61 protein-coding genes (2 of these 61 only partly in view) are annotated in these 53,773 nt (G+C 64.0%); 37 read left to right on the top strand and 24 right to left on the bottom strand.

Features of this window, described 5'->3' with window-relative positions:
• The 3 genes from ACDI39_RS08510 to nagZ all read left to right on the top strand — a co-directional run.
• On the top strand, positions 1-337 hold the end of the coding sequence (locus ACDI39_RS08510) for a TetR/AcrR family transcriptional regulator (RefSeq protein ID WP_225786917.1). It extends 377 nt beyond the left edge of the window; 337 of the gene's 714 nt are visible here — the last part of the coding sequence; its start codon lies off the left edge, out of view; it ends in the stop codon at positions 335-337.
• A 72-nt stretch (positions 338-409) separates the two neighbouring features.
• Complete coding sequence (locus tag ACDI39_RS08505) at positions 410-934, top strand: L,D-transpeptidase family protein (protein ID WP_486538368.1); 525 nt, start codon at positions 410-412, stop codon at positions 932-934.
• Between the two features lie 22 nt (positions 935-956).
• On the top strand, positions 957-1,955 hold the full coding sequence (gene nagZ, locus ACDI39_RS08500) for a beta-N-acetylhexosaminidase (RefSeq protein WP_486538974.1): 999 nt from the start codon (positions 957-959) through the stop codon (positions 1,953-1,955).
• A gap of 72 nt (positions 1,956-2,027) precedes the next feature.
• On the opposite strand, the gene ACDI39_RS08495 is transcribed toward nagZ, so the two are convergent.
• The 3 genes from ACDI39_RS08495 to mfd are packed head-to-tail and all read right to left on the bottom strand — an operon-like array spanning position 2,028 to position 9,381.
• On the bottom strand, positions 2,028-5,351 hold the full coding sequence (locus tag ACDI39_RS08495) for a DEAD/DEAH box helicase (RefSeq protein WP_225786915.1): 3,324 nt from the start codon (positions 5,349-5,351) through the stop codon (positions 2,028-2,030).
• A 1-nt stretch (position 5,352) separates the two neighbouring features.
• Positions 5,353-5,925 carry a peptidoglycan binding protein CsiV gene (locus ACDI39_RS08490; RefSeq protein ID WP_225786914.1) on the bottom strand — a complete coding sequence of 191 codons (573 nt, stop codon included), beginning with the start codon at positions 5,923-5,925 and terminating at the stop codon, positions 5,353-5,355.
• 9 nt (positions 5,926-5,934) lie between these two features.
• Positions 5,935-9,381 carry a transcription-repair coupling factor gene (gene mfd, locus ACDI39_RS08485; protein WP_225786913.1) on the bottom strand — a complete coding sequence of 1,149 codons (3,447 nt, stop codon included), beginning with the start codon at positions 9,379-9,381 and terminating at the stop codon, positions 5,935-5,937.
• A 168-nt stretch (positions 9,382-9,549) separates the two neighbouring features.
• Here mfd and ACDI39_RS08480 point away from each other — a divergent pair, with 168 nt between their 5' ends.
• The 3 genes from ACDI39_RS08480 to sthA all read left to right on the top strand — a co-directional run bounded on the left by ACDI39_RS08480 (position 9,550) and on the right by sthA (position 13,856).
• Positions 9,550-11,013, top strand: a complete 1,464-nt coding sequence (locus tag ACDI39_RS08480) for a glyceraldehyde-3-phosphate dehydrogenase (protein WP_225787150.1) — start codon at positions 9,550-9,552, stop codon at positions 11,011-11,013.
• A gap of 236 nt (positions 11,014-11,249) precedes the next feature.
• On the top strand, positions 11,250-12,248 hold the full coding sequence (locus tag ACDI39_RS08475; protein WP_410045831.1) for an FAD:protein FMN transferase: 999 nt from the start codon (positions 11,250-11,252) through the stop codon (positions 12,246-12,248).
• A 213-nt stretch (positions 12,249-12,461) separates the two neighbouring features.
• Positions 12,462-13,856: a Si-specific NAD(P)(+) transhydrogenase gene (sthA, locus tag ACDI39_RS08470; RefSeq protein WP_225786911.1), complete on the top strand. Its 1,395-nt coding sequence runs from the start codon at positions 12,462-12,464 to the stop codon at positions 13,854-13,856.
• A 42-nt stretch (positions 13,857-13,898) separates the two neighbouring features.
• Here sthA and ACDI39_RS08465 read toward each other — a convergent pair whose 3' ends face one another.
• Entirely contained in the window at positions 13,899-14,621 is a 723-nt protein-coding gene (locus tag ACDI39_RS08465; RefSeq protein WP_225786910.1) for a glycerophosphodiester phosphodiesterase, read from the bottom strand.
• A gap of 33 nt (positions 14,622-14,654) precedes the next feature.
• A complete protein-coding gene (locus ACDI39_RS08460; protein ID WP_225786909.1) occupies positions 14,655-15,239 on the bottom strand; it encodes a PilZ domain-containing protein in 585 nt (194 codons plus the stop codon).
• Between the two features lie 93 nt (positions 15,240-15,332).
• On the opposite strand from ACDI39_RS08460, the gene ACDI39_RS08455 reads away from it, so the two are divergent.
• From ACDI39_RS08455 to ACDI39_RS08445, 3 genes are all read left to right on the top strand, one after another.
• Positions 15,333-16,580, top strand: a complete 1,248-nt coding sequence (locus ACDI39_RS08455; RefSeq protein WP_253100460.1) for a lipoprotein-releasing ABC transporter permease subunit — start codon at positions 15,333-15,335, stop codon at positions 16,578-16,580.
• A 7-nt stretch (positions 16,581-16,587) separates the two neighbouring features.
• Positions 16,588-17,271 (top strand): lipoprotein-releasing ABC transporter ATP-binding protein LolD, encoded by a 684-nt coding sequence (gene lolD / locus ACDI39_RS08450; protein WP_225786907.1) that lies wholly within the window; start codon positions 16,588-16,590, stop codon positions 17,269-17,271.
• A gap of 61 nt (positions 17,272-17,332) precedes the next feature.
• The gene (locus ACDI39_RS08445) at positions 17,333-18,577 is read left to right on the top strand and encodes a lipoprotein-releasing ABC transporter permease subunit (protein ID WP_253080494.1); all 1,245 of its coding nucleotides are present in this window, start codon (positions 17,333-17,335) and stop codon (positions 18,575-18,577) included.
• A gap of 116 nt (positions 18,578-18,693) precedes the next feature.
• Here the strand turns inward: ACDI39_RS08445 and ACDI39_RS08440 are convergent, their stop codons facing one another.
• Together ACDI39_RS08440 and ACDI39_RS08435 are read right to left on the bottom strand one after the other, a co-directional pair.
• Positions 18,694-20,046: a heavy metal sensor histidine kinase gene (locus ACDI39_RS08440; protein ID WP_253100554.1), complete on the bottom strand. Its 1,353-nt coding sequence runs from the start codon at positions 20,044-20,046 to the stop codon at positions 18,694-18,696.
• Positions 20,043-20,723: a heavy metal response regulator transcription factor gene (locus tag ACDI39_RS08435; protein ID WP_253080493.1), complete on the bottom strand. Its 681-nt coding sequence runs from the start codon at positions 20,721-20,723 to the stop codon at positions 20,043-20,045. Before ACDI39_RS08435 ends, ACDI39_RS08440 begins: the two co-directional genes overlap by 4 nt.
• 169 nt (positions 20,724-20,892) lie before the next feature.
• On the opposite strand from ACDI39_RS08435, the gene ACDI39_RS08430 reads away from it, so the two are divergent.
• Both ACDI39_RS08430 and queF read left to right on the top strand, forming a co-directional pair.
• Entirely contained in the window at positions 20,893-21,387 is a 495-nt protein-coding gene (locus ACDI39_RS08430) for a cupredoxin domain-containing protein (protein ID WP_486538362.1), read from the top strand.
• Between the two features lie 66 nt (positions 21,388-21,453).
• Complete coding sequence (queF, locus tag ACDI39_RS08425) at positions 21,454-22,284, top strand: NADPH-dependent 7-cyano-7-deazaguanine reductase QueF (protein ID WP_253100457.1); 831 nt, start codon at positions 21,454-21,456, stop codon at positions 22,282-22,284.
• Positions 22,285-22,433: 149 nt separating this feature from the next.
• Here the strand turns inward: queF and ACDI39_RS08420 are convergent, their stop codons facing one another.
• Together ACDI39_RS08420 and pcrP are read right to left on the bottom strand one after the other, a co-directional pair.
• The gene (locus ACDI39_RS08420) at positions 22,434-22,697 is read right to left on the bottom strand and encodes a DUF4404 family protein (protein ID WP_225786902.1); all 264 of its coding nucleotides are present in this window, start codon (positions 22,695-22,697) and stop codon (positions 22,434-22,436) included.
• Positions 22,698-22,820: 123 nt separating this feature from the next.
• Complete coding sequence (pcrP, locus tag ACDI39_RS08415) at positions 22,821-23,384, bottom strand: HAD superfamily inactivated hydrolase PcrP (protein WP_253090898.1); 564 nt, start codon at positions 23,382-23,384, stop codon at positions 22,821-22,823.
• A 192-nt stretch (positions 23,385-23,576) separates the two neighbouring features.
• Between pcrP and ACDI39_RS08410 the strand changes: the two genes are divergently transcribed.
• Positions 23,577-24,284 (top strand): MlaA family lipoprotein, encoded by a 708-nt coding sequence (locus tag ACDI39_RS08410; protein WP_225786900.1) that lies wholly within the window; start codon positions 23,577-23,579, stop codon positions 24,282-24,284.
• A 116-nt stretch (positions 24,285-24,400) separates the two neighbouring features.
• On the opposite strand, the gene ACDI39_RS08405 is transcribed toward ACDI39_RS08410, so the two are convergent.
• Positions 24,401-24,700 carry a PilZ domain-containing protein gene (locus tag ACDI39_RS08405; RefSeq protein WP_225786899.1) on the bottom strand — a complete coding sequence of 100 codons (300 nt, stop codon included), beginning with the start codon at positions 24,698-24,700 and terminating at the stop codon, positions 24,401-24,403.
• A 270-nt stretch (positions 24,701-24,970) separates the two neighbouring features.
• Here ACDI39_RS08405 and rssB point away from each other — a divergent pair, with 270 nt between their 5' ends.
• Together rssB and rssC are read left to right on the top strand one after the other, a co-directional pair.
• Complete coding sequence (rssB, locus tag ACDI39_RS08400) at positions 24,971-26,155, top strand: two-component system response regulator RssB (RefSeq protein WP_225786898.1); 1,185 nt, start codon at positions 24,971-24,973, stop codon at positions 26,153-26,155.
• On the top strand, positions 26,152-26,634 hold the full coding sequence (rssC, locus tag ACDI39_RS08395) for an anti-sigma factor antagonist RssC (RefSeq protein ID WP_194787571.1): 483 nt from the start codon (positions 26,152-26,154) through the stop codon (positions 26,632-26,634). The genes rssB and rssC overlap by 4 nt, the downstream gene beginning before the upstream one ends.
• A 27-nt stretch (positions 26,635-26,661) precedes the next feature.
• Here the strand turns inward: rssC and ACDI39_RS08390 are convergent, their stop codons facing one another.
• The 3 genes from ACDI39_RS08390 to dusA form a co-directional block, all read right to left on the bottom strand.
• Positions 26,662-28,536, bottom strand: coding sequence for an alkaline phosphatase D family protein (locus tag ACDI39_RS08390; RefSeq protein ID WP_225786897.1), 1,875 nt, complete (start codon positions 28,534-28,536; stop codon positions 26,662-26,664).
• Positions 28,537-28,750: 214 nt separating this feature from the next.
• The gene (gene tal, locus ACDI39_RS08385; RefSeq protein WP_253080492.1) at positions 28,751-29,677 is read right to left on the bottom strand and encodes a transaldolase; all 927 of its coding nucleotides are present in this window, start codon (positions 29,675-29,677) and stop codon (positions 28,751-28,753) included.
• Positions 29,678-29,800: 123 nt separating this feature from the next.
• Complete coding sequence (gene dusA / locus ACDI39_RS08380; protein WP_253100448.1) at positions 29,801-30,811, bottom strand: tRNA dihydrouridine(20/20a) synthase DusA; 1,011 nt, start codon at positions 30,809-30,811, stop codon at positions 29,801-29,803.
• A 104-nt stretch (positions 30,812-30,915) separates the two neighbouring features.
• Between dusA and ACDI39_RS08375 the strand changes: the two genes are divergently transcribed.
• Positions 30,916-32,040, top strand: a complete 1,125-nt coding sequence (locus ACDI39_RS08375; RefSeq protein ID WP_486538356.1) for a tyrosine-type recombinase/integrase — start codon at positions 30,916-30,918, stop codon at positions 32,038-32,040.
• Here ACDI39_RS08375 and ACDI39_RS08370 read toward each other — a convergent pair.
• The 10 genes from ACDI39_RS08370 to ACDI39_RS08325 form a co-directional block, all read right to left on the bottom strand.
• On the bottom strand, positions 32,037-32,312 hold the full coding sequence (locus ACDI39_RS08370) for a pyocin activator PrtN family protein (RefSeq protein ID WP_486538354.1): 276 nt from the start codon (positions 32,310-32,312) through the stop codon (positions 32,037-32,039). The genes ACDI39_RS08375 and ACDI39_RS08370 overlap by 4 nt on opposite strands.
• Positions 32,309-32,656: a hypothetical protein gene (locus tag ACDI39_RS08365; RefSeq protein ID WP_486538352.1), complete on the bottom strand. Its 348-nt coding sequence runs from the start codon at positions 32,654-32,656 to the stop codon at positions 32,309-32,311. Before ACDI39_RS08365 ends, ACDI39_RS08370 begins: the two co-directional genes overlap by 4 nt.
• Positions 32,653-32,838, bottom strand: a complete 186-nt coding sequence (locus tag ACDI39_RS08360) for a hypothetical protein (RefSeq protein WP_486538350.1) — start codon at positions 32,836-32,838, stop codon at positions 32,653-32,655. Before ACDI39_RS08360 ends, ACDI39_RS08365 begins: the two co-directional genes overlap by 4 nt.
• Positions 32,835-33,026 (bottom strand): hypothetical protein, encoded by a 192-nt coding sequence (locus ACDI39_RS08355; protein ID WP_486538348.1) that lies wholly within the window; start codon positions 33,024-33,026, stop codon positions 32,835-32,837. The genes ACDI39_RS08360 and ACDI39_RS08355 overlap by 4 nt, the downstream gene beginning before the upstream one ends.
• A complete protein-coding gene (locus ACDI39_RS08350) occupies positions 33,019-33,369 on the bottom strand; it encodes a Lar family restriction alleviation protein (protein ID WP_486538346.1) in 351 nt (116 codons plus the stop codon). Before ACDI39_RS08350 ends, ACDI39_RS08355 begins: the two co-directional genes overlap by 8 nt.
• Complete coding sequence (locus ACDI39_RS08345; RefSeq protein ID WP_486538344.1) at positions 33,366-34,148, bottom strand: DUF2786 domain-containing protein; 783 nt, start codon at positions 34,146-34,148, stop codon at positions 33,366-33,368. Before ACDI39_RS08345 ends, ACDI39_RS08350 begins: the two co-directional genes overlap by 4 nt.
• On the bottom strand, positions 34,145-34,645 hold the full coding sequence (locus tag ACDI39_RS08340) for a hypothetical protein (protein ID WP_486538342.1): 501 nt from the start codon (positions 34,643-34,645) through the stop codon (positions 34,145-34,147). Before ACDI39_RS08340 ends, ACDI39_RS08345 begins: the two co-directional genes overlap by 4 nt.
• 99 nt (positions 34,646-34,744) lie before the next feature.
• Positions 34,745-34,984: a pyocin activator PrtN family protein gene (locus tag ACDI39_RS08335; RefSeq protein WP_410045755.1), complete on the bottom strand. Its 240-nt coding sequence runs from the start codon at positions 34,982-34,984 to the stop codon at positions 34,745-34,747.
• Positions 34,981-35,490 (bottom strand): hypothetical protein, encoded by a 510-nt coding sequence (locus tag ACDI39_RS08330; protein WP_486538340.1) that lies wholly within the window; start codon positions 35,488-35,490, stop codon positions 34,981-34,983. The genes ACDI39_RS08335 and ACDI39_RS08330 overlap by 4 nt, the downstream gene beginning before the upstream one ends.
• 259 nt (positions 35,491-35,749) lie before the next feature.
• Positions 35,750-36,382 (bottom strand): LexA family protein, encoded by a 633-nt coding sequence (locus ACDI39_RS08325; RefSeq protein WP_486538338.1) that lies wholly within the window; start codon positions 36,380-36,382, stop codon positions 35,750-35,752.
• A gap of 124 nt (positions 36,383-36,506) precedes the next feature.
• On the opposite strand from ACDI39_RS08325, the gene ACDI39_RS08320 reads away from it, so the two are divergent.
• The 8 genes from ACDI39_RS08320 to ACDI39_RS08285 all read left to right on the top strand — a co-directional run bounded on the left by ACDI39_RS08320 (position 36,507) and on the right by ACDI39_RS08285 (position 44,585).
• Positions 36,507-36,710, top strand: coding sequence for a helix-turn-helix domain-containing protein (locus ACDI39_RS08320; protein ID WP_486538336.1), 204 nt, complete (start codon positions 36,507-36,509; stop codon positions 36,708-36,710).
• A 206-nt stretch (positions 36,711-36,916) separates the two neighbouring features.
• A complete protein-coding gene (locus ACDI39_RS08315) occupies positions 36,917-37,405 on the top strand; it encodes a phage regulatory CII family protein (RefSeq protein ID WP_410045751.1) in 489 nt (162 codons plus the stop codon).
• On the top strand, positions 37,398-37,601 hold the full coding sequence (locus tag ACDI39_RS08310) for a TraR/DksA C4-type zinc finger protein (RefSeq protein WP_486538334.1): 204 nt from the start codon (positions 37,398-37,400) through the stop codon (positions 37,599-37,601). The genes ACDI39_RS08315 and ACDI39_RS08310 overlap by 8 nt, the downstream gene beginning before the upstream one ends.
• The gene (locus tag ACDI39_RS08305) at positions 37,598-40,363 is read left to right on the top strand and encodes a bifunctional DNA primase/polymerase (protein ID WP_486538332.1); all 2,766 of its coding nucleotides are present in this window, start codon (positions 37,598-37,600) and stop codon (positions 40,361-40,363) included. The genes ACDI39_RS08310 and ACDI39_RS08305 overlap by 4 nt, the downstream gene beginning before the upstream one ends.
• Before the next feature lie 325 nt (positions 40,364-40,688).
• Positions 40,689-41,240, top strand: coding sequence for a hypothetical protein (locus ACDI39_RS08300; protein WP_410045748.1), 552 nt, complete (start codon positions 40,689-40,691; stop codon positions 41,238-41,240).
• A gap of 202 nt (positions 41,241-41,442) precedes the next feature.
• The gene (locus ACDI39_RS08295; RefSeq protein WP_486538330.1) at positions 41,443-41,790 is read left to right on the top strand and encodes a phage holin family protein; all 348 of its coding nucleotides are present in this window, start codon (positions 41,443-41,445) and stop codon (positions 41,788-41,790) included.
• Between the two features lie 160 nt (positions 41,791-41,950).
• Positions 41,951-42,544 (top strand): terminase small subunit, encoded by a 594-nt coding sequence (locus tag ACDI39_RS08290; protein ID WP_486538328.1) that lies wholly within the window; start codon positions 41,951-41,953, stop codon positions 42,542-42,544.
• Between the two features lie 4 nt (positions 42,545-42,548).
• Positions 42,549-44,585, top strand: coding sequence for a phage terminase large subunit family protein (locus ACDI39_RS08285; RefSeq protein WP_486538326.1), 2,037 nt, complete (start codon positions 42,549-42,551; stop codon positions 44,583-44,585).
• A 3-nt stretch (positions 44,586-44,588) separates the two neighbouring features.
• On the opposite strand, the gene ACDI39_RS08280 is transcribed toward ACDI39_RS08285, so the two are convergent.
• Positions 44,589-45,026 (bottom strand): hypothetical protein, encoded by a 438-nt coding sequence (locus ACDI39_RS08280; protein WP_486538324.1) that lies wholly within the window; start codon positions 45,024-45,026, stop codon positions 44,589-44,591.
• Between ACDI39_RS08280 and ACDI39_RS08275 the strand changes: the two genes are divergently transcribed.
• From ACDI39_RS08275 to ACDI39_RS08210, 14 genes are all read left to right on the top strand, one after another.
• The gene (locus tag ACDI39_RS08275) at positions 45,025-45,267 is read left to right on the top strand and encodes a hypothetical protein (protein ID WP_253081160.1); all 243 of its coding nucleotides are present in this window, start codon (positions 45,025-45,027) and stop codon (positions 45,265-45,267) included. The two genes, ACDI39_RS08280 and ACDI39_RS08275, sit on opposite strands and share 2 nt — an antisense overlap.
• A gap of 41 nt (positions 45,268-45,308) precedes the next feature.
• Positions 45,309-45,515: a phage head-tail joining protein gene (locus tag ACDI39_RS08270; RefSeq protein WP_253081159.1), complete on the top strand. Its 207-nt coding sequence runs from the start codon at positions 45,309-45,311 to the stop codon at positions 45,513-45,515.
• Complete coding sequence (locus ACDI39_RS08265) at positions 45,512-47,008, top strand: phage portal protein (RefSeq protein ID WP_486538322.1); 1,497 nt, start codon at positions 45,512-45,514, stop codon at positions 47,006-47,008. The genes ACDI39_RS08270 and ACDI39_RS08265 overlap by 4 nt, the downstream gene beginning before the upstream one ends.
• Entirely contained in the window at positions 47,005-48,162 is a 1,158-nt protein-coding gene (locus ACDI39_RS08260; RefSeq protein ID WP_486538320.1) for a head maturation protease, ClpP-related, read from the top strand. Before ACDI39_RS08265 ends, ACDI39_RS08260 begins: the two co-directional genes overlap by 4 nt.
• Positions 48,163-48,164: 2 nt before the next feature.
• On the top strand, positions 48,165-48,512 hold the full coding sequence (locus ACDI39_RS08255; RefSeq protein WP_253081156.1) for a head decoration protein: 348 nt from the start codon (positions 48,165-48,167) through the stop codon (positions 48,510-48,512).
• A 62-nt stretch (positions 48,513-48,574) separates the two neighbouring features.
• Positions 48,575-49,570 carry a major capsid protein gene (locus ACDI39_RS08250; protein WP_486538317.1) on the top strand — a complete coding sequence of 332 codons (996 nt, stop codon included), beginning with the start codon at positions 48,575-48,577 and terminating at the stop codon, positions 49,568-49,570.
• Positions 49,571-49,572: 2 nt separating this feature from the next.
• A complete protein-coding gene (locus ACDI39_RS08245; protein WP_253081154.1) occupies positions 49,573-49,887 on the top strand; it encodes a head-tail joining protein in 315 nt (104 codons plus the stop codon).
• On the top strand, positions 49,884-50,546 hold the full coding sequence (locus ACDI39_RS08240; RefSeq protein ID WP_486538315.1) for a hypothetical protein: 663 nt from the start codon (positions 49,884-49,886) through the stop codon (positions 50,544-50,546). The genes ACDI39_RS08245 and ACDI39_RS08240 overlap by 4 nt, the downstream gene beginning before the upstream one ends.
• Positions 50,539-51,087, top strand: a complete 549-nt coding sequence (locus tag ACDI39_RS08235) for a hypothetical protein (RefSeq protein WP_486538313.1) — start codon at positions 50,539-50,541, stop codon at positions 51,085-51,087. Before ACDI39_RS08240 ends, ACDI39_RS08235 begins: the two co-directional genes overlap by 8 nt.
• The gene (locus ACDI39_RS08230) at positions 51,068-51,628 is read left to right on the top strand and encodes a phage baseplate assembly protein V (protein WP_486538311.1); all 561 of its coding nucleotides are present in this window, start codon (positions 51,068-51,070) and stop codon (positions 51,626-51,628) included. Before ACDI39_RS08235 ends, ACDI39_RS08230 begins: the two co-directional genes overlap by 20 nt.
• Positions 51,629-51,663: 35 nt before the next feature.
• On the top strand, positions 51,664-51,897 hold the full coding sequence (locus ACDI39_RS08225) for a hypothetical protein (RefSeq protein WP_486538309.1): 234 nt from the start codon (positions 51,664-51,666) through the stop codon (positions 51,895-51,897).
• A gap of 2 nt (positions 51,898-51,899) precedes the next feature.
• Positions 51,900-52,226 (top strand): GPW/gp25 family protein, encoded by a 327-nt coding sequence (locus ACDI39_RS08220; protein WP_486538307.1) that lies wholly within the window; start codon positions 51,900-51,902, stop codon positions 52,224-52,226.
• Entirely contained in the window at positions 52,223-53,203 is a 981-nt protein-coding gene (locus ACDI39_RS08215; RefSeq protein ID WP_486538305.1) for a baseplate assembly protein, read from the top strand. Before ACDI39_RS08220 ends, ACDI39_RS08215 begins: the two co-directional genes overlap by 4 nt.
• Positions 53,200-53,773 carry the 5' portion of a phage tail protein I gene (locus ACDI39_RS08210; protein WP_486538303.1) on the top strand. 149 nt of this gene lie beyond the right edge of the window, so the window shows 574 of its 723 coding nt (coding positions 1-574); it begins with the start codon at positions 53,200-53,202; its stop codon lies beyond the right edge, outside the window. Before ACDI39_RS08215 ends, ACDI39_RS08210 begins: the two co-directional genes overlap by 4 nt.

Below are 53,773 nucleotides of genomic sequence, written 5' to 3'. Positions count from 1 at the left end.
TCGCTACCTGGAGGACATGTACGGCAAGGTGTTCCGCCGCTACATGCTGTTGGTCAACGAGGCCGCGCCGCGCATTCCGCCACTGGAACTGTTCTGGCGCGTGCACTTCATGCTCGGTGCCGCGGCGTTCAGTATGTCGGGCATCAAGGCCCTGCGCGCCATCGCCGAGAACGATTTCGGCATCAACACCTCGATCGAGCAGGTCATGCGCCTGATGGTGCCGTTCCTGGCCGCTGGCATGCGCGCCGACAGCGGCGTCACCGACGAAGCCATGGTCGTGGCGCAGTTGCGCCCGCGCAGCAAGTCCGGCACCGCCAGCGCCCCTGCCAAGGCCTGAGCACTGGGCGGGGCAGGGCGCTTCGGCTAAGCTAGGCGGCCTGCGTGGTAACCGTACAGGCCGCTAGCGCCCATGCCCGATCTCGATTTCCTGCACATTTCCCTGGCCGATCAATGCCTCTACGGTTTCGCCCGTGGGCAACTGTGCGTGCGCCTGCCGGTCTCGACCGCCCGCAACGGCGCCGGTGAGTTGAACGGTTCGGGGTGCACGCCCAGGGGGCTTCACCAGGTGCGGGCGCGGATCGGCGCAGGCCTGCCGCTCGGCGCGGTTCTGCGTGCCCGTCGCTGGACCGGCGAAGTCTGGTCGCCGGCGCTGCATGCGCAGTTCCCCGGGCGCGACTGGATCCTGAGCCGTATCCTCTGGCTCAGCGGCTGCGAGCCGGGCGTCAATCGCCTTGACCGGGTCGACACCTTCCGTCGCTACATTTACCTGCATGGCACGCCCGACAGCGAACCTCTGGGCGTGCCGTTGTCCCATGGCTGCGTGCGCCTGCGCAACAGCGACCTGCTGGACTTGTTCGAACGCGTGCCGCTGCACTGCCCGGTACGGATCGACGAGGCCGCCTGCCCCCAGTGGGCTTCCCTGGATCTCCAATGAAGGATTCCCTATGACCGCCAGCCTGCAAGGCTCCCTGATGGTGGATATCGCCGGTGAATGGCTGACCGCCGAAGATCGCCATCTCCTGCGCCAGCCCGAGGTGGCCGGCCTGATCATCTTTGCCCGCAACATCGCCAGCCCGCGCCAGGTGCGCGAGCTGTGCGCCTCCATCCGCGCCATCCGTCCCGATCTGATCCTGGCCGTCGACCAGGAAGGCGGCCGGGTCCAACGCTTGCGCCGGGGCTTCGTGCGCCTGCCCGCGATGCGCGCGATCGCTGACAACGCCAATGCCGAATACCTGGCCGAGCAATGTGGTTGGCTGATGGCGACCGAAGTGCTGGCGGTCGGCCTGGACCTGAGCTTCGCCCCGGTGCTCGACCTTGACCACCAGCGCAGCGCGGTGGTCGGCAGCCGCGCCTTCGAAGGCGACCCGCAGCGTGCCACGCAACTGGCCGGTGCCTTCATCCGTGGCATGAACGCTGCCGGCATGGCGGCCTGCGGCAAGCACTTCCCCGGCCACGGCTGGGCCGAGGCCGACTCCCACGTGGCCATCCCCACCGATGAGCGCAGCCTGGAGCAGTTGCGCCAGGCGGACTTGGTGCCCTTCACCCGCCTGAGTGGCCAGCTGGCGGCGGTGATGCCGGCCCATGTCATCTATCCGCAGGTGGACAATCAGCCGGCCGGTTTCTCGCGCCGTTGGCTGCAGGACATCCTGCGCGGCGAACTGGGCTTCCAGGGCGTGATCTTCAGCGATGACCTGTCCATGGCAGGGGCTCATGTGGTGGGAGATGCAGCCAGCCGGATCGAGGCGGCCCTGAGCGCCGGCTGCGACATGGGCTTGGTGTGCAATGACCGGGCGGCGGCGGAGTTGGCGCTCTGTGCGGCCCAGCGCCTGAAGGTCAGGCCGTCGCCGCGGATCGCCGGGATGCGTGGGCATGGGTTCGCCCGGACGGACTACCGTCAGCAGCCGCGCTGGCTGGAGGCGTTGGGGGTGCTGAAAGAGGCGCAACTGGTCGATTGATACGTCAGTAGCCAGTTAAGGCTTTGGGACGCGAAGCGGCCCCAGCATTTACCAAACCCGTACGCGGGGGCGTCAGCGCCCGCGTTTGCCCGGCAACGGTGCGAACAGCGCTTCGATCTCCTCGTCGCCCAGCCGCCACTGACCGGCCGCCTCGCCATCGAGCAGGCTGGCCGCCAGCGCAGCCTTCTCCTGCTGCAACTGCTGGATCTTCTCTTCCACCGTCCCGCGGGTGATCAGCTTGAACACGAACACCGGCTTGTCTTGGCCGATGCGGTAGGCACGATCGGTGGCCTGGTTCTCGCTGGCCGGGTTCCACCACGGGTCGTAGTGGATCACCGTGTCCGCAGCGGTCAGGTTCAAGCCGGTGCCGCCGGCCTTGAGGCTGATCAGGAACACCTCGCTGTCGCCGTTCTGGAACTGTCGCACCGGGGCGCGACGGTCGCGGGTGTCGCCGGTCAGCAGGCTGTAGCGGATGCCGCGCTTCTCCAGCTCGGCCTCGATCAGCGCCAGCATCGACGTGAACTGGGAAAACAGCAGCACCCTCCGCCCTTCGCTGAGCAGTTCCTCGAGCATCTCCAGCAGGCTGCCCAGCTTGCCCTTGTCGGCATGCGAGCCCTTGATCTCGGCGCCTTTGACCAGGCGCAGGTCGCAGCACACCTGGCGCAGCTTGAGCAGGGCGTCGAGGATGACGATCTGGCTGCGCGCCGCACCGTTGCGGGCGATCTCGTCGCGGACTTTCCTGTCCATGGCCACCCGCACGGTTTCGTAGGTATCGCGCTGGGCGTCGCTGAGCTCGACCCAGTGGATCATCTCGGTCTTGGCCGGCAACTCCTGGGCCACCTGTTCCTTGGTGCGGCGCAGGAGGAACGGGCGAATGCGACTGGCCAGGTGGGCCATGCGCTCGCTGTCGCCATGACGCTCGATGGGCACGCGATAGTCGCGGTTGAAGCGCTTGAGGTCGCCCAGCCAGCCAGGCATCAGGAAGTGGAAGAGCGACCACAGCTCGCCGAGGTTGTTCTCCATCGGCGTACCGGTCAGGCACAGGCGCTGGTTGGCCTGCAATTCGCAAACGGCGAGGGCGGCCTTGCTGGTGCTGCTCTTGATGTTCTGCGCCTCGTCGAGGACCAGCAGGTGCCAGGGCCGCTCATGCAGGTGCTGGAGGTCGCGGGGGACCAGGGCGTAGGTGGTCAGGACCAGGTCGTATTCGTGCAGCGAGGCGAAATGCTTGCTGCGACCGGGGCCTTGCAGGGCGAGCACGCGCAGCTCCGGGGCGAAGCGCTGGGCCTCGTCGAGCCAGTTGGGGACCAGGCTGGTGGGCATCACCGCCAGGGCTGGGTGCTCGAGGCGCCCGGCTTGCTTTTCCAGCAACAGGTGGGCGAGGGTCTGCAGGGTCTTGCCCAGGCCCATGTCGTCGCCGAGGATGCCGCCGGTGCCCATCTCGCGCAGGGCCTGCATCCAGTTCAGGCCTTGCTGCTGGTAGGGGCGCAAGGTGGCGTTCAGGCCTGCCGGGGGCTCGACCTGCACGTCGCGGGCGTCGCGCAGGCGCCGGCCCAGGTCGCGCACGTGGCTGCCGCCTTCCCAGTGCAGGGGCAGGTGTTCGAGGTCGTTCAGGCGCGCCGCGTCGGCGCGGTCCAGGCGTAGGGAGGGGCCGATACTGTCGTCATGCAGGTACAGCTCGCCCAGCGTGCCCATCACGGCCTTGATGCGGCCATAGGGCAGGGCGACGCGCAGCGCCGGCGCGTCGAGCCGGCCACGGTTCATGTCGATCAGCAGGTGCTCGTCGTCACTGCGTCGGGCCAGCTCGCTGGGGCGTAGCAATTCGGGGCTGCTGCGCAGCAGCTGGAGGACGATCGGCAGCAGGCTGTGGCGCTGGCCATCGACGACGATCCCCAGTTCCAGGTCGAACCATTCATGGCCTGGCGCCTCCACCACGGTGGCGTACCAGTCGTCCACCTCCTGCAGGTTGAAGGCGAAGTCGCGGTGGATGTCGATCACCCAGCCGGCCTTGCGCAGGCGTGGCAGGTGCTCGCGGGCGAAGTGCAGCCAGGCCTCGTCGTCGGGCAACTGGAACATCTCGCCGGCGCTGTCGGGCAGGGCCTTGCTCTGCCGCGTGGCGGGTTTGAAGCCCAGGTCGTGCAAGGCCTTGCGCAGCGCCTGTTCGGCGCGGGGCTGGCGCTGGATGCGCTGGCTGGTCGTTTCCACCAGTCGGGTCAATGGCTTGTCGCCGTTGCCGCTGGCGCGCAGGCCGTCGTAGTCGAACGACAGCGCGGCACGGTGTTGCATCTGGCGCTGCATGCGCCCGGTCTTGGGCATGTAGGCGCTGAATTCGAGGCTGCCGAGGGTCAGGTGGGGCCGTGGTTCGATGCCGTCGATGTCCTCGGTGCTGACGGTGGTCGGCGTGGGCACCTGGCGGTTCAGGGCATTGAGCCGGTGGCTCAGAGGCACGACCAAGTGTTCCGGGACCGTGGGTGCCCGCGACAGCTGGCTGGCGATGAATGGATCCAGGTCGTGGGTCAGCTTGCCGACCTGGCCGGTGGTAGTGTCCACGTAATGCAGTGGCTCCAGTGGCAGCACCTGGGCCAGGGCCTGCTCATCGGCATACCAGGCGCCCCGGTAGCTGCCATTGTCCAGGCGGACCCAGCGGAACGCCGCGTGGCGTTCGGGGCCGGGCTGCAGGGGCAGGTCGTCACGCCCTCGGAACAACAGGTGACCGGTGGCCAGGGCATAGCCCAGCAGCTCGGCGCCAAGGGCGCCGCCGATGAAGAGGGTGTTCGGTAGGCCACCTTTCGCCCGCTCTGCTTCAATGAGCCGAAGCAGGCGGCCATCGGCTTCGGTCACGTAGCGGGGCGGGTAGTAGATCAGTTCTGGCAACGAGGTGATGCGGGTGAGTTCCAGGGCGCCGCCGTTCTGCCGCGTGCCCTTGAGCACCGTCAGGTAGCACTGCTCCTGGTCCATGCCGACGCGGTAGTAGAGCGCCCGGCCCTTGTGGTCCGCCTTGGGGGCGGGCTGCTCGACCGGGTTCGCCATGGCCTCGACCCAGGAGTGCAGCTCGGGCGAAAGACTGGCGTGGGTATCGGTCTGGGCGCTGACCGGGGCGGGTGCGTGGCGCAACAGGAACAGGGCTGCGGCGCAGTGCTTGCAGTTGTGGCCTACCGGGCAACTGCAGGTTCCCTCGAACTCGATCCCGTCTTTGGTCATTTGCACGCTGAGCCATTGCTGGTACACGCGCCCTGCGGAGCCCGTGCATTCGGCCTGGACCCTCGTCTCGTCGACCGCGACCAGCCGGACCCGGCCGTCCTCGGCATAGGCTTCGCCGCGTTGCAGCGTGCGCGGGTCGAACCAGTCGCGCCAGTCATCGAGCTCGCGGACGAAGAACTGCACAGCGCTCTCGTTCACCTTACTGCTCCATCATCTCCGGGCTCAGTACCGGCAGCTTGCGCTCACCGACCGGCGCGATCTTCAGCAGCAGCGCCAGGTGACCGCCATCGAGGAAGGTCAGTTGGTTGGCCTTCATGGTGCTGTTGCTCTGCCTGAACTGCTCGCTCTGCAGCACGCTGCCATTGCCATCGAGCTGGTTGACCCAGAAGTTGGCCTCCACGGTGATGAAGCGCCCCTGGGCGATGCTCAGGTTGCCCTCGATGGGGAAGTGGCCGAACTGCTCCTGACCTGCGCCCAGGGCGATGCGGCTCGGCTCGCTGCCGACCTGCTGCTGCCAGGCCTTGTGCAGCAGCACGGTATAGCTGGGCGTGGCCTGCAGGCGGGTGACTTCGTCGTTCAGCGCGGTCGGGCGTTCGGCGTCCTTGTTCAGGCGTGGGGCGCCGGCGCTCCAGTCTTCGGGGGCGAACGGGCTGTTCACCGCGGGCACGGCGTTCTGCCGGACCAGGATCATTTCCACCTGATAGGGGCCTTCGGCGAAGGCAGCCGGCGCGATCAGCGTCAGCAGCAATGTCAGGCAACGGATGGCACGCATGGATGTTCCTTAAGGCTGTGGGCTCAGGCGCTCGAACAGCGCCTCCAGGGTGTTGAAACGTTCGTCCGGGCGCTCCATCGGCACGAAGAAGCGGAACTGGGTGGCGCCCTCGAACTTGTAGCGTTTGGGCTGGCCCTGGATCAGCTTGATCAGGGTCAGCGGGTCGACTGGCGTCTCGGCCTCGAACTCGAGCTTGCCGCCGTTGGGGCCGGCGTCGACCTTCTTGATGCCGAGCTTTTCCGCTTGCAGCTTGAGCTGGGTCAGGCGCATGAGGTTCTTGGTCGGCTCGGGCAGCAGGCCGAAGCGGTCGATCATCTCGACCTGCAGGTCCTTGAGGCCGTCCTCGTCGGCTGCCGAGGCGATGCGCTTGTAGAGGATCAGGCGAGCATGGACATCCGGCAGGTAGTCCTCCGGGATCAGCGCCGGCAGGCGCAGGTTGATCTCCGGGCCGCCGCCCAGGGGTTGCTCGAGGTTCGGCTGAGTGCCCTTGCGGATCGCCTTGACCGCACGCTCGAGCATTTCCATGTAGAGGGTGAAGCCCACTGCCTGGATCTGCCCGCTCTGGCCTTCGCCGAGCAGTTCACCAGCGCCACGGATCTCCAGGTCGTTGGTGGCCAGGACGAAGCCCGCGCCCAGGTCCTGGGTGTTGGCGATGGCCTCCAGGCGTTTCTCGGCGTCGGCGCTGATCTGCTGGCGTGGCGGCGTGAGCAGGTAGGCGTAGGCCTGGTGGTGACTGCGCCCGACCCGGCCGCGCAACTGGTGCAACTGGGCCAGGCCGAACTTGTCGGCGCGCTCGATGACGATGGTATTGGCGCTGGGCACGTCGATGCCGGTCTCGATGATGGTCGAGGCCACCAGCACGTTGAAGCGCTTGTGGTAGAAGTCGCTCATCACCTGTTCCAGCTCGCGCTCGCGCATCTGCCCGTGGCCGATGCCGATGCGCGCCTCCGGGACCAGCTCGGCCAGTTCGGCGGCACACTTCTCGATGCTCTTGACGTCGTTGTGCAGGTAGTACACCTGGCCGCCGCGCAGCAGTTCGCGCAGCAGCGCTTCCTTGACCGTGCTCTTGTTCTGCTCCATGACGAAGGTGCGCACCGACAGGCGTCGCGCCGGCGGGGTGGCGATGATCGACAGGTCGCGCATGCCCGACACCGCCATGTTCAAGGTCCGTGGGATCGGCGTGGCGGTCAGGGTGAGGATGTCCACCTCGCTGCGCAGGGCCTTGAGCTGCTCCTTCTGGCGCACGCCGAAGCGGTGTTCCTCGTCGATGACGACCAGGCCCAGGTCCTTGAAGCGCACGTCGTCCTGCAACAGCTTGTGGGTGCCGATGAGGATGTCGATCTTGCCTTCGGCGAGGTCTGCCGCGGCGCTGGCGACTTCCTTGGCCGACTTGAAGCGGCTCATCACCTCGACCGTCACCGGCCAGTCGGCGAAGCGGTCGCGGAAGCTGTTGTAGTGCTGCTGGGCGAGCAGGGTGGTGGGCACCAGCACCGCCACCTGGCGGCCGCTGTGCACGGCGATGAAGGCCGCGCGCATGGCCACCTCGGTCTTGCCGAAGCCGACGTCGCCACAGACCAGGCGGTCCATGGGCTTGCCGGCGAGCATGTCGGCGCGCACCGCCTCGATGGCGCTTTGCTGGTCGGGGGTTTCCTCGAAGGGGAAGCCGGCGCTGAAGGTGGCGTAGTCGGCGGCCGGGTCGGCGAACGCATGGCCCTTGCGCGCGGCGCGGCGGGCATAGATGTCGAGCAGCTCGGCGGCGACGTCGCGGACCTGCTCGGCGGCTTTGCGCTTGGCCTTCTGCCAGGCTTCCGAGCCGAGCCGGTGCAGCGGCGCCAGGGCATCGTCGCTGCCGGTGTAGCGGGCGATCAGGTGCAGGTTGGCCACCGGCACGTAGAGCTTGGCGCCCTCGGCGTATTCCAGAGTGAGGAATTCGGCGACTTGATTGTCCACCTCCAGCGTGGCCAGGCCCAGGTAGCGTCCCACGCCGTGGTCGATGTGCACCACCGGGGCGCCTTCGCGCAATTCGGTGAGGTTCTTGATCACCGCGTCGTTGGCCGCGTCGCCACGCTTCTCGCGGCGCCGGCGCTGCATCACGCGCTGGCCGAACAGCGGGCTCTCGGCGACCAGGGCCAGGCCTGGGTCGTCCAGCAGCAGGCCGTCGTCGAGGGGGGCGATGGTGATCGCCAGGCGCTCGCTGCCAGTGACGAAATCGGCCCAGCCCTCGACCGTCTGCGGGCGCAGCTTGAGGCGCTCGAGCAGCTCCAGCAGGACCTCGCGGCGGCCCGCCGATTCGGCGGTGAACAGCACGCGGCCGGGGAACTGGTCGAGGAAGTTCGCCAGCTCCGCCAGCGGCTGGTTGGCCTTGGCCTCGATCGCCAGGTTCGGCAGGGGGCGTGCCGGGAAACGCTCGCGGCCGACGCCCGGCTCGACCTCGTCGCTGCTGACCACCACCCGTGGCCATTGCTTGAGGCGGGCGAAGCAGTCCTCTACCGGCAGGAACAGCTCAGCGGGCGGCAACAGCGGGCGGGTCAGGTCGCCACGGCGCTCTTCGTAGCGCCCGCGCACGTCGTTCCAGAAGTGCTCGGCGGCCTGTTCCACGCCTGGCAGGGAGAACACCTGGGTGTCTGCCGGCAGGTAGTCGAACAGGGTCGAGGTCTCTTCGAAGAACAGCGGCAGGTAGTATTCGATGCCGGCCGGGATGATGCCGCTGGCCAGGTCCTGGAAGATCGCGCTACGGCGGAAGTCGACGTCGAAACGTTCGCGAAAGCGTGCCTTGAAGCGCGTGACTTCCTCCTTCTGCATGGGGAATTCGCGGGCTGGCAGCAGGCGCACCGAGTCGACCTTGTCGATCGAGCGCTGGGTCTCCGGGTCGAAGGTGCGCAGGGTCTCGATCTCGTCGTCGAACAGGTCGATCCGGTAGGGCAGCTTGCTGCCCATGGGGAACAGGTCGATCAGCGCGCCGCGCACGGCGAACTCGCCATGCTCGTAGACCGTGTCGACGCAGCGGTAGCCGCTGGCCTCCAGGCGTGTACGCATCTGTTCCACGTCGATGGTCTGGCCCACGTCCAGCACCAGGCTGCTGCCCAGCAGGAAGCGCGTCGGCGCCAGGCGGTGCAGGGCGGTGGTGACCGGCACCACGAGGATGCCGTGGTCCAGTTCCGGCAGCCGGTAGAGGCTGGCGATGCGCTGGGAGATGATGTCCTGGTGCGGCGAGAACAGGTCGTAGGGCAGGGTTTCCCAGTCGGGGAAGGGCAGCACCGGCAGGTCTGGGGCGAAGAAGCGCAGCTCCTGCTCGAGACGGTCGGCGGCCTGGCTGTCGGCGGTCAGCAGCAGGGTGAAGCGGCCAGCGCTGCTGGCGGCTTCGGCGATGGCCAGGCTCAGGGCGGCACCGGGCAGGTTGCCCCAGGTTTGCTTGCCGGCCGTGGCCGATAATTGCGGTAGGCGCAGAACTGACACGGAAGATCCGACTCCAAGCGTTGCGGCAAAGACGACAATTGTACCGGTGCCGGTGCGCGCTGTCAGGCTCGGCAAGGGCGTGGCGGCGGGGTCCGCTGGCAGCGACAGGCGCTCATTGCCCGATACGCCATGGGGCGTCATAATGTAGCCCCTTTTTTCTCCCCCTACATGTGGAAGGTTCCCGTGACTCAGAAGCCCGACCAGTGTCTTGGTGAGTGGATCGATCGTGAAGCCCTGGCTGAAGCGATGATCCCGCTTATCGGTCAGCTCTACCGCAACAACAACGTGGTGAGCTCGATCTATGGCCGCAGCCTGATCAACCGTTCGGTTATCTCGATCCTCAAAGCCCACCGCTTTGCCCGTCACCGTCAGAGCGACGAGACCGAGCTGTCCGTCCACGAGACATTCCCCCTGCTCAAGGCCATGAGCGAGCTGAAACTGGGCGCCGCTTCGGTCGACCTGGGCAAGCTGGCCAACAAGTTCAAGCTCGAAGGCAACGGTCGCAGCGTCGAGCAGTTCGTGCGCGAAGAGCTGGCTGACGTCGTCGGCCAGCAGAACGCTGCCGCACGCAAGGGCACCGACGTCGTCCTGTACGGCTTCGGCCGCATCGGCCGCCTGCTGGCGCGCATCCTGATCGAGAAGACCGGCGGTGGCGACGGCCTGCGCCTGCGGGCCATCGTCGTGCGCAAGGGTGCCGAGAACGACCTGGTCAAGCGTGCCAGCCTGCTGCGTCGTGACTCGGTGCACGGCCCGTTCGATGGCACCATCGTCATCGACGAGGAGCACAACACCATCACCGCCAACGGCAACCTGATCCAGGTGATCTACTCCAACGACCCGGCGTCGATCGACTACACCCAGTACGGCATCGACAATGCCCTGCTGGTCGACAACACCGGCAAGTGGCGTGACGCCGAGGGCCTGGGCCAGCACCTGCAGTGCCCGGGCATCGAGCGTGTGATCCTCACCGCGCCGGGCAAGGGCGCGCTGAAGAACATCGTGCACGGCATCAACCACGGCGACATCACTGCCGACGACAAGATCATCTCCGCGGCCTCCTGCACCACCAACGCCATCGTGCCGGTGCTCAAGGCCGTGAATGACCAGTACGGCATCGTCAACGGCCACGTCGAGACCGTTCACTCGTTCACCAACGACCAGAACCTGATCGACAACTTCCACAAGGGCAGCCGTCGTGGCCGCGCCGCGCCGCTGAACATGGTCATCACCGAGACCGGTGCCGCCACCGCCGCCGCCAAGGCGCTGCCGGTGCTCAAGGGCAAGCTGACCGGCAACGCCATCCGCGTGCCGACGCCGAACGTCTCGATGGCCATCCTCAACCTGAACCTGGAAAAGGCCACCAGCCGCGACGAGATCAACGAGTTCCTGCGCCAGACCGCCATGCACTCGGAACTGCACAAGCAGATCGATTACGTCAGCTCCCAGGAAGTGGTGTCCACCGACTTCGTCGGCTCCCGCCACGCCGGTGTGGTCGACGCCGAGGCGACCATCTGCAACGACAACCGCGTTGTCCTGTACGTCTGGTACGACAACGAATTCGGTTACAGCTGCCAGGTGGTGCGCGTGATGGAAGAGATGGCCGGTGTGAACCCGCCAGCGTTTCCACGCTGATCCGCTTGTAATGCGTTGAAAAAACGGGAACCTTCGGGTTCCCGTTTTTTTTGGCATTTTTTGTGTTCACCCAGGTCTGGCGCGGTAGCTGCTGGGCGGCCTTGTGTCGCGAAAGGGCTGCGCTGGTCTGAGGGCAGTGGAGCTGGCTTGCCGGCGATAGGGCCGGTACAGACAACACAAGACAGACGCTCCAACAGGCGCCGCGCCAGCATGGCTGGCCAACCGAGAGATCCAATGTGCGCACGACCCTGCTGTTCATCCTGATGCTGCTCGCTGCCTGCAACCCTGCGCCCACCCTCGAACGCCTGGGCGGCCCGACCATGGGCAGCAGCTACAGCATCCAGTACGTGCGCGAACCCGGCGGCCCGTCGCCAGCGCAGGTACAGGACGCGGTCGAGGCGATCCTGCGCGACATCGACGGGCACTTCTCGACCTACCGGGGTGACTCCACCGTCAGCCGCTTCAACCAGCTGCCGGCCAACCAGTGCCAGGCTGTGGGCGCCGATATGCTGGCGCTGGTCGCCTTCGGCCAGCAACTGGCCGAACAGAGCCAGGGTGCCTTCGATCTCACCGTCGAGCCCTTGCTCAACCTCTGGGGCTTCGGCCCCCAGGCCCGCCGCGAGCAGGTGCCCGACCCGCAGGCGCGGGCCCTGGTACGCCAGCGCGTGGGCTATCGCCACCTGCGCATCGAGGGCGATGCGTTGTGCAAGGACGCGCCCGTGGAACTGGACTTCAACAGCATCGCCGCCGGCCATGCCGTCGACCTGATCGCCGGGCGGCTGCGCGCCATGGGTATCATCGATTTCCTCGCCGAAGCCACGGGGGAACTCAAGGCCGAGGGCCGCAAGCCCGACGGCAGCCCCTGGCGCATCGCCCTGGAATTGCCCCGCGAGGACCGTCAGATCGCGCGCCAGGTAATTGCCGTGGATGGCCTGGCAGTGTCGACCTCGGGTGACTATCGCCACTATTTCGAGGAGAATGGCCGGCGCTATTCGCACGCCTTCGATGCCCGCCTCGGGCGCCCGGTCGAACATGACCTGGCCGCGGTCACCGTGCTCGATGCCTCGGCGCTGCGGGCCGACGGCTATTCGACCCTGCTGTTGATCCTGGGGCCGCAACAGGGCTGGGACTTCGCCATCGCCCATGGCATCGCGGCCATGCTGGTGACCCGGACGCAGGATGGGTTCGTCTCCCGGGCTACGCCTGGCTTCGAACGAAAGCTCAAAGGCGAGTGAAAGGCGAGTGAAAGGCAAGGCACGGATGATCGCCGCCAGGGAATCGGTGAACGATATGTAGTGCAGGCAAGATTGGCCTACGACGCGACCAAGGGTTAATGTGCGCGGCGTTCAGGCTTGATTAGACTGCACCCGAATTTTCTCATGGCGCCCCGGCGACATGATCGCGCCCCGCGGCCAACCGGCCGGCGGGCCAGTTCTGAAGGAGTACGCATGGCTGTCTACAACTACGACGTAGTGGTGCTGGGTTCCGGCCCGGCCGGAGAAGGTGCGGCAATGAATGCCGCCAAAGCAGGACGCAAGGTGGCGATGGTCGACAGCCGTCGCCAGGTCGGCGGCAACTGCACCCACTTGGGCACCATCCCGTCCAAGGCCCTGCGTCACTCGGTGCGGCAGATCATGCAGTTCAACACCAACCCGATGTTCCGCGCCATCGGCGAGCCGCGCTGGTTCTCCTTCCCCGATGTGCTCAAGAGCGCCGAGAAGGTGATCTCCAAGCAGGTCGCCTCGCGCACCGGCTACTACGCGCGCAACCGTGTCGACCTGTTCTTCGGCACTGGCAGCTTCGCCGACGAACAGACCGTCGATGTGGTCTGCCCCAATGGCGTGGTCGAGAAGCTGGTGGCCAAGCACATCATCATCGCCACCGGTTCGCGTCCGTACCGCCCGGCCGACATCGACTTCCACCACCCGCGCGTCTACGACAGCGACACCATCCTCAGCCTGAGCCACACCCCGCGCAAGCTGATCGTCTACGGTGCCGGGGTGATCGGTTGCGAATACGCCTCGATCTTCAGTGGCCTGGGTGTGCTGGTGGAGCTGGTGGACAACCGTGGCCAGTTGCTGAGCTTCCTGGACTCGGAAATTTCCCAGGCGCTGAGCTACCACTTCAGCAACAACAACATCACCGTGCGCCACAACGAGGAGTACGAGCGGGTCGAAGGCCTGGACAACGGTGTCATCCTGCACCTGAAGTCGGGCAAGAAGATCAAGGCCGACGCCCTGCTGTGGTGCAATGGCCGAACCGGCAACACCGACAAGCTGGGCCTTGAGAACATCGGCATCAAGATCAACAGCCGTGGCCAGATCGAGGTCGACCAGAGCTACCGCACCAGCGTGCCGAACATCTACGGCGCCGGTGACGTGATCGGCTGGCCGAGCCTGGCCAGCGCTGCCCACGACCAGGGCCGCTCGGCCGCAGGCAGCATCGTCGACAATGGCAGCTGGCGCTTCGTCGATGACGTGCCGACCGGTATCTACACCATTCCGGAGATCAGCTCGATCGGCAAGAACGAGCAGGAACTGACCCAGGCCAAGGTGCCCTACGAAGTGGGCAAGGCTTTCTTCAAGAGCATGGCCCGCGCGCAGATCGCCGGCGAGCCGCAGGGCATGCTGAAGATCCTGTTCCACCGCGAGACCCTGGAAATCCTCGGCGTGCACTGCTTCGGCTACCAGGCTTCGGAGATCGTCCACATCGGCCAGGCGATCATGAACCAGCCGGGTGAGCTGAACAATCTCAAGTACTTCGTCAACACCACCTTCAACTACCCGACCATGGCCGAAGCCTATCGGGTAGCTGCCTACGACGGCCTGAACCGGCTTTTTTGAGCGGCTCCGGCCGGTGGCCTGAGCCGGCCGGGGAGACCGGGTTCAGTCCTTCCCAAGGGTGGTCTTGGCCAAACCGGGAAAGTCTGTGATCAGGCTGTCTACGCCAAAGTCGGCGAGCCGGCGCATCAGCGCCGGTTCGTTGACCGTCCACACCGACACATGCAACCCCTGGCGCTGGGCCTTGAGCAGGCGCTCGGGGGTGCACAGCGTCCAATTCAGTGCCAGCAGGGTACAGCCGTAGTTCTGCGCCACCTTCAGCGGATCGAGCCAGGCATATTCGGCGACCAGCCCGCGCGAGACGTCTGGCACCAGCTCCAGGGCGGCGCCCAGCACCTCCCGTGAACTGGAGGTGATGGTGACCTTGTCGAGCAGGCCGAAGCGCTGGGCCAGCTCGCGGATCGCCAGCACGGTGCTGGCGGCACGGGTGCGCGAGGCGCTCTTGACCTCCAGCTGCCAGTGCTCGAAGGCACACTTCTCGAACAGTTCCTCCAGGCGCGGGATAGGGCAGGGCTGCACCCAGCCTGGGCCACCCTTGCGCGCATCGTAGGTGGCCAGCTCGGCGGCGGTGTGCTCGACCACCTTGCCTCGGCGGCCGGTGGTGCGCTTGAGGGTCGGGTCATGGATCACCATCAGCTCGTTGTCGGCCGACAGGTGCAGGTCCAGTTCGCAGCGATCGACGCCGTGCGACAGGCACTGGCGAAAGCTGGTCAGGGTGTTTTCGGGCGCTTCGCCTTTGGCGCCGCGATGGCCATAGATCAGGGTCACGTTCGTTCCTTCAGGTCTGAAATGGGGAAAGGCTCAAGAGGCGGATTCGTCCTGCTCCCGCAGCTGGCGGCGTTGTTGTTGCTGGCGCTGCAGGATGTAGCGGGCCAGGAGCTGGCGCTGGGCGTCGGTCATGTCGACGAATTCGGTGCCGACCTCGTAGTCGCCCTGCGGGCGTGGGTCGCAGTGGGTGACCCGGCCGCGCAACAGCAGGCCATGGGCCCGGGGCATCAGCACCATTTTCACCGCCACCCGGGTGCCGGGGGCGATCTGCGCGGCCTGGGCGAACTCGATACCCCCCTCGGAGAGGATCACCCGCTGCGCTTGGCCGATTTCGCCGAGCAGGGTCTGGGCGAGCACCGCGCCGAGCAGGTCGAGGCGTTTGTTCTGCACCCGCAGGAAGGCGGCCAGGGTGCGATCCTTCTCGCTCAACTGGCGCATCAGGTGTTGCGATTCGAAGTCGGCCAGGTGCAGTTCGCTGAGCAGGTTGAACAGCGGTGAAGCATCTTGCAACAGGTCTGTCTCCAGGGCCTCGGCCGCGCTCAAGGGGCTGATTTGAAGTGCGATCCTGTCTTCGATGCGGTAGTATTCGCGGCGATCTTCTTCGTCTAGTGTCGTCATGGCGAACCCATGGTTACGGCGGTGGTCCGAGTGTAAAGCCGCCATTGGCGCCCCGCCACAAGGACGTTCCCTTTCATCCGAACAAGCCCCGACATGTTCAGACCTCTTTTCGTATTCATCGGTACGCGCTACACCCGTGCCAAGCGCCGCAATCACTTCGTCTCGTTCATTTCGCTCACCTCGATGATCGGCCTCGCCCTCGGTGTGGTGGTGATGATCGTGGTGCTGTCGGTGATGAACGGTTTCGACCACGAGATGCGTACCCGCGTGCTGGGCATGATCCCGCATGCCACGCTGGAAAGCGGCCAGCCGGTCGACGATTGGCCGGCCCTCGCCCAACAAGTAAAGCAGAATCCGCGTGTGCTGGCGGTCGCTCCGTTCACCCAGATGCAGGGGCTGCTGACCCACGACGGCAAGGTGCAGAAGGTGTTGCTCAACGGCATCGATCCCGCCCGCGAGCGGCAGGTGTCGATCATCGACGACTTCATCCGCGAAGGCAGCCTCGACCGGCTGGCGCCAGGCGAGTGGGGCATCCTGATCGGCGACAAGGCCGCCGCCAAGCTGGGCGTGGGCATCGGCGACAAGCTGACCTTCGTCGCCCCGGAGGTCAGCGTGACGCCGGCCGGCATGTTCCCGCGCATGAAGCGCTTCACCGTGGTCGGCACCTTCCATGTCGGGGCCGGTGAGATCGACGGCTATCTGGGCCTGACCAACATCGCCGACCTGTCCCGCCTGCACCGCTGGAAAGCCGAGCAGGTCCAGGGCCTGCGCCTGAAGTTCGATGACCTGTTCCAGGCGCCGCGCGTGGCCTGGGACATCGCCCAGCACCTGGGCGAGGAATTCTACCCCCGCGACTGGACCCGCACCCACGGCAACCTGTACCAGGCGATCCGCATGGAGAAGGCCATGATCGGCCTGCTGCTGCTGCTGATCGTGGCGGTGGCGGCGTTCAACATCATTTCCACGCTGGTGATGGTGGTCAACGACAAGCGCGGCGATATCGCCATCCTGCGCACCCTCGGCGCCACGCCTGGGCAGATCATGGCCATCTTCATGGTCCAGGGTACGGTGATCGGCGTGGTCGGCACCTTGATCGGCGCGTTGGTCGGCATCTTCGCCGCGCTCAATGTCAGTGCGGTGATCGCTGGCATCGAGAAGCTGATCGGGCACAAGTTCCTCAATGCCGACGTGTACTTCATCGATTACCTGCCGTCGCAGATCATGGCCGAGGACGTGTGGATGGTCTGCGGTGCGGCGCTGGTCCTGAGTTTCTTCGCCACCCTGTATCCGGCCTGGCGTGCGGCGCGCACCCAGCCTGCAGAGGCGCTACGTTATGAGTGAATCGCGCATGAGTGATAAAGCCGTACTGAGTTGCCGCAACCTGGGCAAGGCCTACGAGGAAGGCCCGGAGTCGGTGCAGGTGCTGTCCGGGTTGAACCTGGAGCTGCACGCCGGTGAGCGGGTGGCCATCGTCGGTAGCTCCGGCTCCGGCAAGAGCACCTTGCTCAACCTGCTGGGTGGCCTGGACACGCCGAGCCAGGGCAGCGTCTGGCTGGCTGGCGAGGAGCTGTCGGCACTCGGCGAGCGGGCCCGTGGCCTGTTGCGCAACCGCGCCCTGGGCTTCGTCTACCAGTTTCACCACCTGCTGCCGGAGTTCACCGCCCTGGAGAACGTGTGCATGCCGCTGCTGATCGGCCGCACACCGATCCCCGAGGCCCGCGAGCGCGCCGAGGCGCTGCTCAAGCGTGTGGGCCTGGGCCATCGCCTGAGCCACAAGCCGGCCGAGCTGTCCGGCGGTGAGCGCCAGCGCGTGGCGATCGCCCGTGCCCTGGTCAACCGCCCGGGCCTGGTGATGCTCGACGAGCCCACCGGCAACCTCGACCATCACACTGCCCAGGGCATCCAGGAGTTGATGCAGGAGCTTTCCAGCCATTCGCAGACGGCCTTTTTGGTGGTGACCCACGACCTCAACCTGGCGCGCCAGATGGACCGGGTGCTGCGCCTGGACGATGGCCACCTGGTGCCGATCTGAGTCGCTTGCACGGGGCGGCACGGGCCGCCTCGTAACCAACCTTCATTGGGTGTTCTCGTACATGTTCAGACCCTTGCCCTTGTTCATCGGTGCTCGCTACACCCGTGCCAAGCGCCGTAACCACTTCATCTCGTTCATCTCCATGACCTCGATGATCGGCCTGTCCCTGGGCGTGCTGGCGATGATCGTGGTGCTCTCGGTGATGAACGGCTTCCAGCGCGAGATGAGTTCGCGCATCCTCGGCCTGGTGCCTCACGCCAGCATCCTCGGCGTGCAACCGCTGGACGACTGGCGCAAGGTGGCGGACGCAGCCCTGAAGAACCCCGCGGTGATGGCCGCTGCACCGCTGACGGAAATGGAAGGCATGCTCTCCTACAAGGGCGCGATGCAGCCGATCCAGGTCAGTGGCATCGACCCGGCCGAGGAGGGCAAGGTCTCCATCGTTGGCCAGCACATCGTCCAGGGCCGCCTGCAGGACCTGCTGCCGGGCGAGTATGGCGTGGTGATCGGCGAGCTGACCGCCCGGCGCTTTCGTCTCAACACCGGCGACAAGCTGACCCTGATCGTCCCGGAGATCAGCAAGGCACCGGGCGGCATCACCCCCCGTATGCAGCGCCTGACCGTGGTCGGCATCTTCAAGGTCGGTGCCGAGCTGGACGGTTCCCAGGCCTACATCAACGTGGCCGACGCCGGCGAGATGCAGCGCTGGGCGCCGGGCAGCGTGCAGGGCGTGCGCCTGAAGCTGCACGACCTGTACGCTGCGCCGCAGGTGTCCAAGGCGATCGCCGCCGGGCTGGGCGAGGCCTACCGTGCCGATGACTGGTCGCACACCCAGGGCAGCCTGTTCAGCGCCATGAAGATGGAAAAGACCATGATCGGCTTGTTGCTGTTGATGATCATCGCCGTGGCGGCGTTCAACATCATCGCTACCCTGGTCATGGTGGTGAACGACAAGGGTTCGGACATCGCCATCCTGCGCACCATCGGCGCCACGCCTGCGCAGATCATGGGCACGTTCATGGTCCAGGGGTCGCTGATCGGTATCGTCGGCACCCTGGTCGGTGGTGTGCTCGGGGTGGTCGCCGCGCTCAACGTCAGCCAGATCGTCGGTTGGCTGGAGCGGGTCAGTGGGCAGCACATCTTCACGTCCGATGTGTATTTCATCAGCAGCCTGCCGTCGCAGTTGCAGTGGGGGGATGTGGCGATCATCTGCGCGGCGGGGTTGGTGATGAGCTTCCTGGCTACGATCTATCCGGCGTATCGCGCTTCCCAGGTGGAACCGGCGATGGCGTTGCGGTACGAGTGATCTACGGGCAGGGCCGCTGTGCGGCCCATCGCGGGCAAGCCCAGGCAGGGGCAGCGGCGCTCACGAATCATGTGCCATTGCAAGGGAATCCGTTGCGGGCGGATAGACAGCTCCTCTCACCGTGCTTCGGGTAACTCGATCAGGAACCGTGTCCAGCCTCCCGCGCATTCGGCCCGGATGTTCCCGCCATGGGCCTGCACGATCGAGCGGGTGATCGCCAGCCCCAGCCCCGCATGCTCGCTGCTGCCTTCCTGGCGTGCGGGGTCGGCCCGGTAGAAGCGGTCGAACAGCCGCGGCAGTATTTGCGCCGCGATGGCCGGGCCGGTATTGGCCACGCTGATGTGCAGCCCCGGCGCCAGTGTCACTCGGATCTCTCCGCCGCTGGGCGTGAAGCGCAGGGCATTGTCCAGCAGATTGGACAGGGCCCTGCGCAGCATGTGCCGATCACCCTCCAACTGCGCCTCACCCACACGCTGCAGGCGTACCTCGGCGTCCTCGGCCAGTGGCGCGTAGTACTCCAGCAAGGCATCCACCTCCGCGGCAAGGTCCAGCGGCTGGCGGTTGGGGGGCAGCAGGCCATGGTCGGCCTTGGCCAGGTAGAGCATGTCGTTGACCAGTTGCGCCATCCATTGCAGCTCCTCCAGGTTACCGTGCAGGGCTTCGCGATAGTCCTCCAGGCTGCGTGGCCGGGTGAGGGTGACCTGGGTGTGGGTCAGCAGGTTGGACAGTGGCGTACGCAGCTCGTGGGCGATGTCGGCGGAAAATGCCGAAAGGCGTTGGAAGGCATCCTCCAGGCGCTGCAGCATGGCGTTGACCGTGCTGGCGAGCTCGGCCAGTTCCTCGGGCATCTGCGCCACCGGCAGCCGGGTTGTCAGCGAGCGGGCGTTGACGCTGGCGGCGACATCGCCCATCTGCCGCAATGGTCGCAGCCCGCGCCGGGCGGCCCAGGCGCCGAGCAGCGCGGTGGCCAGGGCCGAAAGGCCGACGGTGAGCCAGATCAGGCGCTGCATGCCTTGCAGGAAATGCTGGTGATGGGTGATGTCGAGGAACAGGGTCAGTTGCGTCGAGCCCGGGGTGGCGGTGTCCAGGCGGGCGCCCAGGCTGCGGTAGTCGACGCCGTTGGCGTGCAGGGTGGCCAGGCCGGGCTGGCGTGGTGCGTCCGGTAGGTCAGGCCGGCTGTCGAACCATAGCGTGCCGTCGCCGCCGCGGATGCGCAGGGCCAGGTCGGCCTGGTGGCTGAGCTCGATGCGCAAGGCCGGCAGGTGTGGCGCCAGTTCGGCGGGGGAGCTCACGCCGTCGAGCAGGGCGTGCAGAACCGACAGCCGGCTGCCTAGCAGTTGTTCGTCCAGTTCGATGAAGTGCTGTTCGCTGGCCCGGCTGAACAGCACGCCGGCGGTCAGCGAGACGGCGGCGGTACAGGCGGCGAAGAGCAGGGCAAGGCGCCCACCGAGGGACAGGCGCGGCATCAGTCCTGGCGCTCCTCGAGCACGTAGCCCATGCCGCGTACGGTATGGATCAGCTTGTTGTCGTGGGCGTCGTCGATCTTCAGGCGCAGGCGGCGGATCGCCACCTCGATGACGTTGGTGTCACTGTCGAAGTTCATGTCCCAGACCTGCGAGGCGATCAGCGACTTGGGCAGCACCTCGCCCTGGCGACGCAGCAGCAGTTCGAGCAGGGCGAACTCCTTGGCGGTCAGGTCGATGCGCTGGCCGCCGCGCTCGGCCCGGCGGCGGATCAGGTCCAGGCGCAGATCGGCCAGGGTCAGGCTGGTATCCAGGCTGGGGCTGGCGCCTCGGCGCAGCAGGCTGCGTACCCGGGCCAGCAGTTCGGAAAAGGCGAAGGGCTTGACCAGATAGTCGTCGGCGCCCAGCTCCAGGCCGTGTACCCGGTCTTGCACGGCGTCGCGGGCGGTGAGGAACAGCACCGGCGTGTCCAGGCCAGCCTGGCGCACGGCCTGGAGGATCTGCCAGCCGTTGCGGCCGGGGAGCATCACATCGAGGATCAGCAGGTCGTGGTCGCCGCCCAGGGCCAGGTGCAGGCCGGTGTCGCCGTCGCCGGCAAGCTCGGTGGCGAAGCCCGCTTCGCTCAGGCCTTGGCACAGGTACTGGCCGGTCTTGGCCTGGTCCTCGACGATCAGCAGTTTCATGGGGGCCTTGCTCCAAAAGATTGGCGGGCTTCGGTGGGCGCCGGGTGCCAATGATACGTGACGATAGGCGTGCCCGGCGAAGCTGACAAAGTTGTAATCTCCCTGTCAGGCAACTGCCAGTTGCCTCAGCCTAGAGTGGTTCCATCGCTGCTGTAGCCTTGGAGTAGACATGAAACACCCCCTTATCGCCGCCGCCCTCGCGCTGTTCAGCCTGCCCGTGCTCGCCGACAGTGGCCATGGCTTCGCCTTCGGCGAGCCAGCGCCGGCGGCCAAGGCCACCCGTACCGTCGAGGTGCTGCTCAAGGACATCGCCTTCGAGCCCCGCGGCCTGCAGGTCAAGGCCGGCGAGACCGTGCGCTTCGTGCTCATCAACGAAGGCCAGTTGCCCCACAAGTTCAACCTTGGCGACAAGGCCATGCACGCCGAGCACCAGAAGCAAATGCTGGCCATGCAAGGCAAGCTCTTCACCGCCGGCGCGGATCACGGGGGCATGGACCACGGTCATGGCGCGCACGGCCACGAGGCCGGCAACACGGTGCTGGTCCCGCCCGGCCAGCGTGCCGAGCTGACGTGGACCTTCCGCGCCTCGGCGCCCATCGAGTTCGCCTGCAATGTGCCGGGGCACTACCAGGCGGGCATGGTCGGGCCGTTGACCATCGAGTGACATCGACCACAAGGCAGGGGGCAAAAACGGTAGAATAGGTGCATTCCGAATTGCCAGGTCAGACCCATGCATCCCGCCGCCGAACACTCCCCGCTGGGCAAATCCAGCGAATACATCGCCACCTACACACCTTCGCTGCTGTTCTCGATCCCGCGTACGGCCAAGTGGGCCGAACTCGGCGTCAGCGCCCAGACCCTGCCATGGCAGGGGGTGGACTACTGGAACTGCTTCGAGATGTCCTGGCTGCTGCCTTCGGGCAAGCCGGTGGTGGCCATCGGCGAATTCGCCATCCCGGCCGATTCGCCGAACATCATCGAGTCCAAGTCGTTCAAGCTGTACCTCAACTCGCTGAACCAGACGGCCTTCGCCAGCACCAGCGAGTTGCAGGCTTGTCTGGAGAAGGACCTCTCAGCCGCCGCCGGCAAGCCGGTGACGGTGCGGGTGCGCAGCCTGGGCGAAGTCGAGGCCCAGGGCGTGGTGGCCTTGCCAGGTCAGTGCATCGATGTGCTGGATGTGACCATCAACAACTACGAGCATCCACAGCCTGAACTGCTGCACTGCGACCCGCAGCGCGTGGTCGAGGAAACCCTGCACAGCCACCTGCTCAAGTCCAACTGCCCGGTCACTGGCCAGCCGGACTGGGGCAGTGTGGTGGTCGAGTACAAGGGCCTGGCCCTGGACCATGCCAGCCTGCTGAGCTACCTGGTGAGCTTCCGCCAGCATGCCGACTTCCATGAGCAGTGCGTCGAACGCATCTACCTGGACCTGCTGCGCCTGCTCGAGCCCGAGCACCTGACCGTGTATGCCCGTTACGTGCGCCGTGGCGGGCTGGATATCAACCCCTACCGCAGCACCCGGGCGATCGCGCCTGGCAACCAGCGGCTGGTTCGTCAGTAAGGATGTTTGTGAGTCTTGGGGCTGCTTTGCAGCCCATTTGCGGACCAGGCCCTTTCCCGCCGGGGCCGTGCAAGCCGCGTCGTCGGTGATCGCCTCGGACTCTGTGGGTGCCGGCTTGCCGGCGATGGGCCGCAAGGCGGCCCTCTGGCTCAGATACCCATGCTGTGCAGGTGATTGGCAATATTGCGCAGGATGGCGGTGAGATCCGGGTGTTCGGCCTCGAAGCGTTCGACGGCCGCGTTGACGCCATCGACCAGGTTGTTGTCCTGGGTGGCCTCTTCCAGTTTGAGCTGGGCTTCGATCTGCTGCATCAGTTCATGCAGATGTTCGCGCTCTTCCAAGGAGAGCGGCGGGTTGCGTTCCAGTTGCTCGCGCAGGCTTTCGAGTTGCTCTTGCAGTTCGCGGGCAGGCATCGGGTGTTCTCCCTCTATGGCTTGGCAAGGCATGGACCTCGGCGGTGAGGCAAAGGTTCTCGCTTGTCTTCAATCGTAATCCACCTGCCGGCGCTTTGCATGATCCGCGTCAACGGCGCTGTGTCAGGGTTTTTCACCCTTGCGCCGGCGCTGGGCGATGTCGGCAAGGCAGGTGTCGAGGGCTTCGAGGTGGTCGATCACCGAGTGCACACCGAGGCTGAACAGCTCGAGCGTAGCCTTGCCGCGTGCCCGTTCGCGCGCCTCCCGGCTCATCGCCTGCCATTGGCCGGAGGTGTGGTTGCAGGCAGGGCTGCAGGCGGCCAGGCCCACGGTCCACAGCCCGGCGTTGAGACCGGACTGCAGCAGGCGCGGATCGCCGCTGACCAGCACGCAGCCGTCCAGGCGTTGGCTCTGCAAGGACATGAGTGCGTGCCAGCAGGCATTCGGCGCCGGCCAGGGGGGGGCGTTGCCGGCCTGGCCCGGCAGCCAGTCGGGCAGCACGCTGGCCAGAGACTCGCCCTGGCTGGCGCTGAGCTCGTCGAGCCATATGCAAGGGACCTGCTGGCGCCGCAGGCCGGTGAGGGCATCCAGGGCGCCAGGGGTGGGCAGTGGGCTGCCGTTGGCGGCCTGGACCAGGCAGCCGCGCAAACCGAAGAGCACGGCGGTGAAGGCGGGCGCGTCTTGCATGGTCAACTTCCCTGAAATAGCCCGCAGGCTATTCGGCAATTGTTACCGGTAGATGACTACGTAACAGACGCTCACAAAATAGTGAGCAAAAATGTGTAAGGCTGTTTATCAGCCAGCGAGCCTTTATACTGGCGGCTTGTCCGGCAGCGCGCCCAGGCGCCTGCCACCGTGAATCCCGATGGAGAAACATCTATGCATAGGATCGGTGCCGGCGTGATCGAGCGAATCACCCAGGCCTGTGTCTGCGCCAGCCTGCTGCTGGCGCCCGTGGCCGCCAGCCAGGCGGCTACCGAGGAGGACCCCTGGGAGGCGGTGAACCGCCCGATCTTCAGGTTCAACGATACCCTCGATACCTATGCCCTCAAGCCGTTGGCCAAGGGATACCAGGCAGTCACCCCGCAATTTCTCGAAGACGGCATCCATAACATCTTCCGCAACCTGGGCGACGTCACCAACCTGGTCAACGACCTGCTGCAGCTCAAGCCGCACGCGGCGGGCGTGGATACCGCGCGGCTGATCGTCAACACCACGTTCGGCCTGGGCGGTTTCTTCGATGTCGGCACCAAGATGGGCCTGCAGCGCAACGACGAGGACTTCGGCCAGACCCTGGGCTACTGGGGCGTGGGCAGCGGTCCGTACGTGGTGATCCCGTTCCTTGGCCCAAGCACCGTGCGCGACGGCCTGGCCAAGTACCCGGACACCTACACCAAGCCCTACCGCTACATCGACCATGTGCCGACCCGCAATTCGATCTTCGCCCTGGATGTGGTCGACACCCGCGCCGACCTGCTGTCGGCGGAAAAGCTGATCAGCGGCGACAAGTACATCTTCATCCGCAACGCCTACCTGCAGAACCGCGAGTTCAAGGTCAAGGATGGGGAAGTCGAGGACGATTTCTGATCCTGGCGGGGATGAAAAAGGCGACCTTCGGGTCGATGCTGGTCAGTTAAGGTTTACAGCGCCATTGGGGGGGCGAAGCGGCCCCAGGCTTAACTGACAGGCATTGACCCTGGAAATCAGTGCATCGCCAGGATGCGCAAGCCGAATTTCTGCTGACCATCGGGCTGCTCGGCGATCCACACCACCTCGGTGCTGGCGTGCAGGCCCTTGAGGGCAGGGTGGTCGGAATCGATACGTACCTCGATCCGGTCGCCCACCTGGAAATGCTCCCGTGCCTGCACCTGCATGCCGCCACTGGAGAGGTCGAGGCAGACTGCCGCGATCACCTGGTCGGCATGCAGCAGGGTGACTTCGGTATCGATGCGCATACGAATGAAGTCGCGTTTCTCGCCGTGGTTCGAGGGTATCTGGGACATGCTGCATCCTTCCCATCAGGTTGCGCGGGTCGGCTTTCTTATAACTCCCGGTGATTTGCCCTGTAAAGTGCGCAGCACTCGACCCTTGCATGCTTGAAACGCCTGGCGGATGGGAGTACCGTCTGCGCCTTACAGGGCACCTCTGCCAGTTGCCGGGCCAGTCTTCTTGGCCTACAACTCAAGTAGAGAGTCGCCACAGAGTATTCCAGTAGCTGCCCGTCCGCCTTGCCGACGTCGCTGCTCCAACCTAATCCGGCGCCGTTCGCCCACATGCAGAAACCCAGTGCAACGCTGCTGATCATCGATGACGACGACGTGGTCCGTGCCAGCCTCGCCGCCTATCTGGAAGACAGTGGCTTCAGCGTCCTCCAGGCCGCCAACGGCCAGCAGGGCCTCCAGGTCTTCGAAGAACACCAGCCCGACCTCGTGATCTGCGATCTGCGCATGCCGCAGATGGGCGGCCTCGAGCTGATCCGCCGGGTCAGCGAGCGGGCGCCGCAGTTGCCGGTCATCGTGGTGTCCGGGGCCGGGGTCATGAGCGATGCGGTCGAGGCTCTGCGCCTGGGCGCCGCCGACTACCTGATCAAGCCCCTGGAAGACTTGGCCGTGCTCGAGCACTCGGTGCGCCGTGCCCTCGACCGCTCGCGGCTGGTGCTGGAGAACCAGCGCTACCGCGACAAGCTCGAGGCTGCCAACCGTGAGCTGGAAGCCAGCCTGCACCTGCTGCAGGAGGACCAGAACGCCGGCCGCCAGGTACAGATGAACATGCTGCCGGAAAGCCCATGGTTGGCCGGCGACCTGTCGTTCGAGCACCAGATCATCCCGTCGTTGTACCTGTCGGGCGATTTCGCCGATTACTTCCGGGTGGACGAGCGCCGTATCGCCTTCTACCTGGCGGACGTGTCCGGGCATGGCGCTTCGTCGGCGTTCGTCACCGTGCTGCTCAAGTTCATGACCACCCGGCTGCTGTTCGAATTCAAGCGCAGCGGCAGGATGCGCGACTTCAAGCCTTCGCAAGTGCTGAGCCACATCAACCGTGGGCTGATCAACTGCAAGCTGGGCAAGCACGTGACCATGGTCGGTGGGGTGATCGACGAGGAAGCCGGGCTGATGACCTACAGCGTCGGCGGCCATTTGCCGCTGCCGGTGCTCTATACCCCGGGCCAGGCCCGTTACCTGGAGGGGCGCGGCCTGCCGGTAGGGCTGTTCGACGAGGCCAGCTACCAGGACCATGTGCTGGAGCTGCCACGGCACTTCAGCCTGACCCTGATGTCCGATGGCATACTGGACCTTTTGCCTGGGGACACACTCAAAGATAAGGAAGCGACCTTGCCGGAAATCGTCAAGGAAGCCGGTGGCAGCCTGGACGGGCTGCGCCAACGATTCGGATTGGCTACGCTTGGGGAGATGCCGGATGATATCGCCCTATTGGTGTTGAGCAGGAACCTTGAATGAGTACCGGTAGAATCCAGTTCGCCGAGCAGAGCGGGACCTTCGTTCTGAAATTCGTCGGTGAAGTGCGCCTGACCCTGTGTTCGGCGCTGGATGCGACGATCGAGAAAATCTTCACCGCGCTGAACTTCTCGGCCATCGTCATCGACCTGACCGAGACCGAAAGCATCGACAGCACCACCCTGGGCCTGCTGGCCAAGCTGTCGATCCTGTCCCGGCAGAAGGTGGGCCTGCTGCCTACCGTGGTGACCACCAACCCGGACATTTCCCGTCTGCTGCAGTCCATGGGCTTCGACCAGGTGTTCAACATCGTCGATCGCCCGGTCCCCTGCCCGGAATGCCTTACCGACCTGCCATCCCAGGACCAGAACGAAGAGGTGGTGCGCTCCAAGGTGCTGGAGGCGCACAAGATCCTCATGGGTCTGAACGACTCCAACCGTGAGGCGTTCCACGACCTGGTGAGCGCCCTGGAGCGCTCCTGAGCGAGCCCGGGCTACCGATGCGTGGCGTCAGTCCCGCACGAACTCGGTAGCCGCGGCGCCGTCGGCATTGAGCTGGAACACCCGCGCCGGCCGGCCTTGCTCATCGAAGAATACCTGCCCCAAACCTGCACTGTTCCACAGCCGCTCTCCCGCCTGGCTGTGGCTGGGTGTGCGTGGCACTACCTCCATCTGCCGGCGCTTGGTGAACCAGTTGAGTGGCGAATGTGGTGCATACAGCCAACGGTTGAGGCGATCGAGCACGTCCAGCAGGCGCTTGGGGAACTGGTTCTTGATCCCGCTGCTGGTGACCTGCCACAGGTGCGGGCTGCGCTGGCGGTGGCGGATCAGCACTTCATAGACGAAGGAGTAGTGCACGTCACCGGAAAGGATCACGTAGTGCCCGGGCGTGCGCGAATGGCGGAAGATGTTGAGGATCACCTGGGCCGCGCCGCGATGGGCCATCCAGTTTTCCGCGTCGACCAGCAGCGGATAGCCGAGCCCGCTGAAGACCCGTTGCACCGTCTCGATCAGTTTGACGCCGAAGATCGGTGCCGGTGACACGACGATCGCCGAAGGATGGTCGAGCAGGGCCTGTTGCAGCTCGCACAGCGCCTCCCAGTCGAGCAGGCCGGACGGCTTCTTCAGGCTGCTTTCGCTGCGCCAGCGGCGGGTGCGGGTGTCCAGCACCAGCAATGGCGGATCGCTGGGCAGGTCGAACTGCCAGCCCTGGAAGCGCAGCAGTTGGTCGATCAATTGGTCCTGGGCAGCGTTGTCCAGGTGCGCTTGGGCCGTTCGCTCGCCCAGGGCCCTGCAGGCTTCGGCCAGCCCCGCGCAGCCGTCCGGATCGTTGCCCCAGCCCTGGCAGAGCAGGTAGCCGAGCAGGGCGTTGCCGATGATCCGCCGCGAGAAGGGGTGGCCGTAGGCGGTCTGTTCCCACTGCGCCGAAAGGTTCCAGTCGTCGGTGATGTCGTGGTCGTCGAAGATCATCAGCGAGGGCAGGTGGGCCATCACCCGGGCCACTTGACCGAGGCCGGCGGCGAACGCTTGGATCAGCGGCAGTTCTGCGCGATACCGGGCCTGGCGCGGTTCGCTCAGGCCTGCGGGCATGTCCATGCGCACCAGGCGCCAGGGCACTGGCGACCAGACCAGCAGGTACATGGCCATGACTTCGGCGAAGGTCACCAGGTGATTGTCGGCGTTGCTGCTGGAGAAGATCGGTTTGCGCTTGCCGCCGAAGAAGCGTTCGCGCAGGCTCTCGTTGCTTTCCTGGGCCGGCAGCAGGTCGGCGCGGTGGTAATAGCTGGCCGGGTGGCGGTACAGCGCGGTGCTGTCGTCGACCAGGGCGCCTTCGAGGTATTCGCCGAACAGCCCCAGGTGCTCGATGAGCTCATGGATGGCGCGCAGCATGGGGCCTGCTACGTCGTCGGCGTAGACCTGGTCGCCCGTCATCAGCAGCAGGGCGGGGCGCTCTTGCGGACGCTGGCAGGCTTGCAGCAGGCGGTCGGCGCAGAGCAGGCCATCGGCGGCGGGGTGATGGGGCTTGCGGCATGAGCCGTGAAGCAGTTGGTCGAGGCGCTCGCGCAGCACGAAGCTTGGCCGGCGGGTGCCGGGGTAGAGCAGGTGCGGGGCCCAGTCGGCGATGCCTTGGCTGTTGTCCAGCAGCAGATCGTAGCCGATGGCCTGGTTGCGAGGCAGCGGCTGGTCGAAGCGGATGTCCAGCAGGTGCACGAAGGCGTGCCGGCCCACTGGGATCACCTCGCAGGCAAGATTGGCCTCGATGCCTGGGCAATCGAGCACGAACTCGGGGCGAAGCGGTTGCGTGCCGACCAGCCAGATGGCCAGGCGCTGGGGTTCCAGGCGGCGCAGCACGGGGCCGGCGAGAATGAGGGGTAGGGTGGTCATCGACAGTTCAGGTTGCAAGCCGACCCATTCGCAGGCAAGTCCACAGAGGCTGCGTCGACCACACATAATGGGTTTGCAAGGCCATGTGGGGGCGGGCTTGCCCGCGAAAGCGTCAGTACGTTCAACGGGCAGTGCCTGCGCAAACGCAGCACCCAGACGAAAAGCGGGCGGAAATGCTCGGCATTTGCCGCCCGCGGGGCAAACCAGATTTGTATCAGGCTTTTTCAGCCATCAATGCTTCCAGCTTCTCCTGGTCCCGGGCGAACTGGCGGATACCCTCGGCCAGCTTCTCCGTGGCCATGGCGTCTTCGTTCATCGCCCAGCGGAACTGGCTTTCGTTCAACTGCTGCTTGGCCTCACCGGCATTGCCGGGTTGGAGCACGCGCGGCAGTTGGCCCTGGTCGTCGCTCAATTGCTGCAGCAGCTCGGGGCTGATGGTCAGGCGGTCGCAACCGGCCAGTTGCTCGATCTGGCCGATATTGCGGAAGCTCGCGCCCATGACCACGGTGTCGTAGCCGTTGGCCTTGTAGTAGTTGTAGATGCGCGTCACCGATTGCACGCCCGGGTCTTCGGCGCCGACGTATTCCTTGCCGGTGCTCTTCTTGTACCAGTCGTAGATACGGCCCACGAACGGCGAGATCAGGAACACCCCGGCATCGGCGCAGGCCTGGGCTTGGGCGAAGGAGAACAGCAGGGTCAGGTTGGTCTGGATCTGCTCGCGTTCGAGCTGCTCGGCGGCGCGGATGCCTTCCCAAGTGGATGCCAGCTTGATCAGCACGCGATCACGCGGGATGCCGGCCTGTTCGTACAGCGCGATCAGTTGGCGGGCCTTGGCCAGCAATGCCGGTTCGTCGAACGACAGGCGTGCGTCCACTTCGGTGGAAATGCGCCCTGGAATGACCTTGAGGATGCCTGAGCCGACGGCCACGGCGAACTTGTCGCAGGCCAGGTCCACATTGCCCTTGGCGTCGGCCCTGACTTGCCTGAGCAGGTCGGCGTAGCCGGGAATGGCGGCGGCCTTGAGCAGCAGCGAGGGGTTGGTGGTGGCATCGACCGGCTTGAGGCGGGTGATGGCGTCCAGGTCCCCGGTGTCGGCGACCACGGTGGTGAACTGCTTGAGTTGTTCCAGCTTGGAGGTCATGGGCGTGCTCTGTCCTGTGCAATGACTCGACATTACCCGAGCCCCGGCGACCGCTCAAGGGCCGGGGGGGGCAGGATGGGCGAGGGAATGAAGGTTCGAGTCGAAAGCGCACCCGGGGTTCCGTCAGCGGCCCTGCAGCAGCTCGGCGGCCTGGTCGAGCACGGCCAGCGGCTCGGCGGCCTTGTGGATGTCTGCCGACAGCAACTGGCGGAAGCGCCGGGCACCGGGGAAGCCCTGGCCCAGGCCGAGGATGTGGCGGGTGATGTGATGGATAGCGCCGCCGCTTTCCATGTGCGCGACGATATACGGACGCAGCCGTGCCAGCACCTCGCTGCGGCTGATGACCGGCGCCGTGCTGCCGAACAACTGCTGGTCTACTTCGGCCAGCAGGTAGGGGTTGTGGTACGCCTCGCGGCCGAGCATCACGCCGTCGAAGGTCTGCAAGTGCACGTGGCACTCTTCCAGTGTCTTGATACCGCCATTGAGCACCAGCTCCAGGTCCGGGAAGTCGGCCTTCAACTGCGCGGCCACGTCATAGCGCAGCGGCGGGACCTCACGGTTCTCCTTGGGCGACAGGCCTTCGAGGATGGCGATGCGCGCATGCACGGTGAAGCTGCGACAGCCCGCCTCGCGCACCTGGCCGACGAAGTCGCACAGCTCGGCATAGCTGTCACGGCCATTGATGCCGATGCGGTGCTTGACCGTGACTGGGATGTGCACCGCATCGCGCATGGCCTTGACGCAATCGGCCACCAGCGCCGGGTGGCCCATCAGGCAGGCGCCGATCATGTTGTTCTGCACCCGGTCGCTGGGGCAGCCGACGTTGAGGTTGACCTCATCGTAGCCGGCGTCCTCGGCCAGCCGGGCGCAGGCTGCCAACTCCGCCGGCACACTGCCGCCCAGTTGCAGGGCCAGCGGGTGCTCGGTGTCGTCGTGGCGCAAGAAGCGATGGGCGTCGTTGTGCAGCAGGGCGCCGGTGGTGACCATCTCCGTGTAGAGCAGGGTGTGCCTGGACAGCAGGCGCAGGAAGAACCGGCAATGGCGGTCTGTCCAGTCCATCATCGGTGCCACGGAAAAGCGGCGGGATGGCTCAGGGCGCGTGGTTTGTGGCTTTGAAGCTGTTTCTAAGGGCATTCTGGTCTACGCATTCTTGTACCATTTTTCGGGGTTTTCGGGCGTTTTTGGTGTGACGGTGGTACGATGTACCACCGCCAATCACGCTTGTACCACCGAAGAATATGGCAACGATCAGAGCAAGGAAAAAAGCCGATGGGACGGTGAGCTATACCGTCCAGATCCGCCTCAAGAAAAAGGGTGTCTTAGTTTACCAAGAAGCCCAAACGTTCGCCCGTAAGCAGGCAGCTCAGGCCTGGGCGAAGCGACGGGAGACAGAGTTGGCTGTCCCTGGAGCGATCGAGCGGGCCAGCCGCAAAGGGCACACTATCAAGGAAATGATCGACCGTTACCTGGTCGAAGCCGAGAAAGCCCGGCCATTGGGTGAGACCAAGCGGCGTACGCTTAACGCCATTAAAAACAGCTATCTGGGGGAGAAGGTCGATTCCGATATCAGCCAACAGGTATTGGTGGACTATGCCCTTTGGCGCATGAGCCCTGAGGGTGGTGGGATCAAGCCGCAGACGGCCGGCAACGATTTGGCGCACTTGGGCTCCGTGTTGTCGCTGGCCAGAGCGGCGTGGGGCTATGGGATTGATCCGCAGGCGATGCCTGATGCTCGCCTTGTGTTAAAGAAGTTCGGCTACAACATGCGGAGCAGGGAGCGGGATCGACGCCCTACGCTTGATGAACTCGGAAAAGTGATGGATCACTTCTTCAAGATGCTTGAGCGTCGACCCAGTGTCATTCACATGCCCAAGGTCGTGGCCTTTGCGATCTATTCCACGCGCAGGATGGATGAGATTACACGCATCCGCTGGGAAGATCTGGATGAACACCAGCAGGCTGTAAAAGTGCGTGATATGAAGAATCCCGGCCAGAAGCTTGGCAATGACGTGTGGTGTTATTTGCCGGATGAGGCGTGGATAATCGTACAGAGCATGCCGCGAGAGTGCGCAGAGATATTCCCGTACAACACGGATTCAATCGGCACTGCCTGGTCCAAGGCATGTAAGATGACCGGAATTGAGGATCTGCACTTCCATGACTTGCGTCACGAAGGGGTGAGTCGGTTGTTTGAAATGGACTGGGATATACCGAGGGTCTCAAGCGTATCCGGTCACCGTGATTGGAACTCGCTGCGGCGGTATACCCATTTGCGTGGGCGAGGGGATCGGTATAAAGACTGGAAGTGGCTGGATCAGATCATCCAGGCGCCGGTTAAACTCGGCGCCCGGGTGGAAAGTTAACTTGCTCGAAGGGTTCTGTTCAACTGCGCACATTCTTTGAGCGCAGCTTCTCGTTGTTGATCCAAGTACAACGCCAGATCAGCGATGTGAACGCCTCGAGCAGTCTTCTGGCTCGCTTCGAGTCTGGTGATAGGAAGTTTGATCTGTCCGGCAAGAACCTTCCGTTGAAACATGTCAGGTGTCAGGTGCGTGAAGTAGTCATTGCATACCTGCTCGAGCGAGATAATTGCTTTGCCGTTGTACTGCGCCATGAGAACGAAAGCGGTGTTCATGCGTGTTCTCTCCCATTGCTCTTTTTACTTTCTACCTCCTCCATCAGGGCGCGTGCGAAGTCCACTGCTGCCCATGCTTTATCAGCATTCTCTTTGCAGTAAGAGTTCGCGGCTTCGTCCTCGGCATAAGGAATCAGTGCGGTCATGGCCTGGGTCAACTGGTTAATGAGGTCGGGCTTACAGCCCTCGGCGTCTACCAGGCGGTGGCGCTCAATCTCGGCGATCAGCTCCAATGTCATCGCGGGCGGCATAGACATGCCATAGTCATTCGCGGCTACGTGATCATATGGGTCGCGCTTGGCGGCTTCAGCAAGTGCCTTCAGTTTGGCTAGGTTGATAGTCATGCCTTGCGCTCCTGTTGAGTAACGAAGCCCGCCGCCTGGCGGATCTTGCTGCAGCGCTCATGGTTGCCACGGGTGCGTGGGATGTTGCAGACGTCGCAGTACACCCCCATGGCGGGGCGCATGAAGGTCTGCACGCCCTTCGCATCGCGTGTGTTCGGTGTGTAGGTCGTCGTGGTGATCACAGCGAATACCTCTCGAAGGCGCGGCGAGTATTCGGGCTCAAGGCTAAGTGCTCGTAGCCGGTCATTTTGTTAACAATCGGTAACGTGCCAGTGGCTGGCCGGGTGGCGTCGCGCAGCAGCATCAGCACGGCAATCAGTGCGCCGGCCAAGACCAGACTGATGAGCTGCCAGATGCGTGGGCTAAGCATGGCGGCGGCCCTCCGACAGCTGCAGGAGGACGTGGCTGTGAGCGTGTTCGAACAACCGGTCGATGGATACGGGCTCCACGTGCTGCTCCCCGTTTTGCAGGGCATGCAGGCGAGTGCGGTACAGCCCGGCCTGGCCGAGCCAAGCGTGATCGCTGATTGCGCGTTGATTCCAAGCCTCTTCGAGGCCTTCCTTTTCGCCGAACTCGACTCGCGAACATGCCTTGCACTTCCTGCAGACGATCACGTCTCCACCATGATTGGGGTCTTGGTCGTCTTCGATGGTGAAGCGATGGGCTTCGCCGCCGCAGAAGGGGCAGGGCAGCAGGGGGGTGGTGTCGTTCATGCTGCCGCTCCTCTCTGATACGTCATCTGCGCGGTAGTGCCACCTGTAGTTACCCCGTGGTGCAGCTCGATGGTGCTCCCGGCGCGTCTACCGGCCATAATGTCTGCCGGATTTACTGGCCCGGAACTGCTGTTGCGCCCTTTGGAAAGCTCGTAACCTTCTGTTAGTTGTTTGATGAAGGCGGCAATCAGGTTCTTCTCTTTCTTCTCAGTGAGCGCTAAGGCGTTGCGCTCTGGCAGCGGAAGGTCGTCAGAGGCAGGAGCGATGGCGACGAGCTTTTGGTAGACCTGCCCAACCCACGCCTCGGCGAAGTGGTTGCCCCGAGTCTCATGGGTTGCGCCCTTGCTCTGCTGGGAGGTCTTCAGGTTCTTGATGTACTGGCGTCGAGCGGTCGCAGCCTTTGTTCGCAGGATGTCATAGGCGTACTTCGCAATTTCTTGCGCGGGCGACATCCCGATGAACAGAACCCTGAGTTTCTGGCTGTGGCGTGGGGCGTCGTCGTACCAGAGGATGCATTCACAATTGAACGCCCTTGCTACTGTGGTGCCCAGGTGTCGTTCCCAGCGGGCGAGTCGCGCCTTAGCTTTCCCGCTAAAGGCTTTGCCCACGGAGCTGAGTTGCACGTCCATCTCTGTCAGGCGATGCATTTGCATGAGCTTCTTGGCCTGCCGCAGAGCGGCGGCGGCTTCATGCTCGTTCGGGCTTTTGCTGAGATCGAGGCACCGCTGGATCTTGCGGATGATCCGCTCGCGGTCAGGGTTGTCATTGTGATGGATCATGCTGCTTCCCCTGCAGTAGAGGCGCTGGCCGGGGTGCTGCGCAGTTGGGAGTGGACGCGCATGGCGAGCGCCTGAATGTCCTGCATTTGCCGGGTGGCGCGGTTGCGCCATGGTTCAGTGCCGGGGGCGGCTTTCCACGTCTTTTCGGCCAGTCGCAACGTTTCGGCGGCACTGCTCAGCAGGTCATAGTCGGCCCTGGTCACCGGCATGCCGGTGTAGGACATGATTCGCGCTTCTAGCTCGGCGATGGTGGCTTTGAGTGCCGCTAGCGCCTGTTGGTGTTTGCGTTGATCTTCCTCGCGTGCAGTAGCCAGGTGCGTGATGTCGTTGTTCAGGGCGGCGGAATAGCTGTTGAACATACGTTGATGTTCTGCAAAACCGGCGTTGTAGCCGTCGTCGTATGCTCGGCGGCGAGTGAGGGCGAACAGGTAGGGCAGGGTGGCGAGAGTGAACAGCCAGAGGACGCCCATGGCCAGGATGTAGTGTTGTGGTTGCATGTGCTGTTGCTCCAAAGGTGCCCGGTACCAGGACTGAAAAAGACGGTGAGAGGCTGGTACCGGGACTTGTTGCCCCTGCGGGCCGGGGCCGCCTTGTTGCTAAACCGGTTGCTGCGCCTGGGCGTCGAGGTAGTCGGCCAGGTCGTACAGGTAGATCACGTGCTTCGCTCGAGCAGAGTCGTGCACCTTCTTCAGTGGAAGATCGATGCGGCCCGCATTGATCAGCTCGCGAAAGCGGCGATCAGTCTTGATGTGCGAAAAGTACTGCTCCCGAACTGCCGTGATCGTTGGGCATGGCGTAGCGAACTGCTTGCGTAGCTGGGCCAGCGTGTCGGTCATGGGTGCCCTCCCGCTCCCTCCAGAACGGGCCGGAGCTGGTGGCGCACGACCTCGGCAAGGTGATCCTTACAGTGCCCCTTGGTGCGGGCGCAGATGTCGCCGAGCGCATCCAGCACGATCACGCGGAAGGGCTGCTCCGGGTCCGTGGTGGGGCTGATGTAGGCCACCTGGTCGGGCTCGAGCACTTCATTCACACGTTCGAGCGCTTCCCTCATGGCGATGGCCTGTGCGGACTGTTGTCCCGATTCAGTCCGGCCATTCGCCAGATCCTGCAGGAAGTCGCGAAGGGCCATGTACTTGGATGAGTCCCCGCGATGCAGCGTGATCGAGCCTGCAACGGGACCGAACTTCACTTTCACCTGGTGGGTGCGAGTGTCGTTCTCGATCTCGATGTGGGCGTCGACGGTGGTTTCTGGACGGCGCAGGGGGCAGATGGTCGAGCCGCCCTGTTCCAGGACGTGCTGTAGCAGCATCACGCGCTTGAGGGAGAGGGTGTATTCGCTCATGCAGCACCTCCAGCAGGGACAGCGCGAGCTGGGCCGTTGTGAGTGGTGATGACGTGCAGGCCGGTGCGACGCTGGAAGGCATCGATGGTGGCTGGGCGGCTGCAGGTGGCAGGGTGCAAGAAGATCTTGCAGTGGGATTTGTGCTGTGTGGTTTGCATGTCTGGACCTCAGATGTGAGAGGGAGGTGCGGCCCAGACAATACTTAAACGAATAGGTTCGGTCAATACCTTTGAGTAAGGATAGCGTATAGCTCAATGCATCAGAATATCTCGACTTTCGACACGACTACGCCACAAATCAAGGCGTCATCAGGCAGCTCGATAATAGGGTCTGGCCAAGATGGATTCAGTGGTTTCAGGAACTGGCGATCACCTTCAAGGACAAGCTGCTTAAAGGTCGCCTCTTTGCTATCCGCGAGCTTTGCGATTACCAGTGACCCATTTTCGAAATCTTTCGCAGGGTCAACAAAAATGATGTCTCCGTCTCTAAATGAGCGGCGTTCATGAGGGTTGAACATCGAGAGACCACGGACTCGCAGTGCGAACGTGGCGCTGCTATGCGAAACCGCGCAGGGTAGCCAGGCCTCTACATCCGCCAGTTCATACGGCTCTTGCATTTCGCACCAGACGCCAGCTTGCACCCATGAGATCAACGGAACAAATCCACGGACTTTAGGCCCGGGCTCAACATTTGATTGAGGTCCGGTTGCGATTGTGGTGCTGCCTTCTCCCTTCCAAAGCCACTCAGTTGTTACCCCGAGTGCCCTGGCAATCCTTTCAACATTCTCTAGTCGTGGGCTGGCAGACATGCCTGTCAGGATTCTGTGTATGGTTGGCTGTGGCACGCCGGATCTTCTGGCGAGCTCCCCTCCTGACAGCCCCAATTCATGCATGCGCTTTGCTACGCGGTTTCCTATCACGGCTTGCGGCTCTGATTTGTTTACGTATCGCAAGTGTATTGCGTGGGTCGATTCGTTTGGGTAATATCACCCTATTCGCTAATGAATAGGCGACGCTATGACCATACAAGAAATGCTTCAAAAACTAATCGGTTTGGGCTTCTCGCAGCGCGCTATTGCTGAGCGGGTGGGCGTATCCCAGCCAACTATCTACCGGGCGACGAAGGGGGCGGCTATCCGCTATGAGGTAGGGAAAGCGATCGAGTTGTTCTACGAAGAACAGATGCGCGAGGTAAACAAACAGCAGAAAAAAGAACGCTGAGCCGGGCCTCTCACCTCCCAGCTCAGCTATGACAGTGCAGAACACCATCACTCCCGTCGTCCGGCGGCCTCTCACCAAAAGAATGGCCGGATGACTACAACCGCATGTCGTGCCCCACAGCACGCAAAGCACAACATATCGGTCGTGGTCGTAGGATAGGGCTTGCCCACGCCTATGGCTACACCGTTAACCGAGGTTTAACGGTTATGAGTCGCATCGACACTCTGTCAGGCACCGGCCTGGTCCTCTCCCTGCGGCAGTCGCTCTATCGCGCCGGTCGTGACTATCCGGGCGGCATCACCAAGCTCGCCTACGACATGGGCATCGACATCGATGCTCTGCAGAAGAAGCTCAAGCACGACGAAGAGCGCCGTTGGCTGTCGCCGGACGAGCTGGAGGAAGTGCTTCAGTGGACTAAGGACTCTCGGGTACTCGACGCCCTGGGGCGTGCCGCTGGGGTGGTTTGGTACCGTCCCCAGCCGGTGCCTGCTACCAACGAGGCCTTGAGGGCCGTCGGCAAGCTGCTGGATGAGGCCGGCGAGTTCGTCAGCAGCATGCACGACGGTGCTGCCGACAACGTGTGGGAGCTGCACGAAGTGCTGGATCTCGAGAAGCGCGGTATGGACGTCATTCGGCAGGTGCTGGCCATCATGGCCGGTGCCCGTCAGGCCATGGAGGACCGCGCCAATGGCTGACGCAGTCGATATGGCCAACGACCAGGCCGAGTACTTTCTGCAGGCTGCCCTCCGTCACCAGGCCGGCAAGCAGGCAGGGCCCAGCGCGCAGTTCTGCGAGGACTGCGACGAGCCGATCCCGCTCCTGCGGCAGCAAGCTGTCGCAGGTTGTGAAACCTGCGTCAGCTGCCAAGAGCTGCGGGAGCGGCGCCGATGAGTGAGCGTCAAGGACCGACTACCGCCGCATGGGCGCGGCGCTACATCGAAACCTTCGGCCTCGCCTTGGTACCGATCGAGCCTGGCGAGAAGGGGCCGAAGGGGCGCGCTTGGAACCAGCCGGGTCACTACTTCACCGATGCCGATGTTGCCGAAGCGTTCTGGCAGTCCCATCCGACCCACAACCTTGGTGTGGTGCTGGGGCCCGGTCGGGTCTGCTCGCTCGACGTCGATGACGTGCAGTGGACCCGGCAAGTCCTGGCAGACCTGCTGAGTATGAATGTGGACGCGCTCGCGGATGCTTACCCGACGACGGTAGGCAACCCGGCGCGTTTTCGCATTATGTTCCGGGCGCCGGATGGTGTTGACTTGAGCCAGCATTCACTGGTGTGGCCCAGCCAGGCCGACCCGGACGGCTCCATCTTCAAGGCCCTCATGACCCAGGTGAAGGCCGCCAAGGATGCTGGCGATGCCGGCCGGGAGGCTGCCCTGCGCATGGCGGCGGAGCCATTCAAGAAAATTACGGTATTCGAGCTGCGCGCTGGCCTGGTGCAGGACGTGCTGCCGCCCTCGATCCATCCCGGTACCGGCAAGCCATACACCTGGCGAACGCCTCCATCCGCGGACGGTCTGCCTGAGCTGCCGCCCGAACTGCTTGCCATCTGGCAAGAATGGGATCAGTTCAAGCCGAAAGCTGAGGCGATCTGCCCTTGGTTGCCGAAGGCTGCACCCGCTCCACGTCCCGTTGCTGCTCGGCCTCGAGCAGCGACGGTGCGTTCCGGCGCACCGCTGCCCGATGTGATTCCCGAGTTCAACCGGTGCCATGACATCGCGACGCTGATCGAGGCACATGGCTACGAGCGAAAAGGGGATAAATGGCTGTGCCCGCAGAGCAGCAGCGGTATACCCGGCGTGACTATCACCGACGGCAAGCTGTTCTCGCATCACAGCTCCGACCCGCTGGCCAACGGCCACAAGAATGATGCGTTCGACGTCTTCTGCATCCTGGTGCACAACGGTGACCAGCGTGCAGCCACCCGGGCTGCGGCGCAGATGCTCGGGTTGGATGCTGCCTCGCGCCCGCCATCGCCGCCACCTATCGGTGAGCTTCCCCATACCCCATCGGTAGATGAGCAAGCCGGCGAACCGGCGGTAGAGCCTGCTGAGCAACAAGATGAGCTTCCCCCCACCCCATCTGCCAACAGCGCCCCCAGTTCGGCCTGCTCCTCGGCCGCCGGGGGGGAGGGGGATAGCGCGTTGGACATTGAAGGCGCCATGCGACGCTTCGCGCTGATTGAAGGCACCACGCACGTTTGGGACATGGACAGGGCGAAGCCGATGAAGAAGTCAGGCTTCGAGGCGCTGGTAGGTAAGCCCTTGGCCAAGGAGTGGATGGACCGGACAGATAAAAAGCTCATCGCTCCAGAGCAGGCTCAGGAACTGGATGAGGCGCGTCGCCTGGCGAGTAAAAAGGGTGGGGCGCTGAAGCTCGATCCCATTGAGCGCTACGTGTACATCGACGGCACCAAGGATGTTTGGGACCGTGAGAAGAAACGACGAATCCCCGAAGGGGCTGTGAAGATGGCCCTGGGAGAGGAGTACAAATGGTGGCTGAACAGCCAGGATCGGCGTGTGGTGGATGTCGACCACATTGTGTTCGACCCGACCATGACCAAGGATCCCGCAATCTACATCAACACGTTCGAAGGGTTGCCCCTGGAGCCGGTGCGGGATGACAGCGCATGCGAGAACCTGCGCTGGTTGATCTCTTTCCTGTGCAACCACGATGCGGAAGCGTTGGACTGGCTGACCAAGTGGCTGGCGTACCCGCTTCAGCATATGGGTGCCAAGATGGATACCGCCGTCTTGATGCACTCGATCATGGAGGGCTCGGGTAAGAGCCTGCTGTTTGCCGATGTGTTCGGCCAGCTGTATGGGCAGTACGCCGCGACGGTCGGCCAGACGCAGCTGGAAGGCAGCTTCAATGCTTGGCAGAGCCGCAAGCTGTGGGCTGTGTTCGAGGAGGTTGTCAGCCGGGACCAGCGCTACAACCAGGTGGGCAAGATCAAGCACATGATCACCGGCAAGACGGTGCGCATGGAGTCCAAGTTCATCAACGGTTGGGAAGAAGCCAACCATATGAACGCGGTGTTCCTGAGCAACGAGATCATGCCGTGGCCGATCAGCGATGATGACCGCCGGATGCTGGTGATGTGGCCGATGGAGACGCTGCCGGTTGAGCGGCAGAAGGCGATCAGTCGCGAACTGGCGAACGGTGGCGTTGCGGCCTTGTATGGCTGGTTGCTGGACGTCGACCTGGGCGAGTTCAACCAACGCACGCGACCGCCAAAGACCGAGGCTCGCCAGCGGCTTGTCGCACTGAGCCGAACGGCATGGCAGACCTTCCTGTACCTCTGGCGAACTGGTGAACTCGGGCACGGCCTATGGGGCTGCTGCCTGAGCACGGACCTTTATGCCCTGTTCCTTGAGTGGTGTTCGCGCAACAAGGAGCACTCGATGAGCCAGACGAAGTTCTCGTTGATGATCAGCGCGACGGTGGAGAAGACGCGGGCGATCCCTTGGACGGATGGCAATACGCGGCGATTCGCGGCGTTCTTCTTCCCCAGCGATGGTGATCCTTCCCTGCCCCCATCCTTGAAAGCGGCCGAGCTGGGCGCGAATGTCGTCGAGTGGCGTGCACGGGCGAAGCTTGCCGGCTGGAATGTCGACTCTTGGGACCACATCAAGGTGCTCGCGGCATGAATACATCTACTTGCGTGTTGGGTGTGTTGGGTTTGTGTCGGGTCACTTGCTCGGGGTCAACACAGGTATGGGGCCCTAATTTCTTGGGCTGGCGCCTGTCCGTGTCGGGTGTGTTGGGTTTGTGTACGCGCACGCGCGTGCGCGTCGTTTTGTTAGCGTCTTCCAGCCTCAGAAAAGAAACCCATGCGAGGCTCATAAAACCTTACAAACCCAACACACCTAACACACAACCTCATAATCAACTGATTTTATTGGGATTTAACTGTGTTGGGTTTGTGTTGGGTTGGCTGAATGTGTGTTGGGTGTCAATTTCGAGGGCGTGGATATGAATCAAGACCAGGAAAGTCGCTGCCGCCGTTCGGCTCAGCTCGCACTACACCGCATTGAGATGGCCGACCTGCTGGATCCGTCGGAGCGTCTGCGGATGGTTGGCGAGCTGATGCAGCATTGGGGAGAACAGCGGTCACAACTCGGGCTGACATCCAGCATCGGCAGTCAGATGGGGACCATCATGGAATGGAAGGGCGCCGCACCGAGGGGTGGTGCTTCGGGGGCGCGGATCTTGGTGAGCGGGGCTGGCCTAGATCACGCTGCGGCCGAAGTTGATGCGGCTGTGGCCGCGCTGGCGCGCCGGGATGAACGGGGGGCGACCTTGGCCCAGCTGGCCACGCTGCGCTACATCCACCGCACAACCGTGCGGGAGCAAATGCGTGAGGTGGGGTTGGCGGAATCCGCTGACCGCACCTATCGCAACTGGGTCAAGGCGCTGCACTTACAGGTGCTGTCCGTCCTTGCTGCGCGTGCGGGGCGGGTGCGGCTGCATACCGTTCGTCGGGTCAATATGCGCCGAGCGTGCGCCGAGGATGCGCCGAAGTAGCGCCGAAGCGACGAACCGAAAATTGCCCCTTTTCGGTTTTTCCGGTGACAGGTAAAAAGTCGCCACGATATGAAAAGTGCGCTTAGGCGCTTCCCCCACAAGCACTGTGCTGTGCAACCGCTCCGACCTGTCGGCGCACCGAGAACCCTGCCATCTGGCGGGGTTTTCTGTTTCTGGCGCCGTGCTTTGCCAAGAGGCCTTCATGAATAGTGAGCAGCAAGCGTTAGTTGAGATGCCGATCTGGATGGTGATCGTACTTTCCCTGGTCGGCGGGGTGTCGGGTGAGATGTGGCGGGCGGACAAAGCCGGGGTCCGGGGCTGGTCATTGGTCCGGCGTATCGCCCTGCGTTCGGGGGCGTGCGTGGTTTGCGGGATGGCAACCATCATGCTGCTGTACTCCGCCGGCGCTTCGATCTGGGCCTCGGCGGCATTCGGTTGCCTGACCGCGATGGCCGGCGCCGACGTGGCCATCGGGTTGTATGAGCGCTGGGCCGCGAAGCGCCTGGGCGTCTGCGAAGTCCCGCCGCGCAGCGGCGAGTCGGGGCGGTGACCGGGCTGGCGCCCCGGCGGGCGCCGGGGACCCTGGCAAATTTCGGGGAGTACGGGGCAGGAAACCCGCGGTTCTGCGTTAGTGGGAGGTTCACCAGCTTAGTGAACTGCGGTGAACTGGTTAACCCCTTGAATTCATTGGGTGAACTGGACTTTTCAGCATGAGCTACCTGACCAAATCGGAGTTCGCTGCCCGGCACGGATGGTCGAAATCCTACGTTTCCAAACTGGCCAAGCAGGACCGCCTGGTGCTCACCGCCGACGGCAAGGTCGATGTCGAAGCAACCGAGGCGCTACTGGCCGAATCCGCTGACCCCAGCAAGGCCGCTGTCGCGGCCCGTCATGAAGAAAATCGTGTGGAGCGGGATATCCGCAGCCAGCTCCAATTGGCCGGCGATACACCTGCGGTGCAGCTGGCGGTTGAGTCGGCGTTTCAGCAGCCCGGCAAGGGCCTGGATTTCCAGAAGGCGAGGGCGCATCGCGAGTTCTATCTCGCTCAGCTTGCTGAGGCTGAGTTCCACAAGGTCCAGGGCAACCTGGTCGAGCGCAAGCCGGTCGAGGACGCGGCCTTTGCTGCTGGGCGCACTATTCGCGACCTGGTGTTCGGCCTGGCCCCGCAGCTCGCAGCCGAAGTGGCGGGCATGGGGGACTCCTGGGAAATCGAGAAACACCTCATGTGCGCTTTCCGCCAAGTCTTCGAGGACGCGGCGAAGATGAACAGCGCCGATCTTGAACAAGCCATGACACAGAGCTAAGCCTATGCCCACCGGATACGCAGACGGTGCGAGGGTGTACCGCGAAGCGTATGGCCGTGGGCTGAAGCCCGACCCCGAACTGTGGGTTGATGAGTGGGCTGATGAGTACATGCGGATCCCGCGTGATACTGGCGCAGCCGAGCCCGGCAAATATCGCACAGCGCGGACGCCGTATGCCCGTGAACCTATGCGTTGCCTGTCGCCTTCCCATCCGTGCAGACGAGTGATTACGAAGGTTGCCTCGCAGCTGATGAAAACGCAGATCGCCCTGAACTGGATCGGGGCGCTGATCCACATGGCTCCGTCCAACATCCTGACGCTGCTCCCCAGCCTGGGCCTCGCCAAACGTGTTTCGTCGAGGATCGGCAAGACCATTGCTGTGACGCCGGAACTGCAGGAGCGGGTAGCCGCGTCCCGTTCCAGGGATGCGCGCAACACCATGGATACCAAGGAGTTCAAGGGGGGCACGCTGTATGCCACGACGGCTGGCTCGGCCGCCAACCTTGCTGAGCTCTCCGCCAGGTATGTGTATGGCGATGAGGTTGATCGCTGGGATGTCGACGTGGACCAGGAGGGCGATCCGATCAAGTTGGCGGAGGCGCGGGGCAGTACTTTCGGGCGCAACGCCAAGTTCTACTTCTCCAGTTCGCCGACGATCAAGGGCGCGTCGCGGATCGATGACCTGTTCCAGCAGAGCGATCAGCGGTACTACTACGTGCCGTGTCCGACTTGCGGCCACATGCAGGTGCTCCAGTGGGAGCGCCTGCTGTACTCGCCGGACTTCGCCACCGTGCATTACCAGTGTGCCAGTCCTGATTGCGACGTGCTGATCGAGGAACGCCACAAGGCCGAGATGCTGGCCCAGGGCGAGTGGCGAGCCCATGCCAAGGGCGACGGCCAGACGGTGGGTTTCCACCTGAATGCCCTGTATGCACCATTGGGCTGGCATTCCTGGGCCATGCTGGCCCGCGAATACGAGGAGGCCAAGCGCGCCCAGGATCGGGGGGATCTTGAACCCATGCAGGTGTTTTACAACACCCGCCTGGCGGAAGTCTGGGACAGCGCGGTCGAGCAGACCAAGGCGGAAGTGCTCCAGGCCCGAGCCCTGCAGGAAGACTACGTGCTCGGCACCTTACCTGCGGGCGTCCTGGCACTTACCTCTGCCGTCGACGTCCAGGCCAACCGCCTGGAACTGATGACCATGGGCTATGGTGCCGGTATGGAGCGCTGGGTGGTCGACCACCAGGTAATCCCTGGCGATCCAGCCGATGAGCGCACCTGGGCACTGCTGGACGAGCGCTTGAAGGTTCGATACCGCCACCCTTGCGGCGTTTCCCTGGGCATTCTGGCCACCGGCATCGACTCCGGTGGTCACCACACCCATGAGGTGTACCAGTTCACCCGGGTGCGCCGCTGGCGCAACGTGTTCGCGCTCAAGGGGGCGAGCAAACCGGGTCGTCCCGTCATCGCCCAGCGCCCGTCCCAAGTCGATGTCACCTGGAAGGGCCAGACCGAACGCAATGGTGCCGAGCTGTGGATGGTCGGTACCGACACGGCTAAGGACTGGATCTACAACCGCTACAGCTTCGAGTCGGGGCCTGGCGCGCTGCACTTCGCCAAGGATCTGCCTGACGAGTTCTTCCAGCAATGTGTGGCTGAACGCAAGATCGCCCGCTACGTGAAGGGCTACAAACGCATCGAGTGGGTCAAGGGCAAGGCCGAGCGCAACGAAGCGCTGGACCTCATGGTGTACAACCTGGCCATGGCGCACTACCTCGGGCTGCATCGCTACGGCGAGCATGACTGGGACAAGCTTCGCCAGGCCCTGGCCCAGGCCAGTCTGTTCGATGAGCACGCACCAGCGAAGCCATCTGTCACCGAGCAGGCTGACGCTGATGATCTCGAGCCGGGCACTGAGCAAGAGCCAGCACCGCAGCCCCCAGCCCGGCCGGCTCCTTCGGCCCCATCGCCGAAACCTCGCCCGGCACCTCAACCAATGCAACGCCGCAGCTCGAGCAGCGGTTATTTGAAGAGGCGTTGAGCGCTAGCTCAGTCCAATCATGGGGCTGATGAACCTGGCGCCCAAGGCCAAAGCCTCGGTTACAAGGCCTTTAGTTGCTTCGCGACCTTGCTCCTTGGCCATGCTGGCAAGTTGTTCGCCGATAGATTCCTTCGAGCTAACACTGTCGGGTACAGCCTTCAGGACCTCGAGGCCCTTTGCAGTGAGGACTGCGTCTCCGAAGGCGATATACGGGTAGGGCGTGGCAGTCAGGTAACCAGCCTCAATTAGCCACTTACCTGTGGCGAAGAAGAACTCGGCATCTTTAGTAGGTAGGTCCATGCCGAATTTTTCGTCGTAGCCCATCGCCTCGCCAGCAAATTCCTCCGCTCGCAGATGGGTCGGTAAAGGAAAGCGCTGGTAGAGCTTCGCGAAGATCTTCCCGGTAATTTCGTCAAACATCTCAATATTGGAGACAGCCATGTCACAAGACCCCGAGTCAAGAGTTGAAAAGGTTAAAGCCTCCGCTGAACTTCAAAGTGAGCTCAGGCGTGTGGTGGCCGATCAGCTTACCGGAAGGATGGACTGGGTCAGAGCACGTACTTACTGGACGTTGCGGTTACCGAGCATTCCCCCTGATGAGTTGGCCGATGCGTTGGCTCACGTTCTTGCCGGTGGACGTTTCCGTGAGGAGATCAACTCCCGGCGTCAGAACTTCCTCTGAACTCGTAACGCACGCAGCGCAGTGCTGCAAGAGATTTCCTCATGGCATACACACAGGCACACCTCGCGGCTGTCGAGCGTGCGATTGCGCGTGGCGAACGGATCGTCCGCTACAGCGATCGTACCGTTGAGTATCGCTCGGTAGACGAACTCATCCGGGCCCGTGACCTGATCCGCACGGAGCTTGCCCAGTCCGCTGGGCCGCGCTCCCGAGTGGTTCGGCTCTACCACGGAGGTAAAGGGCTGTGAGCGGCCGCTACCTCTCTCTCACCCGCTCCGGCCTGCTGGTACCGGAGCGAATCAAGGCCAACTATGAAGGCGCCGCCGAGGGGCGACGTTCCTCTGGCTGGGATGCCCCGGACACAGGGCCCAACAGCCTGCTCATGCCGGCCCTGCGCAACCTGCGTTCGCGGTCACGGGCTGCCGTGCGCAACGACCCGTATGCGGCCAATGTGATCGACAAGCGGGTTAGCAACCTGATTGGTACCGGCATCACCCCTCAACCTCGGCTGCTGGACAAGGCCCTGCGCAACGCCATGCAGGTGCTGTGGGAGGACTGGGTGGACGAGTCGGATGCCGACGAACTCACCGACTTCTACGGCCAGCAGGCGCTGGTGGCGCGTACGGTCGAGCAGTCGGGCGAATGCTTCGTGCGGTTGCGGCCCCGGCGTCTGGAAGACGGTTTGGCGGTGCCGCTGCAACTACAGTGCCTCGCGCCGGAGTTCGTGCCGCACGACAAGTTCGAGGTCACCCGGTCCGGCAATGTGATCCGCGCTGGCATCGAGTTCAACAGCATCGGGCGCCGCGTGGCTTACTGGTGCTACCGCAATCACCCCAGCGACAAGGCCTCGCTCAACGCCGGTTACAACCCGCTGGTGCGGGTGCCTGCCGAGCAGATGCTGCACATCTTCGAGCCGCTGGAGCCGGGCCAACTGCGAGGGGTGCCACGGTTGGCGCCGATACTGAAGCGCTTGCGCAGCCTGGACAACTACGACGACGCGGTGCTGTTCCGTCAGGAGGTGGCCAACCTGTTCGCCGGCTTCGTTCGCAAGCCGGCGCCGGAAGGGGTAGGGCCTCCACCATTGGATATGGTCACAGGTGCTCCGGTCACGCACGACCGTGACGGCTTCACGCCGATGGTGGCTCTGGAGCCGGGCACGATGCAGGAGTTGCTCCCGGGCGAGCAGGTTGAGTTCTCCGATCCACCTGACGGCGGCAACAACTACCCCGACTTCATGCGGCAGCAACTCATGGCAGCAGCAGCAGGGGCAGGCCTGCCTTACGAGCTGATGACCGGCGACATGCGCGACGTGAACGACCGGGCGATCCGTGTGGTGCTCACCGAGTTTCGGCGTCGCCTGGAGCAGTTGCAGTTCCAGGTGTACGTCCATCAGCTGTGTCGCCCGGTGCGGGCGGCTTGGATGGACATGGCGGTGCTGGCCGGGGCCTTGGACCTGGTGGACTACACCCAGAGGCGTCGCGAGTACCTGCGTACGCGGTGGGTGCCACAAGGCTGGGCCTACATCCACCCGGTTCAAGACGTTCAGTCGCGCATGCTCGAGGTCGGCGCGGGCTTTGCCTCGCGCAGCGAGATGTGCCTGCGGTCTGGTACCGACGCGGAAATCGTGGACGAAGAAAACGCCGCCGATATCGCTCGGGCAAAGGGCCTGGGCCTCAAATACAGCAGCTTGTCGGCCATCGAGGATGAGCCAGATGAGCCCGACGAGAAGGGGAAAACATGAAACCGCTGATGCCGTTTCGCATCTTCAACAAGGCCAAGTCCACGCAGCAGGTCGAGGATGAACACTGGTACAGGATTACCGCAGCAACTGAAGGTGAGTCTGGAGCCAAGGTCATCGAGGTCTATGTCTACGGCGAAATTGGTGCTTGGGGCATCACCGCCAACCAGTTCATCCAGGACCTCAAGGCAGTGGATGATGGCGTTTCGGAAGTCGTGGTGGCCTTCAACACCAATGGCGGCGACTTGTTCGAAGGCCTCGCCATCCACAATGCGCTGAGCCGGCTGGGTGAGCGTTGTACTGGCCGGGTCGATGCCTTGGCCGCCAGTGCCGGCAGCGTCGCAGTGTGTGGCGCTCACCGTGTGATCATGGCGTCGAACGCCATGCTGATGATCCACAACCCTTACACCTGGGTTGGTGGTGATGCGGAAGATCTCCGTCGGGTGGCCGATGTGCTCGACCAGGCGTTCGAGGCAATGATCGCCGCCTACAAGGCCAAAGCGCCGGATATCGATGATGCCGAGCTGCGACGCCTGGTCAACGACGAAACCTGGCTCACGGCCCAAGAGACGCTGGAGCTGGGGTTGGCTGACGAGATCGGCAATGGCGTCAAGGTTCAGGCGTGTTTGGGGCAGGGCACCGCCCTGGCGCGCTACCGGAACACCCCGCAAGCGTTGTTGGATCAGTTGCGTGCCAGCCAGGCCGAGTCGGACACCCCGAGCGAACCCGCTCCGAAGGGTGAGCCGGTAGCGCCGCCAGCGGCCGATTCGACGGCGTTGGCTTTGATGATCACCCAGGCGTGTGCCAAGGCCGGCATCAGCAACCTGGTGGCGCCACTGATTGCCTCCACCAAGCTGGCCGACGAAGCCACGGTACAGGCCGCCTTGACCCGTGCCAAAGCCGTGCGCGATCTCTGTGTTGCGGCGCGCTTGCCAGAGATGACCGCCGACTTCGTGAGCGCTGGTCTGGACGCGACAGCTGTTCGGGCGCGGTTGTTCGACAAGCTGGTCGGCTCGGGCAAAGGCTTCGAGATCGACAATAGCCTGCCGCCCGCCGACGACGAGCCGGAGAAGGTCAAGGCGAAGCTGCCCAACCCCAGCAATATCTGGTCTGCCCGCCGGCAGGCCGCTCAACAACGCACCGGCAAAGGAGCCTGAGCATGAGCAAAAACTATGTGGAACCGGTGCATGCCGGTGAATTCCTGCTGTCCGAGGGCGCTGGGAAGATCTCCCGTGAAGTCATCGAACTGGCACCTGGTGCCGCCCTGGTCGCTGGCCAGCTTCTGGGCCAGCTCAGTGCCACCGGCCAGTTCGCTCCGTACAACCCGGAGGCCGAGGACGGTAGCGAGACGGCCAAGTGCATCCTGTTCGCTGCCGTTGGTGCTTCGGACGTGGCTCGCCGGGGGCGAGCGGTTGTACGTCTCGCCGAGGTCAGCGAAGCGCTGCTGACGGGCCTCGATCTCGACGCTGAGAAGTCCCTGGCGGCGCAGTTCATCATCGTTCGCTGATAGCGAGCCAACCCTGTTTCAGCCCCGCCAAGTGCGGGGTTTTGCATTTCTGGAGGGCCCTCATGGCTGATATCGAGATTTTTGAAGACAACGCATTCACCGTCCCCGCGCTCACGGCTGCGATCAACGAACAGCCCTTCGTGCCGGGCCGACTGGCAGAGCTGGGGCTGTTCGAGGAGGAGGGCGTTACCACGGTGACCGTCCAAGTCGAAAAGGACGGCGACACCCTGGCCCTGGTGCCGGCGGGTGAGCGTGGTACTTCGGGGCTGGTGGTCAACGGCAGCAAGCGGATCCTGCTGCCGTTCAACACCGTTCACTTGCCTGAAACCTTTGCCATCAAGGCAGATGAAGTCCAGGGGATTCGTGCTTTCGGTGAGCAGACCGAGCTGCAAGCTGTTCAGGACGTTGTCAATAAGCGTCTGGCGAAAGCTCGCCGCAACCTTGACGCCACCCACGAGTTCCATCGTATGGGTGCCCTGAACGGCTACGTGCTGGATGCTGACGGCAGTACGGTGCTGCTCGACATCTATGATCGTTTCGGACTCGAACCGATCGAGATCGAGATGGAACTAGCCAGCTCGGGCACCGATGTCCGGGTGAAGTGCGTGGATGCGCTGGATGCACAGGAAGAGGCGTTGGGCGCAACCACTAGCATGGGGTCGCGAGCATTCTGCGGTAAGAACTTCTGGCGGGCGCTGATCGCGCACGAGAGTGTGAAGAAAACCTATGAAGGCACTCAGTACGCTGCTGCGCTGCGTGCGGATGGTCGCGAAGCATTCGAGTTCGGCGGTATCACCTGGGAGCGCTACCGTGGCAAGGTCGGCGGTACCTCCTTCGTGCCGGACGATGAAGCGCGTCTGGTACCGGAAGGTGTGCCTGGCCTGTGCATCACCCGCTTCGCACCGGCTGACTACATGGATACGGTCAACACCGAGGGCCTGCCGTACTACAGCCAGCTGGAGATGATGCCGTTCAAGAAGGGGGTGGCCGGTGAAGCCCAGTCGAACCCGCTGCACCTGGTGACCCGTCCCCGCGCCATTATCCGCCTGAAGCGCTGACCATGAGCTTCCGGGAGCTGATCGTCGACATCGATGACACGGTATTCGATGTCCTGGGGGACACTGCCCTGGTTGAGGGGCGCGAGGTGCTGGGCATGTTCTCAGCGCCTTGGCTGCAGCCCAAGGTCGGCCAGATTAGAACCGCACTGCGCGAGCCGCACCTGGTCATTCGTGTCGATGACAACGTTGGCATCGAGGTCAAGCAGAAGGTCGTCATCGACATGCCACCTGAAGATGGTGGTGGTAACTACACGATCACCGGCATCGAGCCTGGTGGCGATGGTCTGGTGACGCTTGTGTTGAGGAAAACGCTATGAGTGTCGGCAGCTACCACAAGCAATCGGCCAGCTCTGGGCTGATCACTCTGCAGGCCAACCCCCGGGATGTGAAGGGCTTCGATGACTTCGCCAAGTTGGTACCCAAGGCGGTGAACGCGGCTCAGCGGCGGGCCATCACCAAGGTTCTCCGCTGGCTCCGCACCCATATTTCTCGCGATGTGGGCCGCCAGGAACGGATCGCCATCGCGGCTGTGAGGCAGCGCCTCAAGGCTTTCCCAGTGTCCAGCAACGGCCAGGGGCGGCTGTGGTTTGGTATCAACCCCATCGAAGCCAGCCGTGCCGGTCGACCACGACAGACCCGTTCTGGCGTGTCTGTGGCCGGGCGCCGCTACCAGGGCGCGTTCTTCAAGCGCGTCTATGGCGGTAGCCCGGATATCTGGATCCGCACGGCCAGCAAGCACTTCGATGCGAGCGACTACCCCGACAGCGAGGTTTCTGGCGGTGGTGGTCGTCGCTCCGGTTGGATCTCGGAGAACGACAGCCGCTTCCCGCTGGCGAAGGCGAAGATCTCCCTCGAGGACGTCCGGTCGCACTTCGAGGCCTGGACCAATCGAGCACATGAACGGCTGCTGGTGGTGATGGAGCAGGAGCTGAACTTCGAACTGCAGAAATTCCTACGGAGGACAGGCAATGGATGACAGCCCGATTCCCCTCGGTGCGGTGTACACCGCTATTGAGGAGCACATCAAGGAAGCGATCCCCGGGTTGGCCTATGTCGGGACCATGCCGGAGGGGAGGGAAGTTATCGATCCACCGGCAGTGGTACTCGAGCTGGCTGGGTTCGAGGATGCCGACAAAGATCCTGGTACCGGTGAAGTTGCCGTCGAGGCTCGCTTCGAGGCGCGTGTCATCGTCGGGCAGGAAGAGCCCAACTGCTTGCACGTTGCGGCCTTCGTCGCGGCGCAACTGGCGGTCCTGCTGCGTATGCAGTCGTGGGGGCTGTCTGTCGAGTTCGCTGAATTCGTGCGGGCAGAGCGCGACTGGAGTCGCCCAGATCTGGACAGCTACGCGGTGTGGGTCGTCGAGTGGACCCAGGTTATCTACCTCGGTGAGGAGGAATGGCCCTGGCCCAGGCAGCCACCTGGCTCGCTGGTCGTCGCATTTGACCCGGATACCGGGCCGGGCAATGAGCATCATTACCGGGCACCGGAGGATATGGATGAGCTACGCGACAGCTGAGCATGACCGCATGCTGGCCGGCGTGGTGATTCCCTGCCGGGTCGTAGCGGTGGATCTGCCGGCTGCCCAGGTGCGGGTATCCGATGGCAGCAGTTGGACCAGTGCCTGGGTACGCTGGCATGCCCTGGCCGCCGGCAAGGCCCGCCATTGGCGAGCGCCGAGCCTGGGGGAGCAAGGGGTGCTGGTCAGCCCGAGCGGCGACCCGGCGCAGGGGACGTTCGTACCTGGCCTCTACGGCAATGCCGGAGCCCAGCCGGACAATCGCGATTACGTCGAGGCATGGCGCTTCGATGATGGTGGCTCCCTGGTCTATGACTGGGCTGCCAAGAGTTACACCATCAATGTGCCATCCGGCACCGTCACCATCCGGGTCGGCGGCAGCCAGGCAGTGGTCACCGATGACGCCATTACCGCCCAGGCCAGCAACATCATCCTCACCGGTAGCGTGCTGATCAACGGTCCGCTGCAGGTGACGGGCGACATCCATGGCGGTGGTCGCATCATCGATACCGCCGGCAACACGGCCAACCACAAACACTGAAGCCCGCCTAGAGCGGGCTTTTTCATGGGGATCCTATGAGTACCAAGAAATCTGCTGCCGCCGAGGTATCGGCCGCTGCTGACACGTCGGCGTTGCCGGCAATCGGGGCTGTGACCTATGTCGACAAGCTCTACATCTCGCGCTCCCTGATCCTGCAGAGCGGCCGCGAGCTGAAGGTAGTGGGGCGCCACGTGTCGGTCCAAGCCGACGATACCGAGGCGCTGGACTACCTGGCCTCCAACGACGAACTGCAGCTGCTGGACGAATAACCATGATCGGCCTGGATCGCCGGACCGGTCAGCCGGTGTCCGGCCTGAACCATCTGCGGCAGTCGATCGAGGACATTCTGACCACGCCAATCGGCAGCCGCCGGATGCGGCCGGAGTATGGCAGCAAGATCCGTCGTTACGTCGACCTGCCGGTCAATGACGGCTGGAAAAGCGCCGTGCAGGCCGAGGTGGCGCGTGCCCTGGGCCGCTGGGAGCCCCGCCTGAAACTCGAGCGCGTCCGGGTGATAGCTGTGCTTGACGGCAAGATCACGCTGCAACTGACAGGGCAGTACCTGGGCGACTCCGCGACGTTGGAGGTAACTGCATGATCGATCTTTCCCTGTTGCCACCCCCTGATGTGGTGGAGACGCTGGAGTTCGAAACGTTGTATCAAGAGATCCTGAGCAACTTCCGCGCCCAGATGGGCGACCAGTGGACCGCACTGCTGGAGTCTGACCCCGTGGTCAAGCTGCTCGAGGTCGCTGCGTACCAGAAGATGCTTGGTCGCGCACGGGTCAACGATGCGGCGAAGGCAGGCCTTCTGGCCTATGCCAAGGGGGCGGACCTCGATAATCGTGCTGCGGACTACGGAGTACAGCGCCTGACCATTCGAGCAGCAGACCCCAACGCGGTGCCGCCGGTCGAGGCGGTGATGGAGGATGATGAGGCACTGCGTTACCGCACCCGGCTTTCGCTTGAGGCGCTGTCTGTCGCCGGCAGTCGCGGGGCTTATGAGTATCACGCCCTGAGCGCATCCGCCGAGGTGGTCGACGTTTCGGTGGACTCGCCGACCTTTGTCGGCGTGGCCATCAGTGACGCGCTCAAGGCGCAGTTGCCGGCCGGGGCGATTGTCGTGGTCTGCGACTATGACGCTGGGCTGGCCAACCCGTTGCCCGGTGATGTCTCGCTGGCCGTCCTGCCCCGGGCTGGTAGTTCCGTACCGGGCGCCTCGCTCGTTGCGGCGGTGCAGACTGCGCTGTCAGCCGAGACTGTACGGCCGATCACTGATCGACCTCGAGCTCAGCTCGGCCAGGCCATCGACTTTCGGGTAGCGGCCACCTTGCGGATCGAGGCGGGACCGGATCCGGCGGTGGTGACGGCCAATGCCCGAGCAAGCCTGGATGCTGCGATTGCCGAGGCGCGGCGTCTGGAGGGGCAACTGCCGTTGTCAGCGATCTATGCGGCGCTGCATGTGACGGGCGTCAGTGGGGTGGATCTGACCCAGCCGGTGGCTGGAGTGGTGTGTGACAAGCGGCACTACCCCAACTGCACGGGCATCACGCTGACGCCGCAGGTGGCCTTATGAGCCTGCTGCCGCACAACGCCACGCTGCTGGAGCGCGCCCTGGAGGTGGCGTGCGATCAGGGCGTCGATCCGGAAATCATCCGGGGGGTTGCCGATTCGGCGCGCTGTCCTCCGAACTTTCTGCCCTGGTTGGGCTGGGCCATGAAGGTCGATGGCTGGGAGGCGGCGAACACCGACGAGCAGCGCCGCGAGCTGATCCGAGAGGCCATTCCAGTCCACAAGACCAAGGGCACCGTCGGTGCGATCCGGCGGGTGCTCAAGGCGGTGCGGGTCAACGCCGAGTTCAAGGAGTGGCACCAGATCCCGAACGCAGCGCCGTACACATTCCAGATTACCGCCTGGGCGAACGAGAACCGCGAGGGGGAGGGCTCGATCATCTCGCCGCAGCTCGGCGAGCGCTTGCGCGCCCTGATCGATGCAGCCAAGAACGAGCGCAGCCACTATTCGTTTCGCCTGGGCGCTCGCTTCGACGGCGGTCTGGTGCTGGCCAATGCCTCGCGTGTGCGGGCCCTGCAGCGGCTCACTGCCGAGGCGCAAGCGGTACCGATCGACCCGTCTCTGCAGGTGTTGC

This window comes from Pseudomonas sp. Tun-23181 (assembly GCF_057415455.1).
This window is presented reverse-complemented; position numbering and strand designations above follow the sequence as displayed.

Excerpts from the sequence above, each read along its gene's own strand:
- ACDI39_RS08260 (WP_486538320.1), top strand. The coding sequence starts at position 47,005 with ATGAAACCGCTGATGCCGTTTCGCATCTTCAACAAGGCCAAGTCCACG.
- ACDI39_RS08335 (WP_410045755.1), bottom strand. The coding sequence starts at position 34,984 with ATGACCGACACGCTGGCCCAGCTACGCAAGCAGTTCGCTACGCCATGC.
- ACDI39_RS08365 (WP_486538352.1), bottom strand. The coding sequence starts at position 32,656 with ATGACTATCAACCTAGCCAAACTGAAGGCACTTGCTGAAGCCGCCAAG.
- ACDI39_RS08280 (WP_486538324.1), bottom strand. The coding sequence starts at position 45,026 with ATGGCTGTCTCCAATATTGAGATGTTTGACGAAATTACCGGGAAGATC.
- ACDI39_RS08255 (WP_253081156.1), top strand. The coding sequence starts at position 48,165 with ATGAGCAAAAACTATGTGGAACCGGTGCATGCCGGTGAATTCCTGCTG.
- ACDI39_RS08300 (WP_410045748.1), top strand. The coding sequence starts at position 40,689 with ATGAATCAAGACCAGGAAAGTCGCTGCCGCCGTTCGGCTCAGCTCGCA.
- sthA (WP_225786911.1), top strand. The coding sequence starts at position 12,462 with ATGGCTGTCTACAACTACGACGTAGTGGTGCTGGGTTCCGGCCCGGCC.
- ACDI39_RS08315 (WP_410045751.1), top strand. The coding sequence starts at position 36,917 with ATGAGTCGCATCGACACTCTGTCAGGCACCGGCCTGGTCCTCTCCCTG.
- ACDI39_RS08270 (WP_253081159.1), top strand. The coding sequence starts at position 45,309 with ATGGCATACACACAGGCACACCTCGCGGCTGTCGAGCGTGCGATTGCG.
- ACDI39_RS08455 (WP_253100460.1), top strand. The coding sequence starts at position 15,333 with ATGTTCAGACCTCTTTTCGTATTCATCGGTACGCGCTACACCCGTGCC.
- ACDI39_RS08430 (WP_486538362.1), top strand. The coding sequence starts at position 20,893 with ATGAAACACCCCCTTATCGCCGCCGCCCTCGCGCTGTTCAGCCTGCCC.
- queF (WP_253100457.1), top strand. The coding sequence starts at position 21,454 with ATGCATCCCGCCGCCGAACACTCCCCGCTGGGCAAATCCAGCGAATAC.
- ACDI39_RS08275 (WP_253081160.1), top strand. The coding sequence starts at position 45,025 with ATGTCACAAGACCCCGAGTCAAGAGTTGAAAAGGTTAAAGCCTCCGCT.
- rssB (WP_225786898.1), top strand. The coding sequence starts at position 24,971 with ATGCAGAAACCCAGTGCAACGCTGCTGATCATCGATGACGACGACGTG.
- lolD (WP_225786907.1), top strand. The coding sequence starts at position 16,588 with ATGAGTGATAAAGCCGTACTGAGTTGCCGCAACCTGGGCAAGGCCTAC.
- ACDI39_RS08460 (WP_225786909.1), bottom strand. The coding sequence starts at position 15,239 with ATGACGACACTAGACGAAGAAGATCGCCGCGAATACTACCGCATCGAA.
- ACDI39_RS08405 (WP_225786899.1), bottom strand. The coding sequence starts at position 24,700 with ATGTCCCAGATACCCTCGAACCACGGCGAGAAACGCGACTTCATTCGT.
- ACDI39_RS08285 (WP_486538326.1), top strand. The coding sequence starts at position 42,549 with ATGCCCACCGGATACGCAGACGGTGCGAGGGTGTACCGCGAAGCGTAT.
- ACDI39_RS08375 (WP_486538356.1), top strand. The coding sequence starts at position 30,916 with ATGGCAACGATCAGAGCAAGGAAAAAAGCCGATGGGACGGTGAGCTAT.
- ACDI39_RS08420 (WP_225786902.1), bottom strand. The coding sequence starts at position 22,697 with ATGCCTGCCCGCGAACTGCAAGAGCAACTCGAAAGCCTGCGCGAGCAA.
- ACDI39_RS08345 (WP_486538344.1), bottom strand. The coding sequence starts at position 34,148 with ATGATCCATCACAATGACAACCCTGACCGCGAGCGGATCATCCGCAAG.
- ACDI39_RS08225 (WP_486538309.1), top strand. The coding sequence starts at position 51,664 with ATGAGTACCAAGAAATCTGCTGCCGCCGAGGTATCGGCCGCTGCTGAC.
- ACDI39_RS08355 (WP_486538348.1), bottom strand. The coding sequence starts at position 33,026 with ATGCTTAGCCCACGCATCTGGCAGCTCATCAGTCTGGTCTTGGCCGGC.
- ACDI39_RS08350 (WP_486538346.1), bottom strand. The coding sequence starts at position 33,369 with ATGAACGACACCACCCCCCTGCTGCCCTGCCCCTTCTGCGGCGGCGAA.
- ACDI39_RS08370 (WP_486538354.1), bottom strand. The coding sequence starts at position 32,312 with ATGAACACCGCTTTCGTTCTCATGGCGCAGTACAACGGCAAAGCAATT.
- ACDI39_RS08290 (WP_486538328.1), top strand. The coding sequence starts at position 41,951 with ATGAGCTACCTGACCAAATCGGAGTTCGCTGCCCGGCACGGATGGTCG.
- ACDI39_RS08310 (WP_486538334.1), top strand. The coding sequence starts at position 37,398 with ATGGCTGACGCAGTCGATATGGCCAACGACCAGGCCGAGTACTTTCTG.
- tal (WP_253080492.1), bottom strand. The coding sequence starts at position 29,677 with ATGACCTCCAAGCTGGAACAACTCAAGCAGTTCACCACCGTGGTCGCC.
- ACDI39_RS08215 (WP_486538305.1), top strand. The coding sequence starts at position 52,223 with ATGATCGATCTTTCCCTGTTGCCACCCCCTGATGTGGTGGAGACGCTG.
- rssC (WP_194787571.1), top strand. The coding sequence starts at position 26,152 with ATGAGTACCGGTAGAATCCAGTTCGCCGAGCAGAGCGGGACCTTCGTT.
- ACDI39_RS08230 (WP_486538311.1), top strand. The coding sequence starts at position 51,068 with ATGAGCTACGCGACAGCTGAGCATGACCGCATGCTGGCCGGCGTGGTG.
- ACDI39_RS08435 (WP_253080493.1), bottom strand. The coding sequence starts at position 20,723 with ATGAAACTGCTGATCGTCGAGGACCAGGCCAAGACCGGCCAGTACCTG.
- ACDI39_RS08320 (WP_486538336.1), top strand. The coding sequence starts at position 36,507 with ATGACCATACAAGAAATGCTTCAAAAACTAATCGGTTTGGGCTTCTCG.
- ACDI39_RS08235 (WP_486538313.1), top strand. The coding sequence starts at position 50,539 with ATGGATGACAGCCCGATTCCCCTCGGTGCGGTGTACACCGCTATTGAG.
- ACDI39_RS08340 (WP_486538342.1), bottom strand. The coding sequence starts at position 34,645 with ATGCAACCACAACACTACATCCTGGCCATGGGCGTCCTCTGGCTGTTC.
- ACDI39_RS08490 (WP_225786914.1), bottom strand. The coding sequence starts at position 5,925 with ATGCGTGCCATCCGTTGCCTGACATTGCTGCTGACGCTGATCGCGCCG.
- ACDI39_RS08220 (WP_486538307.1), top strand. The coding sequence starts at position 51,900 with ATGATCGGCCTGGATCGCCGGACCGGTCAGCCGGTGTCCGGCCTGAAC.
- ACDI39_RS08480 (WP_225787150.1), top strand. The coding sequence starts at position 9,550 with ATGTGGAAGGTTCCCGTGACTCAGAAGCCCGACCAGTGTCTTGGTGAG.
- ACDI39_RS08305 (WP_486538332.1), top strand. The coding sequence starts at position 37,598 with ATGAGTGAGCGTCAAGGACCGACTACCGCCGCATGGGCGCGGCGCTAC.
- ACDI39_RS08390 (WP_225786897.1), bottom strand. The coding sequence starts at position 28,536 with ATGACCACCCTACCCCTCATTCTCGCCGGCCCCGTGCTGCGCCGCCTG.
- ACDI39_RS08505 (WP_486538368.1), top strand. The coding sequence starts at position 410 with ATGCCCGATCTCGATTTCCTGCACATTTCCCTGGCCGATCAATGCCTC.
- dusA (WP_253100448.1), bottom strand. The coding sequence starts at position 30,811 with ATGCCCTTAGAAACAGCTTCAAAGCCACAAACCACGCGCCCTGAGCCA.
- pcrP (WP_253090898.1), bottom strand. The coding sequence starts at position 23,384 with ATGCAAGACGCGCCCGCCTTCACCGCCGTGCTCTTCGGTTTGCGCGGC.
- ACDI39_RS08410 (WP_225786900.1), top strand. The coding sequence starts at position 23,577 with ATGCATAGGATCGGTGCCGGCGTGATCGAGCGAATCACCCAGGCCTGT.
- ACDI39_RS08445 (WP_253080494.1), top strand. The coding sequence starts at position 17,333 with ATGTTCAGACCCTTGCCCTTGTTCATCGGTGCTCGCTACACCCGTGCC.
- ACDI39_RS08250 (WP_486538317.1), top strand. The coding sequence starts at position 48,575 with ATGGCTGATATCGAGATTTTTGAAGACAACGCATTCACCGTCCCCGCG.
- ACDI39_RS08245 (WP_253081154.1), top strand. The coding sequence starts at position 49,573 with ATGAGCTTCCGGGAGCTGATCGTCGACATCGATGACACGGTATTCGAT.
- ACDI39_RS08325 (WP_486538338.1), bottom strand. The coding sequence starts at position 36,382 with ATGCATGAATTGGGGCTGTCAGGAGGGGAGCTCGCCAGAAGATCCGGC.
- ACDI39_RS08240 (WP_486538315.1), top strand. The coding sequence starts at position 49,884 with ATGAGTGTCGGCAGCTACCACAAGCAATCGGCCAGCTCTGGGCTGATC.
- ACDI39_RS08295 (WP_486538330.1), top strand. The coding sequence starts at position 41,443 with ATGAATAGTGAGCAGCAAGCGTTAGTTGAGATGCCGATCTGGATGGTG.
- ACDI39_RS08330 (WP_486538340.1), bottom strand. The coding sequence starts at position 35,490 with ATGAGCGAATACACCCTCTCCCTCAAGCGCGTGATGCTGCTACAGCAC.